Consider the following 57,671-nt stretch of genomic DNA (forward strand, 5'->3'; position numbering starts at 1 on the left):
GGTTCTAGGATATTGACTCTCACCTACATGGTCATTCAGTTGTCAAGGTTCTATACCTTGCGGCTAATCCCCCTAATCCTTAACAGGATTGGTTTCTAGCCAACGATTCGCACGGTACGCCCCAAGTCCACTCCGATAACATCGGTAGCTTTTAAAGGAATTGGGGCATCACTCTTTACCTGGATATTGGCCGAGTAAGTACCATTCTGGTTTTTAACCAACGTGGCAGAGGTTGGAGTAAACCCTGACAACTTGCCTTTTTGGTAACTGCCAACGTCTACCAAAAAGCGCTCCCTACCTCCAACTAGCGTTAACGAAACCGACCAATCTTTTTCCCTAAATGAGAAGATTCGTGCATCGTAATCAGCAGAAGTAGGCAGGAATGATTTAACAGGTTTCCCCTGGCGCTTGGCTGTCTTGCGATTGGCACTCACCCTGTTGATTGCACGAATCGCAAGGTTAGATGAAAGTCCAAATTGCTCTCTAACAAGCTTGTAGACTTGGTTTTGAATGGTTACATTGTGCGTAATCTTTGGCTCTACAACTTCGTTGATGTAGTTGCAAGCGCCCGCAAACGCCTGGAGGGTTGCCTCTATTTTGGCAACCTGTTCAGTCGTTGGGTTAATCTTACAAACTATCGTCAGAACCTGCTTTTCCATGCCCTGATTATATCACTGCAATGAGCATCTATTATAAAACTCCGTGCCTCCGTTTTACTCGCTATTCCTCTCGCCGCTAAACTATTGGGGGTACTTACCTACGGTTCGATAAATCCCCCTCTTATAGCGGGAGCCTCCTACCGAAAACAGGTGATGTTTGGCAATGAATGTGTTTGGCATAGTGCGATCGCTTTTTGGTTGAGTTTTGGTACGAGGAGGAGCGATCGCACAAAATGCCTACCGCAATTAGGCGATGACTGTTTGTGACACTCGAAGGGCAGAATGTAGGTTATAAAGTCGAGAGCGATCGCGACTACTATCTCTGGGCTGCGATCGCTAACTTTGCCCCCTCAACCCGACGCAAGCGATCCATCACACTTACCACCCGACCATGATCGACTTTTTCATCGGCATTGACGATCACGAGCGATTCAGAATTCGGTTCTACCAGAGATCTCACTTCCTGCTCAAGAGCTTCTAACTCAATCGGCTTACGGTTGAGTGCAATTTCTCCATCCGGCTGAATCGTCACAGTAATTTTGGTGCTGGGCTGACTTTGTGCCGTTTTGGCGTTCGGTAAGTTCACCGGCAACCCTTCTGAACGGGTCAAATACAACGTCGAAATGATGAAAAACGCCAAAATCGAGAAAATCACGTCGATCATCGGCACGATGTTGATTTCCGCCGGCTTCTCTGATTCATCGGGAAGTCGCATAAACATCTCTCCCTTGCTCGTATTGACGGCGATACAGTAGTTCCAATTGACCACCGTACTCCTGAATCAACGCTAGCTGCCGTTGATATAAGCCACGAAACATGTTGGCGAAAACGAGGGTGAAGATGGCTACAACTAACCCCATCACTGTCGAAACTAAGGCTTCAGAAATCCCTCCAGTGACTCCCGCCGTGCGGCTACCCCCGACATCACCAATCTTCAGGGAAGAAAAAGCAGTCATTAAGCCCAAAATCGTTCCCAACAGACCTAGCAGTGGAGAAATGCTGACAATCGTATCAAACACGGTATTAAACCGTTTCAACGTTGGCAGTTCCGCCTGTGCTGCACTCTCTAAGGCGAGGCGGAACTCTTCTGGGTTGGGGCGATCGAGTTCTAAGGCTTCGAGGAAAATTTTCGCAATAGGCAGATCGGCATTCTGCCGTAGATAGTTGATAGCAATGTTTGGGTTTTGCTGGTAGAGCTTCAAAACCTCACGGACAACTCGCTGTTGGCGACGAGTAACCCGAAACCAAAATATTAACCGTTCGGCAATCAAGGCAACTGCCACTAAGGAAAAACAGAGTAAAGGCCAGGCGACAATTCCACCTGCCTTAAAAAACGTGATAATTGGCATGCACTTTCTGGCAATAGTGACTCAAAAAGCTCAGCCAGTTTTTCGGCTTACTGGGCGAGAACAAGCTGAGAATTCTTTTCAATAGAATTATTGCTAATAGTCCTCATTGTCAAGTATCCCGGTGAAAAAATCTTGCGTATTGGGGAGTGGCGAGAAAGTTTTCAGCAACGAATTGAAGGCTAAAACTGCTGTTATATCTGGTTTTAAGCCACTTTTTGCCTTGGAATCCGTTGCAACTGCATTAAAGTCTCTTACTTGACAGGTGTCGCAAAGCCATATTACTACATGCGACTTAATGAAAAAGATTTTAACCAAGCAGGGGATGACATTACCTGAAAGCCTTCAGAAGGCGCTAAAGAGCGAAGTTTGACAGCGTGTCCGGGGAGGGATGGAAATAGGGCTTGAACCTATAGCATATTATTGCGATCATTCGTCAAGTGCTTGAGCTTCAAATATTTCAACAGGAGCAAGGGATTTGAAATTATTTGTCAAGGTGTTAAAGAATACAAGCGTCGTGCTTCTTCGGTTTTTGCCGAACGCTCCTGGCGCAATGCCTCAAGTTGTTTTTCTTGACAATAACACCTCAGCCATTTTATGGTTTAACACTTAATGCAACTTATATGCAATAATGTGGAGCGATTCAGACGGTATGCGCTCCGGTAATTAGGGAAAGTGTTTAGGGCATGAGCATTTCAAGCTTCTGCATCGAGCAACGCGAGAAGGAACAAGAGGCTCTCAAGAAGTTCCTGACAATCAGCCTTGTCGGTTCAGCCGTGTTTCATGTGGTACTTGGTTTCGGCATAAGCTGGCTGTGGGCGAAACAGCCGGAACTTGCCGATGATCCGATTGAAATCATCGTGGTTGAAGAACCAGATACCGAAGAGAAACCGCTAACAGATACTCCAAAGCCGGAGCCGACTCCACAGCAACCCATTAAAACTGAGGCTCCCAAGCCTCCGATACCTCAACCCACAATCCCCACAGTACCTCTCACACAAAAAGCTCAACCCGCACCCTCAGCTCCCGCAGCACCTCAAAGAGCGGTGACCCAACCAGTACCCAATCTACCAGCAGCGCCGCCTCAACCCGTCGCGCCACCTGCACCAGCCGCACTAGCTCCGCCAACTCAACCGACAACGGAACCCAGACCCGTTATCACACCTCCCCAGGAACCGACTTCTAAATCCTCAGAACCTGCCCCTATTACACCACCGGAGTCGGTAGCAATCGATCGCTCCGCACCTCCGCGCCCAGATCGAAGTTCTCAACCGCTTCAAACTGACTCAGACACGAGGCAAGTTAGAGAACGCTTGAGTGAACCCACTCAGTCAGAATCAACAGCATCACCAACGGATGACTCCTCAGAGTCCAACCCTGCATCCCCAGGAGCAGTGGCAACGAATCGCTCAGCACCCGCACGACCAACAGGGGTTTCTGGACTACTTTCAGATGCCTCAACTGTTGCTAGGCAAATTAGAGAAAGACTGGGCGGCAGTTCCTCCCAACCCACAGCATCTCCAGGTGAGGGCAGCTCAAACGCTAACCCCGCATCCCCAGGAGCAGTGGCAACGAATCGTTCAGCACCTCCACGACCAAGGGGTGCTTCCCAGGCACTTCAAGGTTCCTCCCCGGACTCCCGGCAATTTAGAGAGAGTTTCAGTGGTGGGAGTTCCTCTGAAACTACTTCAGTTGGTGGTGGCAATTCCATTGCTAACCCTACATCAGGCGGAGCGGTGGCAGCTAATCGTTCAGCCCCCCCACGACCAGGGTCAGGAAACGGTGTCCCAGGCGGTGTTCCAGGCGGTGTCCCAGGTGGTGTCCCAGGCGGTTCGGGGACAGGTTCTGGAAGAGGGGGAGTGAGTTGCATTAGTGGCTGTCCGCCTGAATATCCATCCATCCTAGATGGCAAAGAAGGTAATGCAGTTGTCCGGGTTGTGGTGGATCAAAGTGGCAATGTCGTTGATTCGGCAATCGCAGAAGGTAGCGGTAATAGTCAAATTAGGGAAGCCGCGATCGCTGCTGCGAGAAAGATGAAGTTTACAAAACCAGAAGGCGGAAGGCGCGTTGCGGTTCGAGTAACGATTAACTTTACGCTCGCAGGGTCTGATTTTGACCGTCAAGCCCGTGAACGTCAAGCACAGAACGAGCGCGAACGCCAGCAGAGAGAACGGGAACGCCAAGCACAACTCGAACGAGAACGTCAAGAACAGCAGCGTCAGGCGCAGCTTGAACGGGAACGTCAGGAACAGGAACGCCAATCGCAACTTGAACGGGAACGTCAGGAACAGGAACGCCAATCGCAACTCGAACAGGAACGTCAGGAACAGCAGCGTCAAGAACGACAGGAACAGGAACGCCAATCGCAACTCGAACAGGAACGTCAGGAACAGCAGCGTCAAGAACGACAGGAACAGGAACGACAGGAACAGGAACGTCAAGAACAGCTTGAACGGGAACGTCAAGAACGGGAACGCCAAGAACAGCTTGAACGGGAACGTCAGGAACAACAGGAAGAAGTTCCGCTCTCCGTACCTGCCCAATAAGCTTAATAGACGCTACTAATGTCGATTTGCCTTTAGTCAAGCCAGATGTGATTCATAAACATTACAACAACCAGCAAGAGTTCACCAAATCAAGGAGTTTAGAGGTTTTTCAGAGTTATGCTGCGGACAATCAGGCGCTTCGGAATAACCCTATTAATTGCTTCAAGCTTAGAGATTGCAGGCGTAATCAGTAATTCACTGCCAGCAGTGGCAGCCGTCGTGACGTTACCCGATGGGGGACGTTGCGAAGGGGAAATGACCAACGGTAGCCTTAACGGCAAAGTCACCTGCGAATACGCCAATGGCGATCGCTATGAAGGCAATTTCACAGACGGGAAGAAACAAGGTCAAGGAGTGTACACCTTTGCTCAAGGAGGGCGTTACGAAGGAGAGTTCACCGATGACACGCCGAGTGGCAAAGGTGTTCGGGTATACCCAGATGGCGATCGCTATGAAGGCGAGTTTCGTGACGGTCAGCCCAACGGCATGGGAGCCTACATTAGAGCTGATGGGGGTCGTTACGAGGGACAGTTCACGGATGGCAATCCCAGCGGCACGGGAACTTTCATCTTAGCGAATGGCGATCGTTGCTTTGGAGAAATCAGCGACAGTCAAATCAACGGTAAAGGGGTTTGCGAATACGCCAACAAAAACCGCTATGAAGGCGAACTGCAAAATAGTCAGCCTAATGGTCAAGGGGTTTACACCTTTGCTGAAGGGGGACGCTACGAAGGTCAATTCAGCAATGGTCAATTTAACGGTAAAGGTGTCCGGGAATACGCCAACAAGAATCGCTACGAAGGGGAATTTAGCAACGGTAAGCCACAGGGTCAAGGAGTTTATACCTTCGCCGATGGAAACCGCTACGAAGGTCAATTTAGTGATGGTCAATTTAATGGCAAAGGAGTCTTCACCGAAGCGAATGGAAATCGTTACGAGGGCGAGTTTAGTAACGGGAAGTTCAACGGTACTGGGGTCTACACGTTTGCCAATGGCGATCGCTGTGAAGGAAAGTTTAGCGAGGGTCAGTTAAACGGTCAAGCCGCCTGCAAGTATTCCAGTGGAGACAGCTTTCAAGGAGAATTCCGCAACGGCCAGAGGCAGGGGCAAGGTGTCTACATTTTTGCCGATGGAACCCGTGTAGAAGGCAATTGGAATAATGGGGAACTTCAGCAATAGTTTCCCTTATTATCGACAACGATTGAGGAAAGAAGCGATTGGCAATCGAGAGCGCTACTACAAATGGGTCAAGTACAAAACGAGTGCGTCCCTTACTCCTAATCGGTTTGGCACTGAGTTTGTTAATTCTGCTAACGCTTTTAGTGGCGAGCATTACTTTGGGCGCAGCTAAGATTCCCCTTAGAACGATTTATGACGCTTTCACAGCGTTTGATGGCTCTACCGACCATCTGATTATCTACACTGTACGGTTGCCGCGATCGCTAATTGCCGTTTTAGTCGGTGCCGCCCTAGCTGTCGCCGGTGCGCTGATGCAAGGCTTAACTCGCAATCCGTTAGCTGAACCCGGAATCTTAGGGATTAATGCGGGTGCTGCCCTAGCCGTAGTAAGCGCCATTTTCCTCTTCGGCACCTCCTCTCCAGGTATTTATGCTGGATGTGCCTTCCTCGGTGCATCTGCTACCGCCATTAGCGTTTATTTACTCGGTTCCCTCAGTCGTGGAGGACTCACTCCACTGAACCTCACCCTAGCTGGTGCTGCTCTTACCGCCCTCCTCTCCTCTCTCACAACGGCTATCCTCATCCTCAGCCAAAGGACACTGGATGAAATTCGCTTTTGGCTGGCTGGCTCGGTAGCGGGTAGGGATTTCAGCTTATTCTTGCAAGTATTGCCTTACATCATTATCGGATTAGCGATCGCATTCGCTTTAGGCAGGCAAATTACTACCATTAGTCTGGGCGAAGAGGTCGCCCGTAGCTTAGGTCAAGAAACTGTGTGGGTAAAAGTGCTTGCCGCTGTGAGTATTGTTTTGCTAGCCGGGAGTGCTGTTGCGATCGCAGGCCCAATCGGGTTTGTTGGTCTTATCATCCCCCACATCGTCCGTTTTCTCATCGGCGTGGATTACCGTTGGATTTTGCCCTATTGTGCTGTTTTTGGTGCCATATTACTGCTCATCTCCGATATTGGGGCGCGGTTGCTAATCCGACCCCAAGAACTACCTATAGGAGTAATGACAGCTATTGCCGGTGCGCCGTTCTTCATCTATCTTGCTCGGTGGAAAGTCAAACGATGAGAAAAAGCTGGCTGGTTATTCGTCCCTGGCAGTTACCTCTGTCTTTCCGCCTAGAGCGACACGTTCCATCGACACTGTTGGTACTCAGTGCGGTCATTCTTGCAGTAATGGTACTGAGTGTAGGACAGGGCGAGTATCCCATCCCACCCTTGGAAGTTTTGAAAACTCTCGTGGGATTACCCACAGCTAACCCGGACTACCCCTTTATTATCAACACGCTACGCTTACCCCGAACGCTAGTTGCCTTCGGTGTTGGCGTAGCATTAGGTATCTCCGGCACCATTCTTCAAGGTTTAACGCGCAATCCCCTGGTAGAACCGGGGATAATTGGCGTGAATGCGGGTGCAAGTTTAGCTGCCGTCGCCCTGATTGTTCTGTTTCCCAATGTTCCCCTGTTTGCTTTGCCTGTGTCTGCCTTCGTTGGTGCGTTGGCTGTCGCTATCTTCATTTACTTACTGGCATGGGACAAGGGTAGTTCCCCAATCCGTCTGATTTTAGTTGGTGTCGGCATTGCTGCTGTCATCAGCGCGTTGACAACGTTACTGATTACCTTTGGTGAAATCGATAGTGTCACTCAGGCATTGGTTTGGCTAGCAGGAAGTGTCTACGGACGCAGTTGGGAACACCTCAGATCATTGCTGCCTTGGCTGGCTGTGTTTGTGCCACTGTCGTTAGTGTGGGCGAGACAACTCAACATAATCTCTCTGGGAGACGACATCGCTAGAGGACTGGGAATGCAGGTTGAGTGGCAGAGGAATTTGCTATTGCTGACGAGTGCGGCAATGGCAGGTGCAGCAGTTGCCACGGCAGGCACGATTAGCCTTGTCGGCTTGATGGCACCGCACTTGGGGCGTCAGTTGGTTGGGCCAAATCATGAAGGGTTGATGCTCACAGCGGCACTGATGGGTGGACTGATAGTGGTGCTGGCAGACTGGTTGGGGCGGATACTCTTTGCACCCATTGAGATTCCCTGCGGCGTGATTACCGCAACGGTTGGTGCGCCCTATTTTCTCTATCTGCTGATCCGCAACCGCAAGCGATGAACCTACCAATGCACGCCATGAACCGACTCTCAACTCACAGGCTGACTCTCGCTTATGATGGGGTATCCATCATCAAGAACCTTGACCTGAAAATTCCTCTGGAAAAGATTACTACCCTAGTTGGTCCCAACGGCTGTGGTAAGTCAACTCTGCTACGGGGACTGGCAAGGTTACTGAAACCTCGTGCTGGTGCGGTTTATCTCGATGGTGCTGATATTTTCAAGCTATCTACAAAAGCTGTAGCAAAGCGACTGGGCATTCTCCCTCAAGGTCCAGTGGCTCCGGAAGGTTTGACCGTTCGAGATTTGGTGGCTCAAGGTCGTTATCCTTATCAGAATTGGTTGCAGCAGTGGTCGAAAGAGGATGAGCGTCTTGTCGAAAAGGCACTCATGACTACAGGAATGATCGAATTGGCAGAGCGAGCACTGGACACCCTCTCAGGAGGACAGCGACAGCGAGCTTGGATTGCGATGGCATTAGCTCAGGATACAGAGATTCTGTTGTTGGATGAACCGACGACGTTCTTGGACTTGGCGCATCAAGTCGAGGTGTTGGATTTGCTTTATGAGTTGAACCAGAGCGAAGGGCGGACAATTGTGATGGTACTCCACGACCTCAATCAGGCGTGTCGCTATGCCGATAACATAGTGGCAATGCGACAGGGGCAAATTATTGCTCAAGGAGTACCAGAGCAGGTGATGACGGAAGCAATGGTACGAGAGGTGTTTGAGTTAGATTGTCGGATTGTGCCAGATCCAGTCGTGGGAACGCCGATGTGTGTGCCCATTGGTCGGCGAGTGAAGCTGAGGAACCGCTGATATCCTTTGATTAGCTCTGCTGTTTGAGCTAGCTCATAGAAGTCATTCGGAATGCTCACTATATTGGGCTTAGAAACAAAGCGGTAAACAAAACCGCGATGAACCAAAGCTCACTAAATGAGAAGTTCTGAATATGGTTAGCCAAAAAACAATCGAGATCGTCAAGTCCACAGCACCCATCTTAAAAAATCAAGGGAAGCAAATCACGACTCAAATGTATCAAATTATGTTTCAGAAGTACCCAGAGGTAAGAAACAAGTTTGATATGTCGGCTCAAGCTGATGGTTCTCAGCCTGTAAAATTGGCAACAGCTATCTATACTTATGCCAGCCAAATTGACAATCTACCAGCTTTAAAGTCAATGGTTGAAAAGATTGCTCATCGCCATGTGCAGACTCATGTCTTACCAGAAGAGTACTCGATTGTAGGAGAGAGCTTACTGCAAGCGATGAAGGATGTATTGAGGGAAACCGCTACAGAAGAAGTGATGGCAGCTTGGTCAGAAGCTTATCAAGCATTGTCTGAGGTCTTCATTAAGCGAGAAGACGATATTTATGAAGAACAAAAGATGCCTTTAGCATCTTGAGTCGTAACTCAGCTCAGTATTGGCTCTTTAACTGCATTTACACACGAACATCAGTTGCCTCTGAATCAATACCTTAGCAGAATCGGCAGCATGGGTCGTGCATTGAGTATTTTTCCTTTAGTGCCACCGTCAAAGGTTAACTCCAGTAGCGGAGTTGTCCCTCGTTCAATAGCGACAATACTATTGCGATCGAGCAGAGCAACAGCATTGGTCAGTTCTTTGTCGCTATTGAGGGTAATCTTAACACCCGTTAGCGTTCTGACACCCAAGGGATGAGAGATTAATTGCCTATGCGCTTCTAGGGAGCGATCGAGCCACGTTGTGAGAGCGATGGAGTCAGGAATAACAAAACAGATTGGTTCTTCCTCCTTGGCGAGATTTTCTGCCGCCAAGTTAATGTAGGTGCGCGATCGCATCCACTCTACCCAGTACTTCCTCTGATCTGCTGTACCTGACTCACAGCGCAAACCAACGCCAAAAGGAGAGGCTCTACTGTGCTGCCAACGAGTCCGCCTTAAAATGTCAATGCCTGTTCGTGCGGCATACTCTTCAACAGCCCGTTCGTTTTCTACCCAAATTAGCTCAAGGTATGCATTCTCGAAGAAAATGATCTGCGAGGCTGTTCCTTGTTCTGGACGTTGTACTCTGCGACTAGAGCAGTGCAGACCAAATTCCTGAAGCACTGAAACGCTGGTCGATCCCTCGCTGACATAGACAACACGGTGGTCAACTTCTAACAATAAATCATTCACAACTGCCAGCGACCGAATCCCATTACTGTTTTCTGTTCCATAACCTCTTTGAGTGGTGCCTAAACACTGCCACTTAGCGATTGAGGTGAAGAGGATTGACAGTGTATTAGGGTCGAGCAAGACGAGTTAGACCTGTTTTGCCAAGTCTCGACTTTGGGGTGGGAACAGAATAGATTCATTGGTCTCCAAAGATGCAAAAATTTATCATTAGTATTTTTAACAAGCTCGGAACGTCTACGGGAGACTGGGAGAGTAAAAAATCATGATAGCTGTTAACTCTGTTAAAGAGGCAAGTCAAATGCTAAAAATTCTCAACTAATTCTACAGCATTAACTCGTGTAGCGCAGCGAAAGTTTGCCCTTCTGCCTTTGTGCCCCTCTGGGGTGCTTCCTTGCCGGGACGCAGGTTCTCAGCACTAGCACCCTCTGCCCTCTGCCTTTTGCTATAACATACGAAGTGACATCCTCCACCTTATAAGGTTGAGTGAGCCAAATAGGCTATGGGCAAATTAGAAAAAAAGAGTCAAGTCGCTACTAGCTTTGATTACGACGTTTTAGAGGCTGAACAACGGATTGTCATTCAGCAACGAACTGGAGAAATTAAAGAACGCTTGCGGCACTCGGCACAGGATATTTGGGAAATTGGTCAAAAGCTGGCTGATGTGCGATCGCGTCTCAAGCACGGTCAATTTGATGCCTGGTTGAAAGCTGAGTTTGGCTGGAGCCGACGCACGGCATATAACTTTATTAGCGTATATGAAGCGTTTGGCGAACGTGCAAATCTTGCACAAATCGATATTGCAACATCAGCTCTCTACCTCTTAGCAGCACCGTCAACGCCACAAGAAGTCCGCAATGAATTTCTGCAACGAGCCAAGGAAGGCGAAACCGTAACCCACAAAGAGCTTCGCCAAGTCATCAAAGAAGAGAAATTGCAGTCTTCTCCTGCTGTTGAAAAGCCTGAAGCGTCACGAGTATTTATTGCCAAGCCTGAAGTTGTTACCCTAATCCCGAAGGCTGTGGTTGCAGCCCAAAAGCCAATCGTACAGGTGAGTACACCGAAGCTTCCTTCGGCTTCTCCTACTGTGGCTACTCCTTGTGACATCCAGTCGGGTTGGTATCTGCTAGAGAAGCAACATCTATTATTTTGTGGTGATACAGCCTCAGCAAAATTTGTAAAACGCACGCCTTATGCTGCTCTTGCGATCGCGATTACCTCAGATGACTGGGATCATGATTGGTTAATTGAACGAGCGAAAACTGCGATCGTCTTTCCAGAGTCAGAACTAAAGGAGCGAATGATCGAGCAGTTGATCGAGATGTTTTCTAAACCTGGGGAAGTCGTAATTTTCCCTTGGTTGCCCGACTCAGACATGATTGCAGTTGCCCAGAAGCTAGAGAGGCTGATTTGGGCAGGCGACCCCGATCGAGAGCGATGCCGCAACGCGATCACACACTCCGGTTTACAATTTGAGCGGATTAGCTGACAATCTGATGCAGTTTGGTAGAGAGGGACTGTAGTAAAAGCGATCGCGCTGAGTGCAGGAAAAAATGATCGCCAGGAAGCATCTGTAATGAGAAGGCTGCATTTGTCTGCTCTCCCCAAGCCTCCAGCTCATCACAACTAACCTCTCGATCTTGCAAGCCCCCGAAGGCAGAGATGGGGCAATCTAGTGGCGGTTTGGGAGCGTACACATAAGTTTCAAGCAGGGCAAAATCTGCCCGCAGAACAGGAAGAAGTAACTGCATCAGTTCAGCGTTCTCTAGAACCGTTTCAGGTGTGCCATTGAGTCGGCGCAGTTCATCCATAAATGCTGATTCCGGCAAAGCATGGATGGGTGGGCGTGGAGTAGGTATTTGAGGAGCGCGGCAACCGGACACAAATAAGTGAACTGGACTTAATCCATAGTGTCTGCCGAGTTGCTGAGCCAGTTCAAAGCTGACGAGTCCCCCCAAACTGTGACCAAAGAATGCAAAAGGTTTGTCTAAGTAAGGACGCAGGGCGCAAGCGAGTTCTGGGATGAGAGCAGAAAGCTGAGTGAACGGAGATTCCATCAGTCGGCTTCCTCGTCCAGGCAGTTCAATCGGACAAACTTCGACAGTTGATGGCAAACTATCAGACCAAGTGCGAAAACTCAAAGCCCCACTACCAGCGTAGGGGAAACAAAATAGTCGCAGTTTTGCCTGAGGATTTGGCTTGGGACAAGTTACCCAAGAGCTAAACGTTGATGTAGTTGTCATTGCAGCTTTTTAGTGTGGCAAGTTAGGAGAAATTGGAGGTAACAAGCCTGCGTTTCGTAGTTGTTCTGCACTATCTTTAATCGCTTGGACAATGTAGTCAAGATCTGCATCGGTATGCGCTGTAGATAGATAACCACCCGCTCGGAGTAGATAAACTCCCCTTTCGAGTAGGTGATAGCGTAACAACTCGATGCTCTGCGAAGATGTAGAATTTTCCGAAGGGGCAGAACTTCCTGAAGAAGCAAGACCGAAGAGTGAGCCAAAATTCGCCATGCGGATAGGCAATGCATTTTCTGCAAAGCAATTATTTAAGGCTTCAACAAACTGCGATGTGCGTTGATTCAATTGCTCTTGAAGAGTAGATCCTTGAGTTTTGAGATGCTTAAGTACAGCCCGTGCAGCAGCCATTGTGAGAGGATGCTTACAAAAAGTGCCTGCAAAAAATGTTGTTTTCGCTTGAGGATAGGAGGTATCGCCATAATTCCACATACCGCCATCAATGCCATCCATGTAGGCAGCTTTTCCCGCAATGATTCCAATCGGCATACCGCCACCGACAATCTTTCCATAAGTAGCTAAGTCGGCTTCAACACCAAACCAGGCTTGTGCGCCACCTGGATGAATGCGAAAGCCTGTTACCATTTCATCAAAGATTAATGCGATTCCTGATTCTTGAGTTAATTGTCTCAGTTGATGGAGAAATGTTTTGGGCTGTAAGTCAGGTCGTGTTGTTTGGACAGGTACAACTAAAACAGCAGCTAATTCTTGCTGATGGGCTGCGATCGCATCGAGCGACTGAGGATTTCCATACTCTAAAACTAAAACATCTTCTACAACAGATGGCGGTATTCCTGGAGCAATGGGAACTATCTGTAGATTTCCGTCTATCGTTTTTGCTTTAACTAGCGTTCCATCAAAATGACCGTGATAAGAACCTGAAAATAAGGCAATTTTGTTACGATTTTTTGCCGATCGGGCTAATCGTATCGCCGTCATCACCGCTTCTGTACCCGTATTGCTAAAAGCAACCCGCTCCATTCCTGTGAGTTTGCAAATCAACTCAGCCACTTCACCTGCAAATTCTGATTGAGGGCCGATTTGTATGCCTTTCTCAAGTTGCTCTTCCAGGGCTTTTTTGATGAAGGGTGGGTTATGACCAAAGAGATTAACTCCCAAGCCCATCATGATATCGATATATTCGTTTCCATCCACATCCCATATTCGGGAACCTAGAGATCGCTGAGCAACAATGGGGTAGAAAAGTTCTTTGAAGGGGAGGCTAAACCCTTCGGAGGCTCTAATATCTGCGAGAACTGGACGATAGGTTTGGGTGAGTTGTTTAGATGTTTTTGTCCGCTTAGTGTAGCGTTCAATTAGTTCATGTAGATACTTTTGCTGGCGTGAAATTGTGCTGTCTTTTGTTTGCATTTTATGGTTATGGGGGCAAATGTTGGTCGGTTTCAGAGGTTGTAACTACGCTGTTAGCCGCCAGGGATTCAAATCCCTGGCTCATAGCTCATGTCCATTAAAATGGACTGGAAATTTTGTCAGCTAACACGGCATATTTATTGTGTGCGGGGCATTAAGAAAACCGCTTTGAATGAGATAAGAGAAGTAGGTTCGGAGCAACTCAGCATTGACTGACGGACAAACGATTGAGGTATTTGTCAGTCCCTCGGTGGTATTCTGGCAATTAAACTTTAAGGCGGCTGAGCCTGCGGTTTCTTCTAAAGAGTCTTGAGTGCTGGTGCGATCGCTTCCCATTCCAGCAAAAAACGGGATGAGTGGGTACAGAGGATTATCTGAGAAACGCTCCGCAGCATTGAGAAACTCGGCTTGCCACCGGTTATGAGACATCAATTGGATAGGATAGCCAAATTTGCCAATCCAGTTAAACAACTCGAATGAGCGGATGGAGTGAGGATTGGATAGGTGAAATATCTTGCCGAAGGATTGTTCTTGCTTGGATAAATGAGCGATCGCTTTACTTACATAGTCCACAGGAGTCATATCCACTGTTGTATCTACATCTGGCGCAAATCCAAGCTCGATAAAGCCTTTGAGCATTCTGTAAAGGCGATCGTTGGTGTTACAGATACCCGTTTGGCTGTGTCCCGATACGCGCCCCAGCCTATAAATAGAAACAGGCAATCCGCGATCGCTTGCTGTGGCGACTAACTTCTCAGCAACCCATTTAGTTTGCCCATAACCACCCGATGGCACTTGGCTATGGTTGAAGCAGTAAAGTTCTTGAATCCCCTTAACTTCAGCATGACTCGCTGAAGTTAAAACGCTGAGGGTCGAAATGTAATGTACGGGCTTCACTTTAATGCGACTGGCTAACCTCAGTACTTCTTGAGTTCCCAGAACATTCGCTGCCTTGAGAGTAGAGTAAGGATGAACGAGATTAATCGATGCAGCATTGTGATAAATGACATCGAGTTTGCCCGCCATGACTTGAAACTGCTCCTCAGAAAGACCCAAAAGCGGCTGAGACAAATCCCCCACAACTGGGATAATACGGTGACTGAGTGATTCATCCCAGAGCAAATAGGATTCGAGACTGCTTTGGAGTCTCTTTTTTCCTAACTCGGCATTAGGAGAACGGACTAAGCAATAGATATCAGCCTCAGTCTGTTGGAGGAGTTCGTAGAGTAAAAACGCTCCTACAAAGCCTGTTGCTCCAGTCAAGAAGATATGAGATGTCTCAGTTGTAGGCTCAAATGAGGTTTCGGGGCGGATACTGGGGTCGAGTACAGCTTCAGCGTTTAAAGCTGCAACAGTTACCTTACCCGTTGGGGTAGACGATTCTGGCAAGTCAGCGTACCCTTTAGCCTCAAGGGACTGGCAGCAGTTAATCAATTCCCGCAACGCTTCTATAAAACTCTCAGCCAACCGTTCAATCGTGGCTTGACGATGAATTGCCTTGCTGTACGTCCAATCCAGTCGTAGTTGCCCTTCTGCAACAATTCCATTGATATCTAGCAGATAGCTTCGGTTTCCCCGTAGGCTGCGCCCCGTTCCGGAGGACTCTTGGGCTGGTTTAAACAAAGATGAATCTTGGAATATCTGGTCAGACTGACCTAGATAGTTAAACCGGATTTCAGCCTTAGGCGAATGCAGTAAGGATTTTGAGAGATATTGCAGAACGCCATAGCCAATGCCTCGATTAGGGATACGCCGCAACTGCTCTTTGACTGCCTTCAGGGAATCTCCCAGACTAGAAGCTTCCTCAATATCCAGCAGTACGGGGAAGATGGTCGTAAACCAGCCAACAGTCCGCGACAAATCTACATCATCAAAAATTGCTTCCCGTCCATGACCTTCTAAGTCAACTAGCAAAGAACGTTCACCTGTCCACTGAGCAAACGCTTGCATCAGTGCTGCAAGTAAAACCTCGTTGATTTGGGTTTGATATGCTGCTGGTACTGCTTGTAGCAGCGCTTGGGTTTCTTCCCGACTGAGAGTTACCGACACAGTGAAAGCTTCAGCTACAGTATTGTTGCCTTCAGGAAAATCCGTTGGTAGGTGAACAATCTGCTGAAGAGACTCAGCCAGCCAGTAGTTCAACTCTTGCTGGAGTGCTGCTGACTGTGCGTACTCCTGCAATCGTTCCGCCCAATGCTTGAACGAGGTGGTTTTGGGTGGTAGTTGGATTGCCTCGCCTTGGCTGAGTTGCTGGTAGGCGGTTTGAAGGTCTTCTAATAAAATCCGCCAGGAAACGCCATCAACGGCTAGGTGGTGGATGATAATCAGCAAGCGACTGGGCTTAGACACACCGAGGTCAAACAAAGCCACTCGCACCAGTGGTCCGGACGAGAGATTCAGATTGGTTTGGAGTTCGGCAGCAGCGTCTGAGATAGCAGACTCTTGCTCTGTCTCTGATACCGTTGACAAATCGATGCAGGTGAATGGCACGATTTCGTCAGGATTGGCGTTTACTTGCTGCCAGTTCCCTTCCTGGTGAACAAAACGCAGGCGTAAAGCATCGTGGTGTTCGAGCAGTTTATGCACTGCTTGCTCTAATAATACCGGAGCGATCGCTTGCTGCACTTCCAGCAAAACTGCCTGATTCCAGTGGTGCGAATCGGGAAGATTTTGTTCAAAGAACCAGTGTTGAATGGGGGTAAGCGGCACTGAACCTGTCACTATACCCTGTTCGGCTTGAATCGTTCGATTCGTGCCAGCCACGGCTGCAAGTTCGGCAATAGTTTGATGTTCAAATAGTTGCTTGGGGGTCAGTTGCAGACCAGCCTGGTTAGCTTTGGCGATAATCTGCATACTAAGGATGGAATCTCCGCCCAACTCAAAGAAGTTATCGTGGATTCCTACCTTTTCAAGTTGGAGAATCTGAGTCCAAATCTCAGCCAGAATTTTCTCAACTGTCGTGCGAGGTGCGACAAACGTTTCTTCTAAATTAGATCGAGCCATGTCGGGGGCTGGAAGTGCTTGGCGGTCTACCTTACCATTAGATGTCAGGGGTAGAGCCTTCAGCCGCACGAACGCTGATGGAACCATATATTCAGGTAGCTTTTCCTGTAGGAAGCCCCGCAACTCACTCGATTTTAGATTTTGGATTGTGGATGTTGAATTTTTAGGTTGTTCGTTAGGGACGATATAAGCTACGAGGTGCTTTCTGCCCGGTTCGTCTTCCCGCGCTATAACTACAGTTTCGCTGACAGCAGGGTATTGTCTTAGGGCAGCTTCAATCTCACCTAGCTCAATGCGGAAGCCGTGAATTTTGACTTGGTGGTCAATTCGCCCAAGAAATTCAATGTTTCCGTCTGGTAAGTAGCGGGCTAAGTCTCCAGTTTTATATAAATAAGAGATTTGAGTTTTGAGTTTTGAGCTTTGAATTGAAGAATTTTCTTCTAGTTCATCACTCTCTAAGAAGGGGTTATTAATGAACTTCTCGGCAGTCAGTTCTGGTCGATTTAAATAGCCTCTGGCAACTCCCGCACCGCCAATATGCAATTCTCCTGGTACACCAATGGGGACGGGTTGCTCATCAGAGTCCAACAGATAGATTTGGGTGTTTGCAATGGGACGACCAATGGGAACTGTGGCAGCGAATTTTGATCCCCCCTTGCCCCCCTTCAAAATAGATGTAGCGGATGGATTGTTGGTTATTGGGTAGGTTAGTACGCCTACGGTGGTTTCTGTTGGCCCGTAGTGGTTGAAAATCTGGCAGTGTGGGGTTAATTGTTGAATTTGCTCAATCAACGTCCAACTACAAGCTTCACCACCAAGAATTAGCCGTTGCCGAGGCAAGATGCGTTTGGGATTAGAAGAGGTTAGTAAAGCGGTAAGGTGAGATGGAACAATCTTAAGGCAGTCAACGGGATGGCGTTGAAAATAGTCGGCTAGTGCTTCTGGATTGGATGCACGTTCAGAGGACACCACATGGAGACACCCACCGCTACATAAAGAAGAGAAGATGGTTGTGTTGCCTAAGTCTGCGGCAAAGGTGGAAACGGTTGCAAAGCTGGTACAGGTGGAAAGGTCTAGTGTTTCTGCGATCGCATTTACATAATTAACCAATTGTCGATGCTCGACAGCAACACCTTTGGGTTTGCCTGTTGAGCCAGAGGTGAACAGCACATAGACTAAATTCTCTGGTTGAACGTCGCTGGTCGGATTTTCCTGACTCTCTTGGTTGATAACCTCCCAATTGGTGTCTAAACATATCACTTGTGCTGTGCGATCGCAAAGCTTTTCGGCTAACAGTTGTTGAGTCAACAGAACCGATACTCCGGCATCCTGTAACCTGAATGCCAAACTCTCTTTGGGTAAAGCAGGGTCTAGCGGAACGTAGGCTCCGCCAGCTTTGAGAATGCCCAGGAGTCCTATAATCAGGTCGAGGGAACGCTCTACCAACAGTCCCACCAACACCTCTGGTTGAACTCCCAGTCGCTCGAGGTGATGAGCTAGTTGATTGGAGCGTTTGTTTAGTTCAGCATAGGTTAGCTGCTGGTCTTCAAAGACAACCGCAACACTGTCTGGTGTGCGTTCTGCTTGTTCCTCGAACAGTTGATGAATGCACCGATCTAGCGGATAATCAGCGTGCGTCTGGTTGAATTCGACTAATAGTTGTTTGCGATCGCTAGGCTTAAGAATTTCTAGTTTCCCGATTTCCACTTCTGGATGGTTGATAGCACTTTCTAACAACGTCTGAAACTGACTCGCCAAGCGCTCAATAGTTTCTACATCAAATAAAGCCGAGTCGTAATGAAATTCTGTGATTAGAGAATCATTTTGGCGGAGACAGGAGAGTTTAACCTTGAATCTGTCAAAACACACATACTGCTTAGAAACTGAGAATGACAGTTCATTAATGCAATAAATTTGAGGCTGTTCTGAAAACTCAAAACTAAATGGGAAAAATGCTGGCTTTTGGTTATTCTCAGTAGAATTGAGAACTTTATCCCAATCAAAGTACTCTTGCCACTTGTAACCTTCACTAACTGAGTCGTCAGTATGTTTAAGGATTTCACTGAACTTTAGTTCTCTATCCAGATGACCAGTTATCGGTAAAGATTTGGCAAGCAAACCTAGCGTTTGCTCTAACTCCTCATATTTTCTGCCATTGAAAGCCCTACCTACAATAATCGTTTGCTGCCCAGTAATACGCCATAGTAGAATCTGCCAGCAAGCTAGTAAGAATACAGCAGTTGAACTATTATACTTTTCAGCTAATCCTTCTATCTTCGATACTAAATCCTGATCAACTCTAAAATTCAGAAACTTAGGCTGAAAATCTTTTATTTCATTAACTGTGTTTTCAAAAGGAAGTTTTAAACAAAAAGCAGAATCAATATTTTGTTTTTGCCAAAATTCTACTCCCAGTTTTGTGTCTTCTGATTCTAATACTTCATTTTGCCATTCAGCAATATCAACATATTGCGTAAGTTCATCTGATAATTGTCCATCTTCATGATTTGCTGCGTATGAATTGATAACTTCATTTACCAAGTTCAGCAGAGTAGCTGTATCGGCACAAAGAGCCGATAAACCAAGAATTAAATAATGCTTTAGCGGCGATAAGATGACTAGAGATGCATACAGAGATATCTCATCTTCGAGAGCTAAAGGTAGTTTAAGTACTTCATTAAAGAGTGATTCACTTTTAACCTCTTGTTCTTGAGTGTCTAAACCCCTCAATTCGTGGTAATGAATTGATAAGGTACTACTGTCACTGATGACCTGAAGGGGAATGGTCATTCCTGGCAAGCAGCGGAAGGTTGTACGGAGAATCTCATGTCGATTGACAACATTCTGTAAGGCTAGTTCTAAACGTTTTGGATCGAGATTTCCCTGGATTAGAAGAGCACACTGAGCGCGATAGGGGAGTGTTGAATCAAATTGTTGTAATGACCACAGATGCTTTTGTTGAGGAGAAAGCCGATATCCTTCAATAACTTCATTTTTCATATTAATTCCTCTTTTCTTATTTATGTTCTAATGTTTGCTATGCGCCTTATCACTCACAGGCTGAAAGTCTAGGACTACACAAACAAAGTCTTCACTCTCATCCCCAGGGTTCCGCAGGCTCCAAAGCACTTAATTGTCATTAGTCCGCGCAGGCGGACTTCGTTTGTATAGCCGAGATTTCCAATCGCCAGGACTTGTTACTCCCGGTGAAAGCTGCCGACGCTAACGTTAACAACACCATTTAGTAATTTTGACTTTTGACTTATTGACCAAACGGTTCTGCCATACCTGCTAAAACTTTTCGGGAACCTACAAACGGATTCCGTCCGTGACAAGCCAACATATTATCTAGGAACAATATATCTCCTACCTGCCAGGTAAAAGTAATGGCTTCTTGTTTATAAATGTCACGAATTTCGTCTAATACCGATGTTTCAATTGGCGAACCGTCACCGTAATAAGCATTACGGGGTAATTCTTCCTCGTTGAACCCAGCAAAAAGACCTTCTCGAACAGCGGAGTTTAAGTTTGATACGTGAAACAAATGAGCTTGATTAAACCAAACATCTTCCCCTGTCTTGGGATGTGTGGCAACAGCCTGACAAATTTGGCGTGTTTTTAGACTATCTTGGTCGTACCATTCAAACTCAATGCCATTGTTACGGCAATAATGCTCTACCTCAGATTTGTCAGTTGCCTGAAAAACATTTTGCCAGGAAAGATCGAGTCCATGTCTGTAGTTTCGCACATACATGACTTGTTTTTGTCTAAAGTTTTCTCGGATAATTGGATCGAGACGTTGAAAAATTTTACGGCTGTCAGCAATTGGAGTTTCTCCTCCTTGTTGAGAAGGTTGTACGCAGTAAAAGCCAATTTTCATAGGCCAGTTGCGGGAGTAAGCCATTTCGTTGTGTAACGGAATGAATTGCTCGGCTGGATATTCAGTTGAGGTATAGATGTTACCACTGACGTGACTGCGTGGTGTTGAGCGATAAGAGTACTGTAGTAACTCCCCAGCAAGAGCCTTAATGAAATTCTCAAAATCAGCCGCTCCATTTACCTGAAAGTTTCGGAAAAGTATGCCGCCGTGTTTTAGTAAATTTGTCTCGATAAATTGCTGATTGTTCTGCGCCCAAGAAGTTAAATTGAGTCCTTCTACAGTAGGTTGAACGACTAAGGGAAGTAACTGTTCAGGCTGCAAATACTCTGTCTTGATTAATCCCTCTTGGGACAGACTGACAGCTTGCCGCCTGAAACTTCTTTTAAGGCTAGGTTGTTTGAGTTCTGGGTTGTTCATAATCAGTTCTGTAGCAGAAGGCTGAGGGCAGAAGGCAGAAGGCAAGGGGCGGAAGAAGTAAGAATTTTTATGCCTTCTGGTGTAGGCAGTTCACGACGGCTACTTAAATTTTTCCGTGTTGACTTTTGACTGACTTATGTACGGATAGCTTTTCGCCGAGTTAGCTTTAACTTCTGGAGACTTGCTTTTTCAGTTTCTTTTTCTTTGATGAGCTGTTGTTTTCGATTGGCTTCGGTGAGTATTTCTATTAATTCACCTAGCTTCACATCGGGTTGGAAAACTATTTTGCTCAGGAGTGTTTCCAGTTGTCCTAATTTCTGTTTGATGGTGGCAGCTTCAAAGCGATCGCATTCGTATAAAATCTGTAGCGACCATCGCGCACCAAGTACGACTCGTAACGTGAGGGGGTAGCTGTTCCTTGTAATGGAATGGCTGTAATGCACCTCTAAGTCGGTTACACCTTGACTTAGCGAAGAATCGACGGGTAAGTTTTGAAAGACTACGATGCTTTCAAACAAAGGTAAATCCTGGGGTACGTCGCTGCATTTATGGACTTGCACGAGTGGGGTATGTTCGTACTGACGTGCCTCAACCTGCTGTTCCTGAAGGTTTTTGAGCCAAGAGGGTAGCAACTCGTCAGGAGTAACTTGGACTCGTACTGGTAACGTATTGATAAATACACCGACGATTGACTCGGCTCCTACCAAGGTAGGCGGACGCCCGGATACAGTCGCTCCAAACACTACATCCGACTCACCACTGGAGAGACTCAGCAGTAGCGCCCATGCTCCTTGAACTAGGGTGTTCAGTGTTAGCTGATATTTTCGAGCAAGAGACTGGAGATCTGTTGTCGTTGCGGTAGATAGCTCGATCGCTTGTTTATCATATCCTTGCTTATGGTCGAGACGACTCCCGGTAGTTCGGTTCTGTCCTACAGGTGTGGGAGTGGTGAACCCTTTGAGCATCTTCCGCCAGAATGCTTCAGATTGAGACAAGTCCTGCTGCTGCAACCAGGTGATGTAGTTGCGGTAGGGATAACACGGTTCTAGGGAGAGGGTTTGACCATTGTGGAACGCTTGGTAAGAGGTCAAAATTTCCTTGAATAGCAAAGGAATAGACCAACCATCGATGAGCAAGTGGTGATTGCTCCAGATAAAGTAGTAGTCATCCTTAGCTACTTGGATGAGCGTGAGGCGCATGAGGGGAGCTTGAGAAAACTCGAAGCCTTGTTTGCGATCGCTATGAAGGAACGTTTCCAACTGCTCTTGCTGCTCAACGGATGATAGCATCCGCCAGTCGTACTGCTGCCACGGTAGTTCGACACGCTGATGGACGATTTGCAGGGGTGAGTCGAGATTTTCCCAGTGAAAAGACGTGCGTAAAACGGGGTGCGAAGCGATTAATTGCTCCCAAGCTTGCTTCAAGGCTGAGATATTGGGATTGCCGCGAATGGTGAAGAGCATCTGCTCGAAATACACTCCCACCTCTTTGGCGTAAAGGGTATGGAAGAGGATGCCCTGCTGGATAGAGGAGAGGGGGTAGATATCCTCGATTTGCCGAGAACTGCCGAGCAATTCATCGAGTTTTTGTTGAGTGAGTTTTGCTAAGGGGAAGTCAGACGGAGTATAGCCTCCAGCGTCTGGGGACTGACAGTGAGCGATGAGCGATCGCATTTGTGCTACAAATCCCTGGATCAACGCCTCAATGGTTGACTGACGATGCACTGCCTCGCTGTAAGCACAACTCAGTTGCAACTGTCCGCCAACAACATAAGCCGTGAAACTCAGCAGATGAGCGCGGTAGTTTCGCGGACTGTTGGACGAACCCGTTGATTCATGCGCTAATTTAAATAGCGAAGATTCTGCAAGCGTCTGGTCAAACTGCCCCAGGTAATTGAATACAACCTCAGCTGAGGGAAGCGATCGCAATGACTCGACAATTTCACGGTTATCGCTGAGATAGCGCAGCAAACCATAGCCAATTCCTCGATTTGGGATGCTCCGCAGTTGCTCTTTGACAGCTTTCAAGGCTTCCCCAGAATTAGACGCTTCTCCCAGATCCAACAGCATTGGGAAAATCGAGGAGAATAAACCCACAGTGCGCGACAGGTCTACATTATCAAAAATTTCTTCCCGTCCGTGACCTTCTCGGTTAACGAGTAGCGAACGTTCTCCCGTCCAATTGGCAAATGCATGTACTAATGCCGTGAGCAACACATCATCGATTTGGGTGCGATAGACGGCTGGCACGTCTTGGAGCAGTGCTTTGGTTTCTGCACTACTTAGCGTGATGGACACCGTGCGGGCTGAAGCCTGGGTGTTAACACCATCTGGATAATCTACGGGAAGACGGGAAATCGGCTTGCGGCTCGAACTCAGCCAGTAGTCCAACTCCTGCTGCACCACTGCTGAATTGGCATACTCCCGCAACTGTTGCGCCCACTGCTGGAATGAGGTTGTTTTGGCAGGCAGGGTAATGGTTTTTCCTTGGCTGAGTTGCTGATAGATTGTCTCCAAATCCTCCACTAAAATCCGCCAAGACAAGCTATCAACGGCAATGTGATGAATAATCAGCAGCAGGCGGTTTGTTTTTTCTGCACCCAGATTAAACAGAGCCACTCGTACCAGAAGACCACACGATAGATTCAGGCTGGCTTGTAGTTCGCTGGCAGTTGTCTCAAGGGCAGATGCTTGCTTCTCTGCCGCTATCCCTGATAAATCCACCCAGGAAAAAGGAACTGTCTCGTCCGGTTCAGCATTAATCTGTGTCCAGTTGGATTCCGTTCGCTCAAACCGCAGGCGGAGCGCGTCGTGGTGGATGAGCAACTGCCGCACAGCCTGCTCTAATAGTCTGGGGTCAAGAGCTTGCTTGACTTCCAGCAGAACTGCCTCATTCCACTGGTGCGAGTCAGGCTGGTTTTGTTCAAAGAAGTAATGCTGAATCGGTGTGAGCGGGACTTCCCCAGTCACCAGTCCTTGTTCTGCTGCGATAACTTGGCTGGTTCCCACAACCTTTGCCAATTCAGCAATTGTCTGGTTTTGAAATAACTGCTTGGGGGTGAGATTGAGTTCCGCTTGATGAGCTTTGGCAATAACTTGAATGCAGAGAATCGAGTCCCCGCCTAATTCAAAGAAATTATCGTGAATGCCAACGCGATCGAGACCTAACACCTGCGCCCAGATATTGGCTAAACTTTCCTCAATTGGCGTGCGAGGTGCTGTAAAGGTTTCGTCTGACTGCGGTTGTGCTGAATCGGGTGCGGGCAGTGCGCGACGGTCTACCTTACCACTAGGGGTTAACGGCAGCGTTTCCAGCAGCACGAAAGCAGAGGGCACCATATGCTCTGGTAGCCTGTCTTTCAGGAAGTTACGTAACTCATTCGATTTTGGATTTTCGGGTTGTTCGTCAGGAACAATATAAGCTACCAAACGCTTCTGGTTCGGTACATCTTCCCTAACCACAACCACAGTCTCCCGCACGGCTGGATGCTGACTCAACAGCGCCTCAATTTCTCCCAGTTCGATGCGGAAGCCGCGAATTTTCACTTGATGGTCGATGCGTCCCAGAAATTCGATACTTCCGTCAGGAAGCCACCGTCCTAAATCCCCAGTTTTATAGATAACATCGCTATCAATCCCTGGCAAAACTTTCTTAGGATTGGGAAAGGGGTTGGGAACAAAGCTTAACTGCGTGCGTTCTTCATTTTTCCAATACCCTACACCCACTCCAAAACCCGATACACAAATCTCTCCAGGAACTCCAATCGGAACCAGTTGCATATCCTGATCAAGAATATGGAGAGTTAAGTTAGCTAAGGGTTTACCAATGGGAACGGTTCGTTGGTTTTCCGGTAAAGGTTTATCGAGGATAGACTGCGTGATATCATCAGCCGCCTCAGTCGGCCCATAAGCATTCACGACTTTAATCGAGGGATACAAGCGAAGCCACTGATTGACCAATTCAACCGATACAGATTCTCCCGTTACCATCATCCATTTCAGGTCAGGTAACGCTCTTTGCGCCATCGGTAAGCGAGAGATATAGTTGAGTAATTCTCTCAGGACAACTGGAACGAGTTCGACAATCGAAAGCCTTTCGTCTTGAATAACCTTGAATAACCGTTCCGGATTGCAAACGGTTTCCGTATCGATGATGACGGTTCTTCCTCCAATTAAAATTGGCGCTAGAAATTGCCAAACCGAAATATCGGAGGAAGCAGGAGCGCTTTGTAAGAAGCTAAAGTTTTCATTAAACTCTAGAGCATCAAATTGGGCATAGATATGATTGATTGCCCCTCCATGTCTAATAATTGCTCCTTTCGGTAATCCCGTTGAGCCGGAGGTATAGAGCATGTAGGCTGGGTCAGTTCCCTTGTGAGTGCCCTCTAAATTGTCTTTGGGGAACTGCTCAAAATCGTTGCGATCGCATATATTTACCCCTACTGGTTTAGCACTCTCCAGGTTATCGGGTTTGACATCCAAACAAACAATCGATTTTAAATGAGAGCCAAGTTCTAGCAGTTCTCTCAATCCCTCCAAGAATGAAGAGTCCGTTAAGAGAATCCTCACCTCACTATTCGATAGCATGTATTGGATTCTATTCAGCGGATAAGTACTATCAATTGGGATATAGACTCCGCCTGCCTTTAAAACAGCAAGAATTGCGATGAGGAAATTGATATCACGCTCTTTGAGGATGCCAACAAAGTCTCCTTTCTCCAATCCCAGATTCTGCAAACATCGAGCGAGTTGATTCGCTTTGTGATTAAGGTCTTGATAGGTTAATCGAGTTTCTCCGAAACTGGCAGCCATCTTAGCAGGAGTTCGCCTTACCTGTTCTTCAAATAGATAGTGAAGGGTTTGATGAACTGGATACTCCCCGGTATTATCGTTAAATGATTCTAATAATTGATGTTTTTCAAACTCATCCAATAAATTAACATCAGATACTTTAGAATTGATGTCTTCAATAAAACCTTGAATGGCTTTGATGTAGTGCCTAGCCAGGATTTTTATCGAATCTTCTCGGAACAACGACTCGTTATACTCAATTTTTCCGTATATTCTATTGCTATCAACTACAAGCTCAATCGTTAGGTCGTTGTTAACATCAGCGATTGCCTCTTTATCATGAATGTTATTCAGTAAAAGAATGATGTCAAAAATCGGGCAGCGATTCTGAGTTTTGGGTAACTTCAGCAGTTGAACTAAGTCATCAAATGGATAGTAATGACTGTAAGCACCGATAGTACTATCTTTGACGTGCAGCAAAAAATCTTTGCAAGAAACTTGATTTTTGACCTTAGAGCGTAGGGGAACAATTGTATTACTTCCCTCATAACTGGAATCAGGTCTATAAACAGGCGAACCAACAATCACATCGTTATTGCCTGTATATCTATACAGCAATAGATTGAGAGCTGATAAGAGTACTAAATAGATAGAAAAGTTAGACTTCTGCGTGAGTCTAAAGATCGATTCAGATGAGTCATTAGACAAATCAAACGTTACAGACTGATGTTTACCTGTATACAGCACAGGTCTTATATAATCGGTTATCAGGTTTGTCTCCGGCAATTCACCAGAGAGTTGATTTAACCAATAGATTTTTTGAGAAAAAAGGGTGTTAGTAAGTGGCATAGTTCTATTTCTTTTTTGAGCCGAGTTATCTAGTTGATAACAAACAAAAATCTACTTTTTCAGACATTCATCAAAAGCTTGTTTGATAATCAAGCAGCCCTTTTGCAAGGTAGATAGTTCAATGGTTAAAGGTGGCAAAATCTTGATTACTGTATCATTTCTACCTACTCGCTCGGCTATCAGTCCCAATTCAAAGCAGCGTGATGTTATTTCTTTAGCAAAATTAGCTCCGCCGAAGCAGGCTACATCAATTCCCCAAATCAGTCCAATTCCTCGTATCTTGATTTGGTCACTGATAGAGGCTATCTCTTTGGTTAGGAAATCCTTTAAGAAGAACTCTTTCGCCTTAACTTCTTCCTCTAAATTAGCAATCTCTCTATACTCAATCGCCGCTGTTCCTCCAACGAAGGCTAATTGATTTCCCCTAAACGTACCCGTATGTTCGCCCGGTTCCCAGATATCTAACTCTGGCTTAATCAACAACAGCGACATCGGAAACCCGTAACCGCTGATAGATTTGGATAACACCACCATATCGGGGATGATATTGGCTCGTTCAAAGGAAAAGAAAGGCCCAGTACGACCACAACCAACTTGAATATCATCACAAATTAATAAGATGTCATGCCTATCACACACATCTCGAAGCCTCTGCATCCACTCGATTGGAGCGACAATTACTCCCCCTTCAGCTTGCACGGTTTCAAAGATGATTGCGGCTGGTTTTTCAATTCCAGAATTGACATCATTGAGGATTGATTCGATAAATTCTATGGTATCAAATGTTTCCATAAACCCATAGGGATAGGGCATAAAAGTTACAGGATTGGACGCGCCAATCATCCCCGCACGAATCCCCGTATTGCCACTCACGGATAAACTCCCCAACGTCATTCCGTGAAAGGCTCCCATGAAGGAGAATATTCCCGGTCTTTTTTTGATTTTCCTGGCTAATTTTAAAGCTGCTTCAACGGCATTCGTTCCAGTTGGCCCGCAAAACTGAACTTGATAATCCAGGTTTTTGGGGGTTAAAACTCCTTCATAAAACTTAGATAAAAACTTTTCTTTAGCTGATGTGTAGAAGTCTAGACCGTGTGCGATCGCATCAGCATCTAAGTAAGAGATGACCTTCTGTTTGATGTAATCATTATTATGACCATAATTTAAGGCTCCCGCACCCGCCAGAAAATCAATGTATTCGGCTCCCGATTCAGAATAGACTATAGACCCTTTAGCCCGATGGAAGATAGTCGGGAAGCTCCGACAATAGGTTCTGACATTTGACTCGCGCTGTTCAAAGATATTCATGGAATAGTTTAGGAGCTTATAAAAGCTCAAACGAGATGACTGTATGCCGTAAAATCGGTCGAATCAGAAGGATTGAATTTTGAAAGCCTGTAATAAATTAAGTGTTCTTTTTTGGAAAGAGTTGCACACAACTGCCTGCTTAACGTTAGGCGGCAAAACTCAAATCAAACGTCGCTTCTTGTTCCCACATAAAGGTCATGTGCTGCTCATCGGCTGTCAGCAATGACAAGTCTTTAAGACGCACTTCAGGATTAGTCGCCATACTTTGCAGAACTATCCGAAAATGCTCTAGGATACCGACAATTGTGGCAGTATCAAAGCGACGAAAATCGTAATTAATTCCAAGCCCCAACCTCGAACCTGGATACCCAACCACAGTTAGTGGATAGTTTGTCTTGTAAAGGTAGCCACTATCAAGAACTTCTAGTTCTCCTTGCTCGCCCTTCAAAACCTCAGCAACTGGGTAGTTCTCAAATACAACAATACTCTCGAACATAGGAACGCCTCGCGGCATTTCACTCCACCCTTGAATTTGAGTCAGTGGGGTGTAGTCGTAGTGCCGCATTTCTACCTGATACGCTTGAAACTGCTGGAGCCAGGGCAACAAAAATGCTTCAGCATCCACCTCAACAGCTACAGGCAAGGAGTTAACAAACGTGCCTATCATTGATTCAGCATCGGCTAAGTCTAGCGGACGAGCCGAAAGCGTACAGCCATAGACTACGTTGGTTTTACCCGTATAGTAACTGAGGAGAATTGCCCAGGCTCCCTGAACTAACGTGTTTATCGTGATCCTGTGCTGTCGTGCTAAGGATTGCAGTGCTGCTGTGGTCGCTTCCGAGAGATAGATAACTTCCTCGTCGTATCGTTCTTCTTGATTTGATAAGTTGTCAACGTAGAGGTTATTTAGAAGAGTGGACGATTTGACTCCCTTGAGTGCTTGCCTCCAAAATGCCTCGGCTTTAGCAATATCTCGTTGTTGCAACCAGTTGATGTAGTCTCCAAAGCAACTACCAGGTTCTGAGGGAGGTTCTTTACCTTGGCAAAAGGCTGCATAGTGTCGAGCAAAGTCCTTGACGACTAATGAGTGTGACCACCCATCTAAAATGAGATGGTGTTTGCTGAAGATAAATTCGTAAGCGTCGTCTGCGAGACGAATGAGAATCAGGCGGATGAGAGATTGTTGGGAAAAATCAAACCCCCGTTGGCGATTGCTATCGAGAAAAGACTTTAAGCGCTTTTGCTGCTCAACTGGGTTAATTCCCCGCCAGTCGTACTGCTCTAAAGGCAGTTTGATTTTCTTATAAACAACTTGCAGGGGTTTGTCTATTTCTTCCCAGTAGAAGCCAGTCCGCAAGGCGGTGTGACGCTCTATGACTTTTTCCCAAGCGCGTTCAAAGGCGACAAGGTTGAGATTGCCACGCAATGTATGGCTGAGTTGGAAAAAATACAGTCCTAATTCAGGAGCATACAAGCTGTGAAAGAGGAGGCCTTTCTGAACTGGTGAAAGTTCGTAGATATCTTGGATATTGTCGGTTTTCATGAGCTTGCCCTGTCACTCCCTTGATTGATTTTCGCGAGTAAGCGATCGAGGTCTTTTTGATTGACGTTGGCTTTTGTAAAATCTGAGGGCGTGTAGCCTCCAGCTTCGGGAGACTGACAATGAGTAATAAGCGATCGCAACGCTTCCACAAAACTCTGTGCCAGATTCTCAATCGTGCTTCGCTGATGAATGTTCTCGCTATAGCTCCAATCCAATCGAAGCTGACCTGAAGCAATCAATCCATTAATCACCAGCAATCGATTTCGGCTTCCCCGCAGACTGCGTTCTTGTCCACAAGATTCTTCAGCAGGTGCAAACAGCGAGGATTCCGATAAAATTTGATCAAACTGCCCCAAATAGTTGAATTTCACTTCCGGTTGCGGCAACGCTTGCAGTTGCTCTGTCAATTCCCGGTTCTCGTTTAGATAGCGCAGCACGCTATAACCAATGCCTCGATTTGGAATACGGCGCAGTTGCTCTTTAACTGCCTTGAGCGCTTCTCCAGGGTTGGACGCTTCCCCAATATCCAACAGCACTGGGAAGTGGGTGGTAAACCAGCCGACTGTATGCGATAGGTTGACATCGTTGAAAATATCTTCTCGTCCGTGACCCTCTAATTCAACTAATAGCGATCGCTCACCCGTCCATCGTGCAAATGATTGTGCGAGTGCCGTCAGCAATATGTCGTTGATTTGCGTTCGATAGGCGGCTGGCACTTCCTGGAGTAGAGCTTGAGTTTCTTCTACACTCAGAGCGATCGATACCGTTTTTTCTGAAGCTACTGTGTTATCACAATCTTGCAAGAGAGACCTCTCCCCCAGCCCCTCTCCTGCAAGGAGAGGGGAGTCCGACTCCCCCATTCCCTCGTAGGGAACCGGAGCTTTAGTGAGGAGGGCTGGGGGGGTTAGGTCAGCCTTATCTGAGTAGTATTCAGTGTTGTCGCCTCCGGCATAGTCCACTGGCAAGCGGGGAACTGATTTTTGAGCTTGAGCCAACCAATAGTCTTGCTCTTGCCGAACAACTTCTGACTGCGCGTACTCTCTCAATCGTTCCGCCCAATGCTTGAACGAAGTCGTTTTGGATGGTAGTGCAATTGCTTCACCTCGGCTTAGCTGTTCGTAAGCAGTCTGGAGATCTTCCAGCAAAATTCGCCAAGAGACGCCATCAACGGCTAAGTGGTGAATGACAATCAGCAGGCGCTGAGAATCACCCAGATTAAACAGAGTAACCCGCATCAACGGTTCTTCTGCCAGATTTAGGCTGCTTTGGAGTTCAGTCGCTGCTTCCTCAATAGCCGCTTTATGCTCATTTGGTGACAGTGCCGATAAATCGAGGTATTGAAATGGCACCATCCTCTTGAAATCAGCATTAATCTGTTCCCATCCGGATTCAGCCTCAATAAACCGCAGGCGCAGTGCGTCGTGGTGTTCTACCAATTGCTGCACTGCCTTCTGCAATAACACTGGGTCGATCGCTTGTTGCACTTGCAATAAAATAGCGTGGTTCCAGTGGTGGGAGTCAGGCTGATTTTGTTCAAAGAACCAGTGCTGAATGGGGGTAAGGGGAACTGAACCCGTTACCATCCCTTGTTCTGCCATAACACCCTGATTCAGGCTAGCCACGGCTGCAAGTTCGGCAATCGTCTGGTTTTCAAAAAGCTGCTTGGGAGCAAGTTCTATGCCAACTTGATGCGCTCTAGCAACGATTTGAATACTAATAATGGAATCGCCACCTAATTCAAAGAAGTTGTCGTGAATGCCTACCCGCTCGACCTTCAGGACTTCTGCCCAAAGGTTTGCTAGTTTTTCCTCTAAAGGAGTGCGGGGGGATACATAGGTGTCTTTCAACTCAGGTCTAGACGCATCGGGTGCTGGCAGCATTTGGCGATCGACTTTGCCATTGGGTGTCAACGGTAGAGCCTTGAGCTGCACGAAGAAAGACGGCACCATATATTCTGGCAACCACTCCAGCAGGAAGCTTCTCAACTCACTGCTAGTTAGAGCCGATTTATGTTTGGGTACTACATAAGCAACTAAGCGATTGTTGCCTGGTTCATCTTCCTGCGCTATGACGACGGTTTCACTGATGCCAGGGTGTTTCATCAATGCGGCTTCAATCTCTCCTAGCTCGATGCGAAAGCCGTGTATCTTGACTTGGTGGTCTATGCGTCTGAGAAATTCAAGAGTTCCGTCGGGTAAGTAACGAGCTAAATCCCCGGTTTTGTAAAGCCGCTCTCCAGGAATAAAAGGATTATTGACGAATTTCTCGGCAGTCAGTTCTGGTCGATTTAGATAGCCTCGTGCTAACCCTGCACCACCAATATGCAATTCTCCTGGTACGCCAATGGGGACGGGTTGCCCTTCAGAGTCGAGCAGATAAATTTGGGTGTTGGCAATGGGACAGCCAATGGGAACTGTGGAAGCGAATTTCGATCCCCCCTTTAAAAGGGGGGTAGATGTAGCGGATGGATTGTTGGTTATTGGATAGGTGAGTACACCGACAGTGGCTTCGGTTGGGCCGTAGTGGTTGAGAAGTTGACATTCTGGTGCTAGCTGCTGAATCTGTCTGATTAAGTCCCAACTGCAAGCTTCACCTCCAAGCACTAGTCGCTGGCGAGGCAGAATTTGCTTTGGGTCTTCACCAGTCAGCAAGGCTTTCAGGTGAGACGGAACAATCTTGAGGCAGTCGATGGGATGGCGCTGGAAGTAATCGGCTAAAGCTTGCGGATTGGAAGCGCGATCGCTAGATACTATATGCAGACACCCACCACTACATAAAGAGGGGAAGATAACGGTGTTGCCCAAGTCGGCAGCAAAGGTGGACACCGTTGCATAACTAGCACCAGTAGGAAGATTGAGGATTTCCTGGATGCTGTGTAGGTAGTTGAGAAGTTGCTGATGCTCGATCGCAACGCCTTTGGGAACACCAGTAGAACCAGAGGTGTAAATGACGTAGGCTAAATTCTCTGGTTTAACGTCGCTAGCCGGATTGCCAGTGCATTCTCGCTCTATTTTCTCCCAGTCTGTATCTAGACAAATGATTGTCCTTTGTTCTTGGTCGTTCGTCAGCAGTTCTTTGCTTTTAACTAATGACGTTTGACTAATGAGCAATGACACTTGAGCATCCTGTAACCGAAGCGCAATGCCGGAAGGGGGTAAGGTGGGATCTAAGGGAAGGTATGCTCCCCCAGCTTTGAGAATGCCGAGCAGTCCTACAATCAAGTCAACAGAGCGTTCTACAAATAGCCCCACTAACATATCCGGCTTAACGCCCAGTTGCTGTAGGTAATGAGCTAGTTTGTTAGCACGGATATTGAGTTCGCGGTAGGTTAGTTCTTGCTCTTCAAAGCCAACGGCAATGTTATTTGGTGTTCTCGCGGCTTGGTCTTCAAATAGTTTGTGAATGCACTTGTCTTTTGGATAATCAGTAGTCGTGCGGTTGAACTCAACTAATAGCTGCTGTCGTTCGCGATCGCTCAAAATATTTAGCTTAATCGCAGCCGCTTCTGGATTACTGACAACGCTTTCCACTAAAGTATGAAACCGTTCTACCAGACGTTTAATATCATCTTCTAAAAAATAACTTTTCTCGTATTGAAATGCAGCTACTACTGAGTCATCGTAACGATTGCAGGAAAGTTTTACTTTGAATCGGTCGAGACAGATGTAGTGTTTGTACAGTGAAAAATGCACAGCAGCTTCCGAGTCTTGAGATGACCATTCTTCATACTCAAAACCAAAAGGTAAAAAGCCTATATCCGTATCATGCTCGGTATCGGCAAAGTACTCTTGCCATTCGTAAGCATCATGAACCGATTGATTAACTTGACTTAAGATTTCACTAAATTTGGAGTGAGTCTCGAAGTAGCAAGTTAAGGGTAAATACTTGGCGAATAATCCTAGCGATCGCTCTAACTCTTCATAGGGGCGACCATCGAAAGCCGTGCCAATGATAATATCCTGTTGCCCTGTCAACCGCCACAGCAGAATCTGCCAACAAGTCAGTAAAACGGTAGAAACCAAAGTTTCATAATTCTGCGCTAGTACTTCAATTTTGGCAACGATATCAGGCTCAAGCTTACACTCAATAGAATTGAATTCAAATTCGGCGGAAACATCACTGAGTTTGTTTTTAAACGGCAGAGTTAGGGTTGTCAGCCCAGAAAAATCCTGCTTGTTCCAGTATTCTTTACCAGCTAATCCATCCTCGTCCTCAAGTAATTGATTCTGCCATTCAGAAAATTGAACGTATTGCACGATTTCATTTTCATCGGGCAGTGTTTCACCTTGAAGGGAAGCCATATAAGACTGACTAATTTCCTCAACCAGATTTTTCAGTGTCTTACCATCCGCACAGATTGCAGGCAGGCTGATGAGCAAAATATGCTTTTGGGGTGACAGGATTAGCAGGCAGGAACGCAATAAAGATGTTTGTTCAAAATCGAAAGCTTTCTGTCGTTCTTCCTGAAGAATTTCCTCGATTTTGAATTCCTGTTGCTTGGAATCTAAATCGCTTAGATTGATGTCACGGCAGGAGAGAACACTACTATCCGCAACGACTTGAAGAGGCGCTTTAATTCCTGGTTTGCGCCGAAATGTCGTTCGCAGAATCTCATGCCGATTGATTACATTTTGCAGGGCTATCTTTAGAAGTCCTAGATTGAGATTGCCTTCGATGAGGATAGCACCTTGGGTCTGATAAGCAAGACTATCTTGCTGCGACAACCATAGCCGTTTTTGTTGAGGAGAAAGTTGAAATCCCTCAATTATTTTAACTGTCATTGATTTCTCCAATTCTTTGTGTCTTCTCTTGTTTCGTTATTAAGACAACAAAGGATTTGAAATAGAGTACAAGTCAAAGATTACTGACTTAATGGTACTACAAAATCCTAGTTGAGATGTAAGGTTTTAAAAATTTATCATTTGTCCCATTGCTACTACAATTTTTCTCGAACCAACATAAGGATTGCGACCATGTGCAGTCAACATATTATCTAACATCAGGATGTCTCCTTTTTGCCAAAAAAAACTGACTTGCGATCGCTGATAAATTTCAGTAATTTTCTGAATCACTGATTCTTCCAGGGGAGAACCATCACCGTAATAAACATTACGTGGTAGCTTTTCTTCCCCAAACAGCGACAACAGAGAATCTCGGACGGCTGAGTCTAAGAATGATACGTGATGCAACTGGATTTGATTGAAAAAGACCAGTTCATTCGTTTTTGGGTGTTTTGCGATCGCAGGTCGAATTTGGCGAGTTCTTAACCCATTTTCTGGAAGCCATTCAAAATCAATTCCTGCTTTAGAGCAATACTCTTCAACCACTGCTTTATCCCTGGTTCTAAAGAAGTCTTGCCAGCTTACATCTAACCCTTCGATGTAGTTGCGGACATACATGAGCTGCTTAGTAGCCAATTGTTCTCGCAGTTTTGGATCGAGAAGTTGATAAACATTCCGGCAATCTACAATTGGCGTTTCTCCACCTTGCTGTGCAGGTTGGACGCAGAAAAACCAGATTTTTAGAGGAAAACGTTGCAGGTGGGAACTTTCGTTATGAAACAAAATTGCTTTGTCTGCCGGGTAAGGAGTGGAACCATAGACTTTACCCCCAACACCCTCTCGTGGTAAGTCACCATACTCACCAAATAACTCCGGACAAATGGCTTGAGCAACAGTTTCAAACTCAGCCGCTGAATTAATATTAAAGCCTCTGAAGAGAATTGCACCGTGTTTGAGTAACTGCGTTTCTATGAATTCCCGATCGCTTTTTGCCCAATCTACAAAATCAATATCCTCACCCGTTGGCTGGATGACTAACGGTAGACTTTCCCCTTGGATTAGGTAATCAGTTTTTACCAAATCTCCTTGAGGCAAACTTACCACCTTGGGTTTAACGCTTTTGAACTTGTGGAATTTAGCCTTTTTGCGTTGTTCTTGTTCTAGAATTTGCTGTTGCTTTTCAGTTTCAGAAAGCATTTCCAGTGCCTTGATTGGAGTATCGGGGTGCTTAATAATGTTGCTTAATAGCGTTTCAAAGTGACCTGACATGCGAGTGATGGTGGAGGCATCAAACAGGTCGGTGCTGTAATTCCAAGTCCCAACAATTCCTTGCTCGGTTTCTTCCATAAACAGAGCTAAATCAAACTTTGCCGTCCCAGTTTCAATCCCGATGGGAGTAAGGGTAAGCCCAGAAAGTTCCAAACTAGGCATAGGAGCATTTTGGAGGACAAACAACACCTGAAATAGGGGGGTATGGTTGAGATTTCGTTCTGTGCCTAAAGCTTCTACCAACTTCGCGAAGGGTAAGTCTTGGTGGGCATATGCGCCTAACGTGACTTCGCGCACCTTTTTGAGCAACTCCCGGAAACTGGGGTTGCCAGATACATCAGTCCGCAAGACTAAAAGGTTGACAAAAAAGCCGATTAGAGGTTCAACTTCGCTCCGGTTGCGATTAGCGACATCAGTGCCGACAACAATGTCGTCCTGATTGGTGTAACGGTTCAACAGTGTCTGAAAGGCAGCCAGTAGGAGCATGAATAGAGTAACTCCTTCTTTGCGGCTGAGGGTTGCGATCGCATCACTCAAGTTTTTCGGCAGCACAAAGCGACTGGTGGCACCTCGAAACGTCTGAACTGCTGGACGCGATCGATCTGTGGGTAAGTTGAGCGTAGCGGGAGCGCCAGCTAAATGCTGTTTCCAATAACTTAGCTGAGCATCTAGCGCTTTTCCGGAGTACGATTGTCGCTGCCAAACCGCAAAGTCGGCATACTGAATGGGCAATTCTGGGAAGGGAGAAGGTTTCCCGCAGGTAAATGCCTCGTAGAGTGCTGCTACTTCCCGGACGAGTACCCCCATTGACCAACCATCACTAACGATGTGGTGCATTGTTAAGAGTACGATATGCTCGGTTTCGCCTAATTGCAGCAGCATTGCTCTTACTAGTGGATCTCGCTCCAAGTCGAAGGGGCATTGAGTCTCCTTGACGCCAAGTTGCTGAACTTGAGCCTGTTGCTCGGCTTTTGATAACTCGCGCAAATCCACTATCGGTAGCGGTAGAGTCAGGTTGGGGGCGATAACCTGAATGGGTTGCTCGTTCCCCATCGCAAAGGTAGTGCGTAAGGCTTCGTGACGGCGGACAATTTCGTTAAGGCTCTGCTGCAATGCTTGCACGTTCAGCACTCCAGTCAGGCGCACGGCAGCAGGAATATTGTAAGCATAGTTACCGGGAGCGATGCGATCAAGGAACCACAGCCGTGCTTGAGCAAAGGATAAGGGTATCTCCCCAGAACGCGAAACGGTTATCAGGGGCGGAGCGTGTCGTTCCGATTCGGTTTGACGGGTTGCTTCAATTCGATTGCTCAGTTCAGCTATAGTTGGCGATTCAAACAGGCAGCGCAAGGGCAACTCCACCTGGAACGTATCCCGTATTCGGGAAATCAACTGGGTAGCTAGTAAGGAATGTCCTCCCAATTCAAAGAAATTATTGTGGATTCCTACTCGTTCTAGGTTGAGGACTTCTACCCAGAGGTTTGTCAGCACTCCCTCAACCGGGGTTCGAGGTGCTACATACACTGTTTCTCCTGCCAGCCTCGTTGCATCTGGTGCGGGTAAGGCGCGCCGATCTACTTTACCGTTGGGTGTCAGGGGTAGAGCAGGAAGCAGCACAAAGGCAGAAGGAATCATGTAGTCAGGTAGCTGCTTTTTCAGGACGTCCCGCAGTTCATTCGATTTTGGATTTTGCTCCCCCCTTATTGTGGGGATGGGGAGGTTGGATTTTGGATTGGTAGATTCCTCGCGAGGAACTATATAGGCGACTAGGCGCTGGAGTCCGGGGTTATCCTCCCTGGCTAGAACGACTGTCTGTTGCACGCCTGGGTATTGAGCCAACGCAGTTTCGATTTCTCCCAGTTCAATTCGGAAGCCGCGAATTTTTACCTGATGGTCAATTCTCCCTAAGTATTCGATGTCTCCGTTAGGGAGATAACGCGCCAAGTCTCCAGTTTTATAAAGTCGCGCCTCTGGTTGGTCGCTAAAAGGATTGGAAATGAAGCGTTCGGCAGTGAGTTCGGGGCGGTTGAGATAGCCACGGGCTACTCCCGCACCACCGATGTACAGTTCGCCGGGAACTCCAACAGGAGTGGGTTGTAAGCGGTGGTCTAGTATGTAAACTTGAGTGTTTGCGATCGCGCGACCGATGGACACTAACCCATCCCCAGACATCACCTGATGGATGGTAGACCAAATGGTCGTTTCTGTCGGGCCGTACAAGTTCCAGAGGGAATGGCAGCGAGTCAGCAACTGATGCGCCAATTCCCGTGATAAAGCTTCACCCCCGCAAAGTATTTTTAGCAGCTTGTTACCCTGCCACCCAGCCGCTAGCAGCAGTCGCCAAGTTGCAGGCGTTGCTTGCATCACCGTAGCGCTAGAGTAAGTCAGCAATTCTGACAACCGAATGCCATCAGCCGCTACCTCCCGACTAGCAATGACCACACGCGCACCGACAATCAGGGGTAAGTAAAGTTCTAAACCTGCAATATCAAACGATAGGGTTGTGACCGCAAGGAGTACATCTTGCTCAGTCAATCCTGGAGTCTGGCGCATGGAACAGAGGAAGTTAACAAGCGCACGATGCGAAATTTGTACTCCCTTGGGCTTTCCTGTGGAACCAGAGGTATAAATTACATACGCCAAGTTGGACGGATTTTGAGTTTCGAGCGATTGCTGTGTATCCCCCAACAATAAATGCTTTTCCTGGTACTCCCCCCTTAGCAAGTGGGGTTGGGGGGGGGAATTTTGGATTAAGCCGCGATCATTGGCTTGTATTATTTCCCCAGCATCCAGGCAGACGATTTCGGCTCTGTGTTCAGGAAGTATTTCTAAAAGGCGCTGTTGAGTCAGCAGCACTGAAACTTGAGCGTCTTCCAACATGAACGCCAAGCGCTCTTGGGGATAGGCAGGGTCAAGGGGGATGTAAGCGCCGCCAGCTTTGAGAATGCTGAGGATGCCGATAAGCATCTCCAAAGAACGCTCCACGCAAATCCCGACCAACACCTCTGACTTCACGCCCAGCTTTTGCAAATGATGTGCTAGTTGATTCGCTCGTTGGTTCAGTTCCCGGTAGGTTAATTGTTTGTCTTCAAAAACTACCGCAACCCGATCGGGTGTGCGCTCAACTTGTGCTTCAAAAAGTTGGTGAAGGCAATTGTATTGAGGGTAATCTGCCTCAGTTCTGCTCCACTCCACGAGCAACTGTTGCCGTTCCCGTGTTGACAGCAAGGAATGGTCGGCAAATTGCCCAAACGGTTGGTTCACCATTGCCGCGAGGGTTCTGGCATAGTAACCGCCAATTGCCTCGATCTGTTCGTCGCATAAAGCATCGACCTGACAGTTAAGGCTCAAGTAAATCAACGAGGAAGAGGGGTCTACGCTGAAGTTAGCTAACAGGGTTAAGTTGGTTTCTTCAAAAAACGTCCCATCTAAAATCTGAATATCTCCTCGTCCCAGCACATCACGGTAGACATGGAAGTGAATGAAGTTAAATGCCGTATCGAATAAAGGCTGTCCGCCTGAGTGCCTTTGGATTTCTGCTAGAGGATAGCGTCGGAAGGGCAGCAACTCGCACTCAGCTTGAAAGGTTTCTCGCGCTAAGTCTATCCAGGTACTTTCCGAGAGGTTCAGGCGAAATGGCAAGGTGTTGAGGAAGAGTCCCAGAATCTGTTCCCCATCGCTATCTTCCGGTCTGCCATTGGACACTAACCCGGTTAGAACGTCTGACTGGTTGCTCAGCACGCTTAACACCCGCAGGTGTGCAGCAAGCAGCACGCTTTTGAGGGGAATGTTGGCTAACTTCGCTAGCTGCTTGAGTCCTTCAGACACTTCAGATGATAGGGGAACATTCTTGCGCCGCGAGGATTGCTGTAAGTTAGTTGCTTGGTGTAATGTTCGCCAACGAGGCAGCATTGTCACCGTGCTGTCACTTCGTTTTTGCGTCCAGTAATGTTGGCATTCCTCAGAAGCGATCGCATTTCGCTCTAACGCGACAAAATCCCGAAATGCGATCGCAATACTGCTAGCTTGGGAACCCTCATCTTCACGACTCAGGAGCAGATATTCACACAACTCCGTCAGCATTGAAGCCACACTCCACCCGTCGAGAATGGCATGGTGGAAACTCAACGTAAGTTGAAATGTTTCTTCTGTGCGGTGATGAACCTGGAACCGTATCAGAGGAGGGCGAGTCCAATCAAAAGGTCTGTTCTTTTCGGCTTCGATCCAAGCATCCAAGGTTGCCTCTTGCTCAGCCGGAGAAAGATGGCGCAAGTCTTCAACCTGTAATGGCACCTCGATGCTGTGATGAACCAGTTGCAACGGTTCGCTGAAGCCAGTGAGAGCGAATGAAGTTCGCAGTACCGGATGACGATTGACTATCTGTTGTATAGCACGGTGCAACGCTTGGCGATCGAGAGGTGCTTGTAAGTGATAGCTAAAAATATCGTGATAGATTGCCGAGCCACGATTGTACTCACTGTGGAAAATCATCCCCGCTTGAAGTCTGGCAAGGGGATAAGCATCTTCCACGCTGTCTGGTAGACGACCTCTATCGTCTTGGGAAATCAGACCAAACGGTTGAACTCTTTCTTGGGTTGCACTGCTGTCTACTCCAGGTACAATCTCCCGAACTAATTCGTCAATTGTTTGGTGTTGGAATAGCTGCTGTAGCGAAAAATTCAAGCCTTGTTTCTGGGCAAGAGACTGAACTTGGATGCTGCGGATAGAATCCCCGCCCAATGCAAAGAAGTTATCGTGGATGCCTACCCGCTCTAAGCCGAGAATTTGTTTCCAAATGTCAGCTAGAGTTTGTTCTTCTGGAGTACGGGGAGCCACGAACGCTTCGTCTAATTCCGGTCTAGCTGTATCCGGTGCGGGAAGCACACGGCGGTCAACCTTGCCATTAAGAGTTAGTGGTAAAGCATCAAGCATTAAAAACGCTGATGGCACCATGTACTCAGGTAACGTTTCCCTTAAAAAGCTACGCAATTCACTGACAGTAAGAGCCTGTTCCGGTTTAGGTACTACATAAGCCACCAACTGCTTGTCACCCGGACTATCCTCCCGAACCAGAACTACAGCCTCCCTCACGCTGGGATGCTCTCGTAATGCTGCCTCAATCTCTCCCAACTCGATACGGAATCCTCGCACCTTCACCTGCTGGTCAATTCGCCCCAGATACTCGATATCTCCGTTAGGAAGATAACGCGCCAAGTCTCCAGTTTTATAAAGTCGCGCCTCTGGATTGTCGCTAAAGGGGTTGAGCATGAACCGCTCAGCCGTAAGTTCCGGACGATTGAGATAGCCACGCGCCACCCCCGCCCCGCCGACGTACAGTTCTCCTGCTACTCCAATAGGGACAGGTGAGACGTGTTTATCCAGCACGTATACTTGCAAGTCGGGAATGGGATTGCCGATAACGCTTCCCGTTTGGCTGAGGTCAGCAACAGTTATAGGACGATAGGTAACGTGTACGGTTGTTTCTGTAATGCCGTACATATTGACCAACTGAGGGGACTGGTCGCCATGACGGTCAAACCAAGGCTTTAGGCTTTGCAGTTCCAACGCTTCTCCACCGAAGATGACCCAACGCAGGCAAAGATTGTTACTTGTCCCTAATGATTCTTCAGCCCGAATCAGTTGTCGGAACGCGGAAGGCGTTTGATTGAGAACGGTTACCTGCTCTTTGCACAATAAGTTGTAAAACGCTTGTGGTTCGCGACTAACCCAGTAAGGAACAATGACTAGCCGCCCACCATGGAGTAGCGCTCCCCACAGTTCCCAAACGGAGAAGTCGAAAGCATAAGAGTGGAACAGCGTCCAAACATCTCGTTCGTTGAAGTGATACCAAGACTGAGTTGCTTGGAACAGACGGACAACGTTGGCATGAGTGACTAAAACGCCTTTGGGTTTGCCTGTGGAACCAGAGGTGTAAATTACATAGGCTAGGCTGGAGGGATTTTGGAGTTTAGATTGTGGAGTTTGGATTGAAGTGGGACTGTGAACTTGTATCGATTCCCAATCTGTGTCTAGACAAATGACTTTGGCTGCATGTTCCGGCAGGGTTTCTAAAAGCTGTTCCTGGGTCAACAGTACTGACACCCCAGCATCTTCCAACATGAAAGCCAAGCGCTCTTGGGGGTAGGCAGGGTCTAGGGGTAAGTAAGCGCCGCCAGCTTTGAGAATGCCGAGGATGCCGATGACCATTTCTAAAGAGCGGTCTACACACAGTCCCACCAGCACTTCTGGTTCTACACCGAGCTGCTGTAAGTAGTGCGCTAATTGATTCGCCCGTTGGTTGAGTTCCCGATAGGTTAGTTGCTGATTTTCAAACACTACGGCAACAGCATCGGGTGTCTGTTCTACCTGGGCTTCAAATAGCTTGTGAATACATTTATCCGTCGGGTAGTCTGCCTGAATTTGATTCCAGTCCAAAAGCTGTTGCTGCTCGGCTAATGTCAACAGGGGTAAGGTACTCAGAGGTTGGTCGGGATTCGTAACAATCCCTTCTAACAACGTCTGCAAATGCCCCATCATCCGGCTGATGGTGTCCGTGTCGAATAAGTCGGTACTGTACTCCAGCGTTCCAACCAGTCTTCCCCCGACTTCCGTGACGCGCAGAGTTAAATCAAACTTCGTGGTGTCGTTGTCGATTTCTAGAGCGTTCCACGTCAAACCCGACAGCTCTAATGCAGACATGGATACATTGTCTTGCATGACAAACATCACCTGAAACAGAGGCGTGTAGCTTAAGTTCCGCTCTGGCTGGAGTTCCTCAACGAGCTTCTCAAATGGCAAATCCTGGTGAGCATACGCTCCTAAGGTGACTTCACGCACCCGACGCAGCAACGCTCGCAACGTGGGATTGCCGGATAGGTCAGTTCGCAGGGCTAAGGTATTGACAAAACAACCAATTAGTCCTTCTATTTCCGCTCGATTGCGGTTAGCAATGGGCGAACCAACTACTACATCTTCACTTCCCGTGTAGCGGTACAGCAGTGTTTTGAACGCTGCCAGCAGAATCATGAACAGCGTGGCATCTTCTTTTTGACTCAGCCCCTTAAGTGCTTCAGTGAGTTCGGCAGTGAGGGAGAAGGATTGACTCGCACCTCGAAAGGTGGCAACTGCGGGTCGAGGGTAATCTGTCGGCAACTGGAGGATGGGAAGATGACCGCCCAATTGCTGCTTCCAGTAGGAGAGTTGATTCTGGAACACCTCTCCCTGTAACCACTGCTGCTGCCAAAGGGTAAAGTCTGGATACTGGATTGGAAGTTCTGGTAGGGGTGAGGGTTGGTGGCGGTTAAAGGCTTCGTAAAGCGCTGTTAGTTCTCGAATCAGTATTCCGATTGACCAATCATCGGAGACGAGGTGATGAATGGTGAATAGGACTACATGGTCGGTTTCATTCAACCGTAGCAGTATAGCTCGTAATAAGCGATCGCGTTCCAAATTAAACGGTCGTCCCGCTTCATCACGAGCTAACTTTAAGACTTCAGCTTCTCGCTCAACCTCAGGGAATTCCTGTAAGTTCACCACGGGTAAGGTTAAGGTCGAGGTCGGTGCGATCGCCTGAAAGGGTTGCCCATCAACTTTGACAACATTGGTTCGCAAAGCTTCGTGACGCTTGATGATTTCATTCAAACTCTGCTCAAACGCCGCCACATTGAGTGACCCTTTCAGGCGAAGGGCAGTAGAGATATTGAACAAAGGGCTGCCTGACATTAACTCATCGAGAAACCACAGCCTTGCTTGAGCAAAGGATAGTGGAACAGGGTCGCTACTGTTTCTGCGAGAAATCCGTTCAAAAGGCGAAGAATCTACCCCTTTCTCTTTAAGCAACACCTCAAGCAGCGCACGCCGTTTAGCAGAAAGCTTTAAAGAACTCATTTTTGTTTACGATGCCTCGATTAACTTAGTGTCTTTTCAGCCAGCATTTTGTCCACTTCGTCATCCGAAAGTTCAGCCAGACTCAACACCAGTTGAGCAATGGCTTCAACTTTGGCTCGCTGGGCTGAGTCTTGGAGAATTACAGCTACTTGTTCAGCTACGGTAGGTGACTCGAAGAAATGTCGCAGGGGTAGCTCAACCTGCAAGGTTTCGCGGACATGAGCCATAACCTGAGTAGCTAGCAGGGAGTTTCCCCCTAAATCCAAGAAAAAGTTGTCGTAAATGCCAATCTGTTCTACACCTAGAACTTCAGACCAGATACCTGCCATGACCTTCTCAAGGGAGGTATGAGGCAGCACAAAGGATTTTTCTGGGTTGGCAATGATGGTGTCAGGTTCAGGAAGAGCTTGACGGTCTATCTTGCCATTTTGCGATAGGGGCAGGGCATCCAGCCAGACGAAAACAGAGGGAATCATGTATTCCGGTAGCTTCTGCCTCAAGAAACTTCGCAGTTCATCTAGCGCAGGGGCTTGCTCTTGGTCTGAAACCAGATAAGCCACCAGGCGTTCTTGAGCGCGCTGTTCGCCAACTGCCTTAACAACTGACACCTGAACGGCTGGATGCTGTACTAAAGCGGCTTCAATCTCCCCAGGTTCAATTCGGTAGCCCCGAATTTTGAGCTGGAAGTCCGCTCGTCCCAAAAACTCGATGTTGCCGTTCGGCAGATAGCGCCCTAAATCTCCCGTTTTGTACAGCCGTTCCCCTGTGACGGGATGATTGATAAAGTTAGCGCGAGTCTTTTCTTCATTTCGCCAGTACCCCTTAGCTAGCCCCATCCCAGCACAGTAGAGTTCTCCTGGAACCCAAACAGGACAGTCTTCCAACGCTTCATTGAAAATGTAGTATTTTGTGTTGGCGATGGGGCGACCGTAGGGAATGCTTTTCCAGTCTGGGTTAACGGCTTCAACGGGATACCAAATATTCCAAACTGTGGTTTCGGTTGGTCCACCGATACTGATGACGCGAACGTTTGTTGTCAGAGCCTTCAACCGATTGGGCAACGTGACTGGAAGCCAATCGCCTCCCAGAAATGTCAGATGCAAGTCTGGAAGATGCACGTCAGAACGACTGGCGGCATAGTCTAACAACATCTCCATCATTGGAGGCACGGAGTTCCAGACTGTTACCCGTTCCTTTTGCATTAATTCGAGCCAGTGAGCTGGGTCGCGTTGCGCTGAAGCGTCGGGGATGACGAGCGTTCCGCCTGCCGTCAAAAGACCAAAAATGTCGTAAACAGATAGGTCGTGGTTCAGAGCGGTGACTGCTAGTACGCGATCGCTAGCACTTACATTAAAAGATTCATTAGTGTGAAGCGCTAGGTTGACAACGTTCTGATGGGCCACCATAACGCCCTTGGGTAAACCCGTTGAGCCGGAGGTATAGATAACATAAGCAAGGTCATCAGGTTTTTGGACGGGTTCCAGAGGTTTGTCGCTTTCACCAGCTAGTTCCTCGTTATCCAAGCACAGACACTGAATTCCTTCTGGCAAGTCCAAGCGATCGCGCAAGCAAGACTGAGTTAAAACTAACTTCACTTCGCCATTCTCCAGCAGATACCAAAGGCGTTCTTTCGGTAATCCCGGATCGATGGGCAAATAGGCAGCACCAGATGCCAGCACACCCATCACACTGACAATTTGCTCCCAACCTTTCTCCATCACAATCGCAACCAAGGTGTTAGGCAATGCACCTAATTTCCGCAATCGATGACCAACTTGATTCGAGCGACGGTACAACTCTTCGTAGCTAAGAGTCCGGTGAGGTGTAATGATAGCCGCTTGCTGGGGTTGCTGAGACACTTGGGCAGCAAACAAGGTGTGAGCCAGCGTTTCTGGCATGGTAACGGTGGTGTCATTGATGGCTGTTCGCTGTTCCAACTGTTTGGGCGGTATTAACTGCCGCCTTTGTTCCTGCCAAGCCTCCTCCTCAGTTGCAAGTCGCCTTAAAAGACGGCAGAACGCATCAAACATATCGTCCACCAGTCCGGCAGGAAACAAGTCCTCCACTCCATCCCAGTTCAAAAACAGGGAGTCTTCTGCCTCCATGTATTGACAATCCAGCCAAACTTGAGGCGTTTGGCTAATGGTGTAAACCACCTCTCCCAATTCTTTGAATAAGGAGGCTCTTGAAGAATCCAAATGGCTGCCTACGCTTTGAGGGGTCGTGGTAAATACAACGGGTGCAATTCCACCTGAAGTCCTGCCCTGAACTTTTGATAGTTCTCGCAGTACTCTTACCCCACTGACATACTGGTGTTCTAAGTCTTTCCAGAGTTGTTCTTGCAATCGTCTGGCTCGAACCTCAAACGACTCTTGCCCGGAATTGTCCACTTCCAACAACGTAAATGAGGCAAACTCCCCGATGATGTCGTTGACTTGAGGATGTAACGGTAAACGATTGAAACGTGGCACGTTGATGGTAAAGCGGGGACTCTTACTCCAAAGCGCCAGCACCTCAGCATACGCAGCAAGCAAAATTCCAGTGGGCGTTAAACCGGCTTTAGCGGCACGCAGCTTCAAGGGTTGCCAGATTTCCGGCTCCAGTTTCGTATCCCAACACTTAAATTGAGGTTGTGTCAGGGAACCGGGAGCTTTTGCCAGGGGTAAATCCGGTGCTGGTGGTAATGTGGGAAGACGCTTCTGCCAATAGTCTAGGGAGCGTTGAAACGTTGGGGAGTCTTGGAACGCAATTTCTGCTAGAACATAATCCCGGAATGAAAGTTCTAGAGCAGGCAGGGTAACGTCGGGATTTTGGTAGAATTTCACCAAATCCTGCAAAAGTACCTGAGCGCTCCAGCCGTCAACGCACAAACCATCTACGCTGATATGTAGGCGAAAATGGTGGTCATCGAGCTGAGTCGCACAAATCTCAAACAGGGGGAACTGGTCAATCGGCAGAATTTGGTGAGATAAGCGATCGCGAATCGCTTCCAATTTAGAGGCCATGGTATCCGAGTCTTGTCGCCGCAGATCCAACAGTTGAATCTGATAAGGAGGAACCCGTTCTAAAACCTGCTGCTGTCCATCAGAATGCACGATCGCTCGCAGCATATCGTGACGTTCGACCAACTTCTGCCATGCCAGATTGAATCGCTCTAAATCTAAATCAGTGCTTTCAATCTCGGTATAGACATGGATGGCAACATTCCCTCCCTCGAAGAAGCTATTTCTGCCAATCCAGTAGGCTTGCTGCATTTCATTGAGAGGGAATGGCTCGTATCGCTCCGCTAAATTGGGCGTTAGGGTTGGAAGAGGTTGGTAACGAGCGCTTAAGCGATCGAAATTATATTGATTGAGAAATGTTAGGAGTTCGGCTTTGCGCTCAGCTAGTTGAGCCTGCAACGTTGCTGTCAACACACCCTTAGGAGCGCTACAGTGCAAACGTTCGCCATCCACCCATAATTTGATATCTAAGTTACTCAGATAGGAGAGAAATTCTTCTATTGTTTGTTTCATAATGTAATTTCCTCGCGCTCATCTTCGGTGCTAGCGTTCGCTCCATCGCCAAGCACTGTACTGATAGAAGACTGAAGTTGTTGAACTGTCCCGCGAACTCTCTCAATAGACTCCGCCATACCCGCCACATTTTGGTTTTCAAACAAGCTTGATAGAGACAGTTCTATCTGGAAGACTTCTCGAACTTGAGCAATCACTCGGACAGCCATCAGGGAATCTCCCCCAAGTTCAAAGAAGTTGTCGTAAATCCCTACTTTTTCGATCCCCAGCAACCCTTGCCAGATATTGACTAGTGTTTGCTCAATTTCATTTCTTGGAGCAATGTAAGCATTATTCAAGTGAGGTCGTGAGTGTGTCGGTTCGGGTAGGTTCGCTGTGTCTAGAATTTCCGAGTACAGTAATTCGCCCAAATCCTTCTCTCGCTCCACCCGCATCTGAAAATTACGAGTTGATACCAGAACTTGAGGCACTTTAACCCCCAAAATACGACCCAATGCTTCTGCACCTTCGTTTGGCAAAATTCCTTCTTTAAGATTCTCTGCCTGCAAAGGTTGAAGTTTGAGTGGCACGGCTGTATTAACTGCCATCCCGACTTCTTGCCAGGTATCCCAGTTAATACATGTAGTAAACGTGCCATGTTTGGAGTAATTCCAGTGAGCAAAGGCATCAAGAAAGGCGTTAGCTCCCGCATAGTCTACTTGCCCAAATCCCCCCAGAATTGAACTGAGTGATGAGCAGATAACTAAGAAATCCAATTGGGTATTTTTGAAGAGTTCATGGAGAACCAGCGTTCCTTTGACTTTGGGAGCCAAAATCCTTTCAGCTTCCTCCAGTGTTTTGCGCTGAATCATGCCGCCCCCAGGAACTCCGGCTGCATGGATGACTCCATCAATCTGGCCAAACTGTTGCTGTGCAGTTGCGATCGCCCTTGGCGATAGCGCTAGCGCTATCGCACTTCGCATTGATTCAAGTTCAGTCACATCAGCACTGACAACTAAAACCTCAGCCCCCAACTTCTCAAGTTCCTGCACTTTCCGAATCTTGCGGCTGACACTATCTTGCTCAGTGTGAGTAACCAGCCATTTTTCCCACTCATCTCGGTTGGGCAATGCTGAACGCCCTACGAGAATTAGTTTTGCTTGTACCGTCTGCGCTAGATATTCCGCCAGAGCCAGCCCAATGCCTCCGAGTCCACCTGTAATTAGATAAACTCCACCTTCCTTTAACAGTTTTGGTGTCCCTTCAAGAGTTGCATTCAATCGAACTGGTTCAAAGGATTGTACCCAGCGATGCAAACCTCGGTAGGCAATAACTGAGTCAGAGGATTCGGCTGTCAGTTCTGCTAGCAGGCAGTTTGTAAGGTTGTGTTCTTCCCAAGTTCCTTTTGAGGGAATACTGTTCGGATCGGGCAAACCTAACCCCCCCAGCCCCCCTTCCCTGCAAGGGAAGGGGGGAGTATTGCTCCCCTCTCCTACGAGGAGAGGGGTTGGGGGAGAGGTTAACTCAACATCAATGCTGCGACAGCTAATGTTTGGATATTCTTGCGGAATAACCTTAACAGCTCCAAGTACAGTTGCCTTCTCCGGATATAAACTTTCAAGTCCTGTCACTGACTGCAAATTGTTGGAGATGACCGTAATTTGAAACTTATCAGTAGTGTTTTGTTTCCCAAGTGCCTGGGCTAGAAACAGCAAACTGTAGAATCCTTTTGCTTGGCTTTCCTCAAGGGATTTGAGTTCTGATATTTTGCGATCGCCTTTGGCGCTGGCGCTACTGCGCCAATCGCATGGCGTGACGCTCCATAAATGAACAATCGTTTTGGGCAGTTTGTTTTGTGCTAAAAGTTCGTTGAGTAAAGCATCATAGTCATCGCTTTGTCGGGGGTTAAGGGTATAATCACACTCGTTTAGTTTTGTCAACTCTGACCCAACACTCACAGTAGTTACGTCCGAACCCTCAAGTTCGAGCTGTTTTACCAGCGCTTCACCCAAACCGCACTCATCGACAAACACGAGCGTACAAGAGGTTTGAGTCTCCACCTCTGTGTGTCCGAGCAACGCTGGAGATACAGATTGCTTCCAAACAGGAACGTAGAACCAATCAGCAATATCCGGTTTTTTGGTCAGTGAATCTTGAGTTGAAGCGATTGGCGCAGTAGCGCCAGCGCCAGAGGCGATCGCATCCGCCCGTTTTTGAGGTTCAATCCAGTAACGCTCACGCTCAAACGGATACGTCGGCAAGGGAAGGCGATGGCGGTGTTCATGGGTATAAAATCTTGACCAATCCACCTCGACTCCAGACAGCCACAGCTTGCCCAAGGCATTCAGCAAGAATGCAACATCAGACTGTTCATCCTTGGGATGACGTAACGAGGCGATCGCAACCTGCCCATCGTCCCGGTTGAAATGCTTTTTGGCGAAGGTACACAAGGTACATCCAGGCCCAACTTCCAACAAGATGCGATTCGGTTCTTGCAGTAACTGGGTGATACCCGATGAAAAGCGAACCGTTTGGCGTAAGTGCTGTGCCCAATAACTAGGTTCTGTGGTTTGTGCAGTAGTAATCCAAGTTCCCGTGACGTTGGAGACAAAAGGAATTTTAGGAGGATTCAGTTTGACTTTTTTAACTTCCTCGATAAAGGGTTCCAAAATGGCATCCATCATCGGGGAATGAAACGCATGGGAAGTATGCAGGTGGCGACAGTCTATCCCTTTGGCTAATAACTTGTCTTGAAAGGCATTTATAGCGTCATGGGTTCCCGAAACCACGCACGAGGCTGGAGCATTGCTGGCAGCTAGAGATAATTGGTTATCGAGTAGGGATTCAACCTCACTCGCAGGCAGTGAAACAGCAAGCATTGCTCCTGTTGGGAGTTGCTGCATCAGCCGTCCGCGAACCGCAACTAGAGCTAAAGCGTCTTCAAGAGACATGACTTCAGCGAGGCAAGCTGCGACATATTCCCCAAGACTATGACCAATCATTGCCTGAGGAGAAATGCCCCATGACATCCACAACTGAGCTAAGGCGTACTCAATGACAAACAAAGCAGGTTGAGCGATCGCGGTTTGTTTCAGTTTCTCTGCTGCACCTTCAGCTTCAGACTCGCTTGGATAAATAAGCGATCGCAAATCCAGCCCCAAATAGGGTTTGAGCAATTCACAACAGCGATCAACTTGCTCTTTAAACGTCGCCTCAGTCTGGTAAAGTTCCTTGCCCATATCCACATACTGCGCTCCCTGTCCGGGAAACATGAAGGCGATAGGACGGTTGCACGGTTCTTGAAGATAGTTAAAAACTCGTTGAGCATCTCGCGTTTCCAACGCATTAACGGCATCCTCGATATCCCGGCACACCACCATTCGACGATGATTGAATTCTCTGCGCCCCACTTGAAGCGTATGAGCGACATCCGCTAAGTTCAGTTCAGGATGCTGGGTTAGGTGTTGTACGAGATTTGTTGTAGCCGTTTCTAGTGCTGAGTCGGTTTTGGCAGAAAGTATCAACAATTGCCAAGGACGAGAAGGGCTAGACGCTGGCAGCACTGGGGCTTCTTCAAGAATTACATGGGCATTGGTTCCACCCATCCCCAATGAACTCACGCCAGCACGGCGAGGAGTCAGCCCTGCTTTCCAGTGGGAAAGTGTTGTATTGACATAAAAAGGACTGTTGGCGAAATCAATCTGGGGGTTGGGTTGCTCGAAATTCAGCGTCGGTGGTATGGATTGCTGTTTGAGGGCTAGAACCGTTTTAATCAGTCCTGCGATGCCTGCTGCTGCATCTAAATGACCGATATTTGTTTTAAGCGAACCGATCGCACAGAAAGCCTTTTTTTCAGTCCTAGCGCGAAAAACCTTGGACAGCGCTGTAATTTCAATTGGATCGCCCAAGGCGGTTCCAGTGCCGTGCGCCTCAATATAATTGATTGTTTCGGGTTCAACCTCCGCAAACATTATTGCTTCTGCGATCGCTTCTGCTTGAGCGTCCACACTCGGCGCTGTATACCCAACTTTCCGAGAACCATCATTGTTAATGGCTGAACCTTTAATCACAGCATGAATACAATCGCCATCTGCGATCGCTTCCGATAGCCGCTTTAAAACAACAACGCCCAAACCATTCCCAATCGTTGTTCCCTTAGCCTTGGCATCAAAGGCGCGACAATGACCATCAGGCGATAACGTTCCTCCTTCTTGGTACACATAGCCCGTTTTTTGGGGTACTCGAATTGAAACCCCACCCGCCAACGCCATATCACACTGATAATTCAGCAAACTTTGGCAGGCGATCGCAGTAGCAACCAATGACGTAGAGCAGGCGCTTTGAACGGTAATACTCGGTCCTTTGAGATTTAATTTGTAAGAGATACGGGTTGTGAGGAAATCTTTGTCATTACCAATTACCGTCTGGTAGCATTGCGCCGAACCCATGCGATCGCGGTTTAAATCAAAGGAATAATAGTTACTCAGGCTGGCACCCGCGTAAACACCAATCCGACTTTCACATTTTTGGGAGTCATAACCAGCACTTTCGAGGGCTTCCCAAGCACACTCTAAAAATAGGCGATGTTGTGGGTCTGTTAGTTCAGCTTCTCTAGGGTTAATCTCAAAGAACGAAGCATCAAATAATTCGATATCTTCTAAGACTGCACCCGCTTTTACATAATTGGGTTCTCTAAGCACGGCTGGGTCTATTCCCGCAGCAATTAATTCTTTATCAGTGAAGGAGGAAATTGATTCCACTCCATCACGCAAATTCTGCCAAAATTCCTCAAGATTTTTGGCTCCAGGGAAACGACCTGCCATGCCGATAATGGCTATTCCTTCAATTGAATCGTATGGTTCTGCACTACCCATTGAAATCCCACTATCAAAAACTATTTGAACTCAAATAATGTTTTTTTTACATCATTTCTATCGCAAAACAAGATTTATTTGATGTTTTCAAGGCGAACCGTTAAGGTAGCTTAAGGCAGAAAAAACCTGTCGTTTTGTATCATCAAATGCTGTGCGACCGTGCAAAAACCTTGAGTTGTCAATCATGACTAAATCACCGCTCTGCCATCGTATGACTTCCATCAATCTATTCATGACAGTCTGAATTTCCTCGATAACTTCATCAGGAAACGGTAAACCATCTTCAAAAAAGACTGTTTTATTTCTGTGATTATATAGAATACTATTGGCAAATGCATATTGGTTGCTGAACTTAGTTTTTACCACAGCCGAACAGGTATATTCCATATAGATAGAATGGTCATCCTTGATTAGGTAATTTACTCCATCAAGGTCATTCAGCGCCCGCTCGACATCAGCAATTGTGGTGTCTGAACCGAAAAATATTTTCCAAGCTATAGCTGGAAAATGGTGTTTAAACTTAATCTTCTTGGAAAGAAACAGTTGTCTCACCTCTTCACTCAACTCTTCCCAAGCCCGTACTCCATCCCAGAATAAAGTTTCTCCATTCTGGGCAGCAGGAACACCACAGCAAAACCAAACAACATCAGGGCGAAAGGGACTACTAGCATGTTCGCAATGAGGGGGGACATAATCCATTCCTTCATCTACCAACTGAACAAACCCGTTGCCGCTGGAATCAACAATTCGCCTTGCTGGCTCTAGAACAAACCTAGAACTAAATTTTTCGGAAAATGCTCTCATCTGCGTAGGAGTAACCCCAAACCTACGAAACAGAAGAACACCAGATGGCTCGAACAGATTTAAAACTTCCTGGACTGATAAAGTCAGAAGATCTGTGTGATTTTCACCATATATTATTTTCGCAGAGCTGGTTCCTAACGATTCAATTTTCATCATCATGCTCACCACCCAAAGTTAATCTTTTTACTTTCTAATAAATTTTCAAGTCTAATGACTTTCCTATTGAAGGTTTTTTGGCTTGAACAAAAATTGTTTTCGTCGGTTGAGCGCCTCTATTTGCTTCTGAATCCGATTCTGCGTCTGCTCAAAAGAAGGTTGTCCCTCTGGTTTTTGACTTAAATACTGTGCTAAGGAGTTGATGGTTGGGTTTTGAAATAGTTCTACAACTGATAAATCTCGATTCAGAACTTTCCGTAGTTTGCGATTAACCTGAAGTATCAGTAATGAATGACCGCCGAGGTCAAAAAAATTGTCATTGACACCCACCTTCTCCACGTTCAGCACTGTTCGCCAAACGCTAGCGATCGCTCTCTCCGTCTCAGAACGCGGAGCTTCATACGCTGCTGCTAACGTCGGACGCAAGCCATCGGTAGCAGGCAAGGAACGGCGAGCCACTTTCCCGTTGGGCAAGAGCGGCAAGGTATCTAGAAGCACGAAGACAGAAGGCAGCATATACTCAGGCAGTTGCCCTTTCAGATAGTTTCGCAATTCACTGGTCGTGGGTGTCCGAGCTTGATTGGAAACGACATACGCCACCAATTGTTTTTCACCAGGTTGATCTTCTCGTACCAGAGCCACAACCTCTCTCACCGCCGGATGTTTGACCAACACCGCCTCAATTTCTCCCAGCTCGATCCGAAAGCCCCTGAGCTTGACTTGGTGGTCAATCCGCCCCAAAATTTCGATACTTCCATCAGGTCTGTAGCGAGCCAAGTCCCCCGTTTTGTACAGTCGTGCCTTGGGTTCATCACTAAATGGGTTCGGAATAAACTTCTCATCAGTCAGCCCTGGAAGGTTCAGATAGCCTCGGGCGAGACTGTCACCACCAATATGCAGTTCGCCTGGAACGCCAATGGGAACTAGTTGCAGATGAGGGTCTAAGATATAGATTTGCGTATTGGCAATGGGGCGACCTATAGGAACAGTTTGTTGCTCACCCTTGCGCTTACAAGTCCAAAAGGTTGAATCGATGCAAGCTTCAGTAGGTCCATAGAGATTGTGCAAGGACGCATCTAGAGAAGCAAAGAAGCACTCTTGTAGCTCGACAGGCAAAGCTTCACCCCCGCAAAAGACTCGTCTTAGAGAGTTACAGGTTTCGAGTCTCCCCTCCTCTAGGAGCATTCTCAGCAAGGATGGTACAAGCTGAAGAGTAGTAACCTTCTGCTCAGCAATCACTTTGGTTAGATAAACACTGTCCTGATGGCCTCCTGGTCGAGCTACGATTAACTGCGCTCCTACTAACAACGGTGCGTAGAACTCCCAAATCGATGCATCGAAGCTAAACGGAGTTTTCTGTAGGACTTTGTCTGTCTCACTCAAGGGGAAGGACATCTGCATCCAGAACATGTGATTGCAAATCGCTCGGTGAGAGATCATCACTCCCTTCGGCCTTCCTGTAGATCCGGAAGTGTAAATCACATAAGCCAAGTTTTCGAGCTTGACCTCGCTGACGGGATTCTCCTCACTCTGAGTGAGAGTTAGTTCCCAACAATCTTTATCTAAGTAAATTACATGCGCTTGATGCTCAGGGAACACTGCCTCTAACTTCTGCTGAGTTAACAGTACCGATGCTTGTGAATCCGATAACATGAAGCTCAACCGCTCTTTAGGATAGGAGGGGTCTAGTGGTACATAGGCTCCACCTGCTTTTTGGATAGCTAAAAGCCCAATTACCATTTCCAAGGAGCGCTCTACGCACAGACCTACTAGCACCTCTGGTTTCACGCCCAACTGTTTCAGATAGTGTGCTAGCTGATTCGCTCGATTGTTTAACTCTTGGTAAGTTAGTTGCTGGTTCTCAAAGACTACAGCGATCGCATTTGGTGTTCGTTCTACCTGTGCCTCAAATAGCTGATGGATACATAAATCTGTGGGATACTCCGCCTGTGTATCATTCCAAGCAACAAGCAGTTGATGCCGCTCCGCTTCCGACAACAGTGGCAAGTCCGAAAGCCGTTGGTCGGGATTAGAGACAATGCCTAAGAGCAAGTTCTGAAAATGCCCCAACATGCGGGTGATTGTCGCAGCCTCAAACAGGTCAGTATTGTACTCAAATGAGGCAATTAATCCTTGCTCTGTAATGTCAACAAACAGGCTTAAATCAAATTGCGCCGTAAACGTTTCTACGTTTAACAGGCTCAACGCCAATCCAGGAACCTCCTCCAACTGCGGAGCCTCCCGAAGCGCAAATGACACCTGAAACAGTGGCGTATAGCTGGCATCCCTTACGGGTCGCAGCGCCTCTACGAGTTGGTCGAAGGGCAAATCTTGATGAGCATAGGCTCCTAAAGCTATCTGACGCACTCGACTGAGGAGTTCCCGAAAACTGGGGTTGCCTCCCAGGTCGGTTCGCAGCACTAGAGTGTTGACAAAAAAGCCAATCAATGAGCTGAGTTCTCTACGGTTACGGTTGGCAATTGGTGAGCCTACAGAAATATCATCCTGTCCTGTATAGCGGTAGAGCAACGTCTGAAATGCTGCCAGGAGTACCATGAATGGTGTGACACCCTCTTGGCGGGATAGCACTTGGATCGCATCAGCTAGTGATTTGGGTAACTCCAGCGATTGACTCGCCCCTCGATATGTTTGAACAGCAGGTCGCGGGTGGTCTGTAGGCAGTTGCAAAACTGAAGGAACACCGTTAAGTTGTTGTTTCCAGTAGGCAAGTTGAGTTTCCCGTAACTCTCCCTGAAGCCATTGCCGCTGCCAATAGGCAAAGTCAGTATACTGAACGGGCAGTTCCGGTAGAGGTAAGAGACTGCCAGCTAAGAATGCCTTGTAGAGAACTGCCATCTCTCGAATGAACACCTCGACCGACCACTCATCACCGATAATGTGGTGCAAGGTCAGCAGCAGTACGTGTTCCTGTTCACCCAAGCGCAACAGCTTGACCCGCCATAACGGTTCTCGCGTCAGGTCAAAAGGCTGCTGGGCTTCCTCGGTAGCGATACGCTGTACTTCGGACTCATGCCAATACTGTTCGATTAACCTCTCCCCCAGCCCCTCTCCTTGCAGGAGAGGGGAGTATTGCTCCCCCCTTCCCTTGTAGGGAACCGGAGCTTTAGTGAGGAGGGTAGGGGGGGTTAGGTCGGCTTTATCCGAACAGTATCGGGACTCATGCTCCAATTCGAGAAGTTGTTGGCAATCCACCACTGGTAGAGTCACTGTCACAGAAGGAGCAATGACTTGAACGGGTTGACCTTCTGCAATGCTAAAGCTAGTTCGCAGTGCTTCGTGTCGCCGCACAATTTCATTAAAACTCCGCTCCAGCGCCGTCACATCCAGCGAACCCTTTAGGCGAATTCCCACAGAAATGTTATACGCGGGATTGCCTTTCTCCAACTGGTCGATAAACCACAATCGCTGCTGGGCGAAAGAAAGAGGATGAACGGCAGAGGTTTTCTCAACTCGGTCGATGGACAGCGATACGGGCTTCCAATCCGCTGCTGTCACTTGCTTGAGGACTTTTGTTGCTAGTTGGGTAATGCTAGTACCCTCAAAGAAATCTGCGATCGCAACCTCTACCCCAAAATCAACCTCAATTCGGTTTTTTAGCTCGAAGACCATTAACGAATCAAGACCAAAGCGGCTTAAAGGTGACTGACAATCGATCGCAGACAGCGCTACTCTCAACACTCGCGCTACTTGCTCTTGAAGATAAGACTCCAAAAGCTGTTGGCGTTCCTCTGGTTCTACTGTCAGTAGGGTTTCACGGGTTAGACTCCTCTCGTTGTTTACAACAATAGAAGTATCTAGAATACTGCTAGCGATCACATCCAGTTCGCCTGCTAGAAACTTGCCTCGACAAGCGCGACGCTGAATTTTGCCACTGGAGGTTTTGGGAATGCTCCCAGGCTTAATTAAAACCACTCCATAAACTTGCACTTCATGTTCTTCAGCCACTGCCTGACGAATGGCAGCGATGACTTCCTCAACATCCGGCTTCTGGCGAAACTCCAATTCTTGTACCACCACCAGCCGTTCTTCACCCTCAACCTCAACGGAAAGGGCTGCACTACTGCCCAATCGCAAGGCTGAATGGCTGCGTTCTGAAGTCAGTTCAATATCCTGAGGGTAAAGGTTGCGACCGCGAATGATAATTAAATCTTTAACTCGACCCGTAACAAACAATTCCCCATCATGCAAAAAGCCTAAGTCTCCAGTTCGCAAAAAAGGCTCTTTCTTCGCAGTTTTATCCGTATCTGATGGGTAAGCTCGAAATGTCTGCTCTGTTTCCTCCAGGCGATTCCAATATCCTTGCCCCACACTAGGGTCGGATACCCAGATTTCACCGACCTCATCAGGTTGGCAACGGGTTAATGTTTCAGGATGAACGATCGCAATTTGCTGCTCTGGCAGGCTTTGACCGCAGCTAACCAAGGTGCGAACGTCCTCGTTATCAGCATCAGCTTCGATAATCTGATTGCATTCTAAAGCATCTACTCGGACAGTTTTGACAGTCGGCGGAGCGCTTTTGAGGCTACCGGAAACCATCAACGTTGCCTCTGCCATCCCGTAACAAGGATAGAAGGCTGAAGGACGAAAGCCGCAACGTGCAAATTTTGCACAAAATCGCTCTAGAGTATCCTGCCGAATCGGCTCAGCACCGTTAAACGCTACGTCCCAACTGCTTAAGTCCAGCGTATCGAGTTGCTCTGGTGTAATTTTATGAATACATAGTTCATAGGCGAAATTGGGCGCACCGCTTGTCGTGCCTTGATACTGTGAAATCGCCTGCAACCAGCGGTAAGGACGCTGAAGAAATGCGGCTGGAGGCATTAAGATGCACGGGAAACCCCCATACAGTGGTTGCAAGATGCCACCGATAAGTCCCATGTCATGGTAAGCTGGCAGCCACGAAATAAATTTACTGCTGGGCGAAT

At 47.4% G+C, this 57,671-nt stretch carries 24 protein-coding genes (1 of these 24 running past the window's edge); 7 read left to right on the forward strand and 17 right to left on the reverse strand.

Annotated features, from left to right (window positions below; all coding sequences use genetic code 11):
• Window positions 1–95 precede the first annotated feature (95 nt).
• The 3 genes from H6F98_RS15310 to H6F98_RS15320 form a co-directional block, all read right to left on the reverse strand.
• The gene (locus tag H6F98_RS15310) at window positions 96–659 is read right to left on the reverse strand and encodes a transposase (protein WP_192219568.1); all 564 of its coding nucleotides are present in this window, start codon (window positions 657–659) and stop codon (window positions 96–98) included.
• 316 nt (window positions 660–975) lie between these two features.
• The gene (locus tag H6F98_RS15315; protein WP_192219569.1) at window positions 976–1,374 is read right to left on the reverse strand and encodes a biopolymer transporter ExbD; all 399 of its coding nucleotides are present in this window, start codon (window positions 1,372–1,374) and stop codon (window positions 976–978) included.
• Window positions 1,358–2,008, reverse strand: coding sequence for a MotA/TolQ/ExbB proton channel family protein (locus H6F98_RS15320; RefSeq protein ID WP_192219570.1), 651 nt, complete (start codon window positions 2,006–2,008; stop codon window positions 1,358–1,360). Before H6F98_RS15320 ends, H6F98_RS15315 begins: the two co-directional genes overlap by 17 nt.
• 683 nt (window positions 2,009–2,691) lie before the next feature.
• Between H6F98_RS15320 and H6F98_RS15325 the strand changes: the two genes are divergently transcribed.
• From H6F98_RS15325 to H6F98_RS15350, 6 genes are all read left to right on the forward strand, one after another.
• A complete protein-coding gene (locus H6F98_RS15325) occupies window positions 2,692–4,551 on the forward strand; it encodes a TonB family protein (RefSeq protein ID WP_192219571.1) in 1,860 nt (619 codons plus the stop codon).
• A 117-nt stretch (window positions 4,552–4,668) separates the two neighbouring features.
• Entirely contained in the window at window positions 4,669–5,730 is a 1,062-nt protein-coding gene (locus H6F98_RS15330; protein ID WP_192219572.1) for an MORN repeat-containing protein, read from the forward strand.
• Between the two features lie 38 nt (window positions 5,731–5,768).
• Window positions 5,769–6,803: an iron ABC transporter permease gene (locus H6F98_RS15335; protein WP_242058553.1), complete on the forward strand. Its 1,035-nt coding sequence runs from the start codon at window positions 5,769–5,771 to the stop codon at window positions 6,801–6,803.
• Window positions 6,800–7,846, forward strand: coding sequence for an iron ABC transporter permease (locus H6F98_RS15340; RefSeq protein ID WP_192219573.1), 1,047 nt, complete (start codon window positions 6,800–6,802; stop codon window positions 7,844–7,846). The genes H6F98_RS15335 and H6F98_RS15340 overlap by 4 nt, the downstream gene beginning before the upstream one ends.
• Window positions 7,843–8,664, forward strand: a complete 822-nt coding sequence (locus tag H6F98_RS15345; RefSeq protein ID WP_277927588.1) for an ABC transporter ATP-binding protein — start codon at window positions 7,843–7,845, stop codon at window positions 8,662–8,664. The genes H6F98_RS15340 and H6F98_RS15345 overlap by 4 nt, the downstream gene beginning before the upstream one ends.
• Before the next feature lie 133 nt (window positions 8,665–8,797).
• On the forward strand, window positions 8,798–9,250 hold the full coding sequence (locus tag H6F98_RS15350; RefSeq protein WP_192219575.1) for a globin domain-containing protein: 453 nt from the start codon (window positions 8,798–8,800) through the stop codon (window positions 9,248–9,250).
• A gap of 65 nt (window positions 9,251–9,315) precedes the next feature.
• Here H6F98_RS15350 and H6F98_RS15355 read toward each other — a convergent pair whose 3' ends face one another.
• Window positions 9,316–10,122, reverse strand: a complete 807-nt coding sequence (locus H6F98_RS15355) for a VOC family protein (protein WP_242058554.1) — start codon at window positions 10,120–10,122, stop codon at window positions 9,316–9,318.
• 379 nt (window positions 10,123–10,501) lie between these two features.
• Between H6F98_RS15355 and H6F98_RS15360 the strand changes: the two genes are divergently transcribed.
• Window positions 10,502–11,488 (forward strand): DUF3102 domain-containing protein, encoded by a 987-nt coding sequence (locus tag H6F98_RS15360; RefSeq protein WP_192219576.1) that lies wholly within the window; start codon window positions 10,502–10,504, stop codon window positions 11,486–11,488.
• Here the strand turns inward: H6F98_RS15360 and H6F98_RS15365 are convergent.
• From H6F98_RS15365 to H6F98_RS32790, 13 genes are all read right to left on the reverse strand, one after another.
• Window positions 11,481–12,242 carry a thioesterase II family protein gene (locus H6F98_RS15365; RefSeq protein WP_192219577.1) on the reverse strand — a complete coding sequence of 254 codons (762 nt, stop codon included), beginning with the start codon at window positions 12,240–12,242 and terminating at the stop codon, window positions 11,481–11,483. The genes H6F98_RS15360 and H6F98_RS15365 overlap by 8 nt on opposite strands.
• A gap of 9 nt (window positions 12,243–12,251) precedes the next feature.
• Entirely contained in the window at window positions 12,252–13,670 is a 1,419-nt protein-coding gene (locus tag H6F98_RS15370) for an aspartate aminotransferase family protein (RefSeq protein ID WP_192219578.1), read from the reverse strand.
• A 123-nt stretch (window positions 13,671–13,793) separates the two neighbouring features.
• The gene (locus H6F98_RS15375) at window positions 13,794–19,673 is read right to left on the reverse strand and encodes a non-ribosomal peptide synthetase (RefSeq protein ID WP_192219579.1); all 5,880 of its coding nucleotides are present in this window, start codon (window positions 19,671–19,673) and stop codon (window positions 13,794–13,796) included.
• Window positions 19,674–19,935: 262 nt separating this feature from the next.
• Window positions 19,936–20,970 (reverse strand): TauD/TfdA family dioxygenase, encoded by a 1,035-nt coding sequence (locus tag H6F98_RS15380; RefSeq protein ID WP_192219580.1) that lies wholly within the window; start codon window positions 20,968–20,970, stop codon window positions 19,936–19,938.
• Between the two features lie 134 nt (window positions 20,971–21,104).
• Window positions 21,105–26,609, reverse strand: coding sequence for a non-ribosomal peptide synthetase (locus H6F98_RS15385; RefSeq protein ID WP_192219581.1), 5,505 nt, complete (start codon window positions 26,607–26,609; stop codon window positions 21,105–21,107).
• 51 nt (window positions 26,610–26,660) lie between these two features.
• Entirely contained in the window at window positions 26,661–27,917 is a 1,257-nt protein-coding gene (ectB, locus tag H6F98_RS15390; protein WP_192219582.1) for a diaminobutyrate--2-oxoglutarate transaminase, read from the reverse strand.
• A gap of 145 nt (window positions 27,918–28,062) precedes the next feature.
• Window positions 28,063–29,460, reverse strand: coding sequence for a condensation domain-containing protein (locus tag H6F98_RS15395; protein WP_192219583.1), 1,398 nt, complete (start codon window positions 29,458–29,460; stop codon window positions 28,063–28,065).
• The gene (locus tag H6F98_RS15400) at window positions 29,457–34,241 is read right to left on the reverse strand and encodes a non-ribosomal peptide synthetase (RefSeq protein ID WP_192219584.1); all 4,785 of its coding nucleotides are present in this window, start codon (window positions 34,239–34,241) and stop codon (window positions 29,457–29,459) included. The genes H6F98_RS15395 and H6F98_RS15400 overlap by 4 nt, the downstream gene beginning before the upstream one ends.
• 126 nt (window positions 34,242–34,367) lie before the next feature.
• On the reverse strand, window positions 34,368–43,397 hold the full coding sequence (locus tag H6F98_RS15405; RefSeq protein ID WP_192219585.1) for a non-ribosomal peptide synthetase: 9,030 nt from the start codon (window positions 43,395–43,397) through the stop codon (window positions 34,368–34,370).
• 20 nt (window positions 43,398–43,417) lie between these two features.
• Window positions 43,418–46,912 carry a non-ribosomal peptide synthetase gene (locus H6F98_RS15410; protein WP_192219586.1) on the reverse strand — a complete coding sequence of 1,165 codons (3,495 nt, stop codon included), beginning with the start codon at window positions 46,910–46,912 and terminating at the stop codon, window positions 43,418–43,420.
• Window positions 46,909–51,765, reverse strand: a complete 4,857-nt coding sequence (locus tag H6F98_RS15415; protein ID WP_192219587.1) for a type I polyketide synthase — start codon at window positions 51,763–51,765, stop codon at window positions 46,909–46,911. The genes H6F98_RS15410 and H6F98_RS15415 overlap by 4 nt, the downstream gene beginning before the upstream one ends.
• An 87-nt stretch (window positions 51,766–51,852) precedes the next feature.
• Entirely contained in the window at window positions 51,853–52,728 is an 876-nt protein-coding gene (locus H6F98_RS15420; protein WP_199348535.1) for a TauD/TfdA family dioxygenase, read from the reverse strand.
• 60 nt (window positions 52,729–52,788) lie between these two features.
• Window positions 52,789–57,671, reverse strand: the 3' portion of a protein-coding gene (locus H6F98_RS32790) for a non-ribosomal peptide synthetase (RefSeq protein WP_199348538.1). The gene runs 628 nt beyond the window's last position; the window shows 4,883 of its 5,511 coding nt (coding positions 629–5,511); its start codon lies beyond the right edge, outside the window; it ends in the stop codon at window positions 52,789–52,791.

The organism is Microcoleus sp. FACHB-SPT15, from assembly GCF_014849525.1.
In the GTDB taxonomy this organism is placed as follows: domain Bacteria; phylum Cyanobacteriota; class Cyanobacteriia; order Cyanobacteriales; family Coleofasciculaceae; genus Symplocastrum; species Symplocastrum torsivum.

What these genes read in the sequence shown, in the direction of transcription:
- H6F98_RS15340 (WP_192219573.1), top strand. Translation starts at nt 6,800, where the DNA reads ATGAGAAAAAGCTGGCTGGTTATTCGTCCCTGGCAGTTACCTCTGTCT.
- H6F98_RS15400 (WP_192219584.1), bottom strand. Translation starts at nt 34,241, where the DNA reads ATGACAGTTAAAATAATTGAGGGATTTCAACTTTCTCCTCAACAAAAA.
- ectB (WP_192219582.1), bottom strand. Translation starts at nt 27,917, where the DNA reads ATGAATATCTTTGAACAGCGCGAGTCAAATGTCAGAACCTATTGTCGG.
- H6F98_RS15365 (WP_192219577.1), bottom strand. Translation starts at nt 12,242, where the DNA reads ATGACAACTACATCAACGTTTAGCTCTTGGGTAACTTGTCCCAAGCCA.
- H6F98_RS15350 (WP_192219575.1), top strand. Translation starts at nt 8,798, where the DNA reads ATGGTTAGCCAAAAAACAATCGAGATCGTCAAGTCCACAGCACCCATC.
- H6F98_RS15415 (WP_192219587.1), bottom strand. Translation starts at nt 51,765, where the DNA reads ATGGGTAGTGCAGAACCATACGATTCAATTGAAGGAATAGCCATTATC.
- H6F98_RS15310 (WP_192219568.1), bottom strand. Translation starts at nt 659, where the DNA reads ATGGAAAAGCAGGTTCTGACGATAGTTTGTAAGATTAACCCAACGACT.
- H6F98_RS15385 (WP_192219581.1), bottom strand. Translation starts at nt 26,609, where the DNA reads ATGCCACTTACTAACACCCTTTTTTCTCAAAAAATCTATTGGTTAAAT.
- H6F98_RS15420 (WP_199348535.1), bottom strand. Translation starts at nt 52,728, where the DNA reads ATGATGATGAAAATTGAATCGTTAGGAACCAGCTCTGCGAAAATAATA.
- H6F98_RS15375 (WP_192219579.1), bottom strand. Translation starts at nt 19,673, where the DNA reads ATGAAAAATGAAGTTATTGAAGGATATCGGCTTTCTCCTCAACAAAAG.
- H6F98_RS15345 (WP_277927588.1), top strand. Translation starts at nt 7,843, where the DNA reads ATGAACCTACCAATGCACGCCATGAACCGACTCTCAACTCACAGGCTG.
- H6F98_RS15325 (WP_192219571.1), top strand. Translation starts at nt 2,692, where the DNA reads ATGAGCATTTCAAGCTTCTGCATCGAGCAACGCGAGAAGGAACAAGAG.
- H6F98_RS15330 (WP_192219572.1), top strand. Translation starts at nt 4,669, where the DNA reads ATGCTGCGGACAATCAGGCGCTTCGGAATAACCCTATTAATTGCTTCA.
- H6F98_RS15320 (WP_192219570.1), bottom strand. Translation starts at nt 2,008, where the DNA reads ATGCCAATTATCACGTTTTTTAAGGCAGGTGGAATTGTCGCCTGGCCT.
- H6F98_RS15315 (WP_192219569.1), bottom strand. Translation starts at nt 1,374, where the DNA reads ATGCGACTTCCCGATGAATCAGAGAAGCCGGCGGAAATCAACATCGTG.
- H6F98_RS15395 (WP_192219583.1), bottom strand. Translation starts at nt 29,460, where the DNA reads ATGAAAACCGACAATATCCAAGATATCTACGAACTTTCACCAGTTCAG.
- H6F98_RS15410 (WP_192219586.1), bottom strand. Translation starts at nt 46,912, where the DNA reads ATGAAACAAACAATAGAAGAATTTCTCTCCTATCTGAGTAACTTAGAT.
- H6F98_RS15405 (WP_192219585.1), bottom strand. Translation starts at nt 43,397, where the DNA reads ATGAGTTCTTTAAAGCTTTCTGCTAAACGGCGTGCGCTGCTTGAGGTG.
- H6F98_RS15370 (WP_192219578.1), bottom strand. Translation starts at nt 13,670, where the DNA reads ATGCAAACAAAAGACAGCACAATTTCACGCCAGCAAAAGTATCTACAT.
- H6F98_RS15360 (WP_192219576.1), top strand. Translation starts at nt 10,502, where the DNA reads ATGGGCAAATTAGAAAAAAAGAGTCAAGTCGCTACTAGCTTTGATTAC.
- H6F98_RS15380 (WP_192219580.1), bottom strand. Translation starts at nt 20,970, where the DNA reads ATGAACAACCCAGAACTCAAACAACCTAGCCTTAAAAGAAGTTTCAGG.